51 protein-coding genes, 1 tRNA gene and 1 pseudogene (2 of these 53 cut by a window edge) are annotated in these 55,349 nt (G+C 70.2%); 35 read left to right on the top strand and 18 right to left on the bottom strand.

The features are described 5' to 3' along the window. On the bottom strand, positions 1-1,013 hold the start of the coding sequence (locus tag ACW7GZ_RS02875) for a protein kinase domain-containing protein (protein WP_457007705.1). 1,600 nt of this gene lie to the left of the window's left edge; only the first 1,013 of its 2,613 coding nucleotides appear in the window; it begins with the start codon at positions 1,011-1,013; its stop codon lies off the left edge, out of view. Then, positions 1,003-1,578 carry an ECF-type sigma factor gene (locus tag ACW7GZ_RS02870; RefSeq protein ID WP_457001079.1) on the bottom strand — a complete coding sequence of 192 codons (576 nt, stop codon included), beginning with the start codon at positions 1,576-1,578 and terminating at the stop codon, positions 1,003-1,005. Before ACW7GZ_RS02870 ends, ACW7GZ_RS02875 begins: the two co-directional genes overlap by 11 nt. A 156-nt stretch (positions 1,579-1,734) precedes the next feature. Here ACW7GZ_RS02870 and ACW7GZ_RS02865 point away from each other — a divergent pair, with 156 nt between their 5' ends. From ACW7GZ_RS02865 to glnE, 4 genes are all read left to right on the top strand, one after another. Further along, positions 1,735-2,649 (top strand): DUF808 domain-containing protein, encoded by a 915-nt coding sequence (locus ACW7GZ_RS02865; RefSeq protein WP_457001081.1) that lies wholly within the window; start codon positions 1,735-1,737, stop codon positions 2,647-2,649. Positions 2,650-2,658: 9 nt separating this feature from the next. Beyond that, positions 2,659-3,858 (top strand): UDP-N-acetylglucosamine--N-acetylmuramyl-(pentapeptide) pyrophosphoryl-undecaprenol N-acetylglucosamine transferase, encoded by a 1,200-nt coding sequence (locus tag ACW7GZ_RS02860; protein WP_457007703.1) that lies wholly within the window; start codon positions 2,659-2,661, stop codon positions 3,856-3,858. 7 nt (positions 3,859-3,865) lie between these two features. Continuing rightward, positions 3,866-5,479 carry a phytoene desaturase family protein gene (locus ACW7GZ_RS02855; RefSeq protein ID WP_457007701.1) on the top strand — a complete coding sequence of 538 codons (1,614 nt, stop codon included), beginning with the start codon at positions 3,866-3,868 and terminating at the stop codon, positions 5,477-5,479. Between the two features lie 532 nt (positions 5,480-6,011). Then, positions 6,012-8,825, top strand: a complete 2,814-nt coding sequence (glnE, locus tag ACW7GZ_RS02850) for a bifunctional [glutamate--ammonia ligase]-adenylyl-L-tyrosine phosphorylase/[glutamate--ammonia-ligase] adenylyltransferase (RefSeq protein ID WP_457007699.1) — start codon at positions 6,012-6,014, stop codon at positions 8,823-8,825. Positions 8,826-8,858: 33 nt separating this feature from the next. On the opposite strand, the gene ACW7GZ_RS02845 is transcribed toward glnE, so the two are convergent. After that, a complete protein-coding gene (locus ACW7GZ_RS02845) occupies positions 8,859-9,797 on the bottom strand; it encodes a phosphoribosylaminoimidazolesuccinocarboxamide synthase (protein ID WP_457001089.1) in 939 nt (312 codons plus the stop codon). Between the two features lie 78 nt (positions 9,798-9,875). Here ACW7GZ_RS02845 and ACW7GZ_RS02840 point away from each other — a divergent pair, with 78 nt between their 5' ends. The 5 genes from ACW7GZ_RS02840 (at position 9,876) to ACW7GZ_RS02820 (ending at position 14,262) form a co-directional block, all read left to right on the top strand. After that, positions 9,876-10,208, top strand: a complete 333-nt coding sequence (locus ACW7GZ_RS02840; RefSeq protein WP_457001091.1) for a J domain-containing protein — start codon at positions 9,876-9,878, stop codon at positions 10,206-10,208. A gap of 104 nt (positions 10,209-10,312) precedes the next feature. Next, entirely contained in the window at positions 10,313-10,999 is a 687-nt protein-coding gene (rpe, locus tag ACW7GZ_RS02835) for a ribulose-phosphate 3-epimerase (protein ID WP_457007697.1), read from the top strand. Positions 11,000-11,039: 40 nt separating this feature from the next. After that, a complete protein-coding gene (gene yegS / locus ACW7GZ_RS02830) occupies positions 11,040-12,002 on the top strand; it encodes a lipid kinase YegS (RefSeq protein ID WP_457007695.1) in 963 nt (320 codons plus the stop codon). Beyond that, entirely contained in the window at positions 11,999-13,474 is a 1,476-nt protein-coding gene (trpE, locus tag ACW7GZ_RS02825) for an anthranilate synthase component I (RefSeq protein ID WP_457007693.1), read from the top strand. The genes yegS and trpE overlap by 4 nt, the downstream gene beginning before the upstream one ends. A gap of 38 nt (positions 13,475-13,512) precedes the next feature. Next, positions 13,513-14,262, top strand: a complete 750-nt coding sequence (locus ACW7GZ_RS02820; protein ID WP_457007691.1) for a hypothetical protein — start codon at positions 13,513-13,515, stop codon at positions 14,260-14,262. Between the two features lie 27 nt (positions 14,263-14,289). Here the strand turns inward: ACW7GZ_RS02820 and ACW7GZ_RS02815 are convergent, their stop codons facing one another. Further along, positions 14,290-15,135: a cytochrome c oxidase assembly protein gene (locus ACW7GZ_RS02815; protein WP_457007690.1), complete on the bottom strand. Its 846-nt coding sequence runs from the start codon at positions 15,133-15,135 to the stop codon at positions 14,290-14,292. 141 nt (positions 15,136-15,276) lie between these two features. Here ACW7GZ_RS02815 and ACW7GZ_RS02810 point away from each other — a divergent pair, with 141 nt between their 5' ends. Continuing rightward, a complete protein-coding gene (locus tag ACW7GZ_RS02810) occupies positions 15,277-15,738 on the top strand; it encodes a CopD family protein (RefSeq protein ID WP_457001103.1) in 462 nt (153 codons plus the stop codon). 25 nt (positions 15,739-15,763) lie between these two features. On the opposite strand, the gene ACW7GZ_RS02805 is transcribed toward ACW7GZ_RS02810, so the two are convergent. Genes ACW7GZ_RS02805 through coxB form a run of 4 tightly spaced genes read right to left on the bottom strand, consistent with a single transcriptional unit; the run spans position 15,764 to position 20,016 of the window. Beyond that, on the bottom strand, positions 15,764-16,291 hold the full coding sequence (locus ACW7GZ_RS02805; protein WP_457007688.1) for a DUF2231 domain-containing protein: 528 nt from the start codon (positions 16,289-16,291) through the stop codon (positions 15,764-15,766). A 1-nt stretch (position 16,292) separates the two neighbouring features. Beyond that, on the bottom strand, positions 16,293-16,667 hold the full coding sequence (locus tag ACW7GZ_RS02800) for a hypothetical protein (RefSeq protein ID WP_457007686.1): 375 nt from the start codon (positions 16,665-16,667) through the stop codon (positions 16,293-16,295). Continuing rightward, on the bottom strand, positions 16,664-19,180 hold the full coding sequence (gene ctaD / locus ACW7GZ_RS02795) for a cytochrome c oxidase subunit I (protein WP_457007684.1): 2,517 nt from the start codon (positions 19,178-19,180) through the stop codon (positions 16,664-16,666). The genes ACW7GZ_RS02800 and ctaD overlap by 4 nt, the downstream gene beginning before the upstream one ends. Next, a complete protein-coding gene (gene coxB, locus ACW7GZ_RS02790; RefSeq protein ID WP_457007682.1) occupies positions 19,177-20,016 on the bottom strand; it encodes a cytochrome c oxidase subunit II in 840 nt (279 codons plus the stop codon). The genes ctaD and coxB overlap by 4 nt, the downstream gene beginning before the upstream one ends. 280 nt (positions 20,017-20,296) lie before the next feature. Here coxB and ACW7GZ_RS02785 point away from each other — a divergent pair, with 280 nt between their 5' ends. The 4 genes and pseudogenes from ACW7GZ_RS02785 (at position 20,297) to ACW7GZ_RS02770 (ending at position 23,774) form a co-directional block, all read left to right on the top strand. Continuing rightward, a complete protein-coding gene (locus ACW7GZ_RS02785) occupies positions 20,297-20,875 on the top strand; it encodes an anthranilate synthase component II (protein ID WP_457007680.1) in 579 nt (192 codons plus the stop codon). A gap of 72 nt (positions 20,876-20,947) precedes the next feature. Further along, positions 20,948-21,973 (top strand): annotated as a pseudogene (gene trpD / locus ACW7GZ_RS02780) (anthranilate phosphoribosyltransferase); the annotation flags it as partial. A 131-nt stretch (positions 21,974-22,104) separates the two neighbouring features. Beyond that, entirely contained in the window at positions 22,105-22,926 is an 822-nt protein-coding gene (gene trpC, locus ACW7GZ_RS02775) for an indole-3-glycerol phosphate synthase TrpC (protein ID WP_457001113.1), read from the top strand. Further along, the gene (locus tag ACW7GZ_RS02770; RefSeq protein WP_457001115.1) at positions 22,923-23,774 is read left to right on the top strand and encodes a haloacid dehalogenase-like hydrolase; all 852 of its coding nucleotides are present in this window, start codon (positions 22,923-22,925) and stop codon (positions 23,772-23,774) included. Before trpC ends, ACW7GZ_RS02770 begins: the two co-directional genes overlap by 4 nt. A gap of 114 nt (positions 23,775-23,888) precedes the next feature. Here ACW7GZ_RS02770 and ACW7GZ_RS02765 read toward each other — a convergent pair whose 3' ends face one another. The 3 genes from ACW7GZ_RS02765 to crp all read right to left on the bottom strand — a co-directional run bounded on the left by ACW7GZ_RS02765 (position 23,889) and on the right by crp (position 25,848). Beyond that, positions 23,889-24,641 (bottom strand): sulfite exporter TauE/SafE family protein, encoded by a 753-nt coding sequence (locus ACW7GZ_RS02765; RefSeq protein ID WP_457001116.1) that lies wholly within the window; start codon positions 24,639-24,641, stop codon positions 23,889-23,891. Positions 24,642-24,741: 100 nt separating this feature from the next. After that, the gene (locus tag ACW7GZ_RS02760; RefSeq protein ID WP_457001118.1) at positions 24,742-25,209 is read right to left on the bottom strand and encodes a GNAT family N-acetyltransferase; all 468 of its coding nucleotides are present in this window, start codon (positions 25,207-25,209) and stop codon (positions 24,742-24,744) included. A gap of 6 nt (positions 25,210-25,215) precedes the next feature. Continuing rightward, the gene (gene crp / locus ACW7GZ_RS02755; RefSeq protein ID WP_457001120.1) at positions 25,216-25,848 is read right to left on the bottom strand and encodes a cAMP-activated global transcriptional regulator CRP; all 633 of its coding nucleotides are present in this window, start codon (positions 25,846-25,848) and stop codon (positions 25,216-25,218) included. 215 nt (positions 25,849-26,063) lie between these two features. Between crp and speD the strand changes: the two genes are divergently transcribed. Next, positions 26,064-26,855, top strand: a complete 792-nt coding sequence (gene speD, locus ACW7GZ_RS02750; protein ID WP_457001121.1) for an adenosylmethionine decarboxylase — start codon at positions 26,064-26,066, stop codon at positions 26,853-26,855. Between the two features lie 184 nt (positions 26,856-27,039). Next, a complete protein-coding gene (gene sugE, locus ACW7GZ_RS02745; RefSeq protein WP_457001123.1) occupies positions 27,040-27,357 on the top strand; it encodes a quaternary ammonium compound efflux SMR transporter SugE in 318 nt (105 codons plus the stop codon). Here the strand turns inward: sugE and coq7 are convergent. Then, positions 27,354-27,995, bottom strand: coding sequence for a 2-polyprenyl-3-methyl-6-methoxy-1,4-benzoquinone monooxygenase (gene coq7 / locus ACW7GZ_RS02740; protein WP_457007678.1), 642 nt, complete (start codon positions 27,993-27,995; stop codon positions 27,354-27,356). The genes sugE and coq7 overlap by 4 nt on opposite strands. A 179-nt stretch (positions 27,996-28,174) precedes the next feature. Between coq7 and rplM the strand changes: the two genes are divergently transcribed. The 6 genes from rplM (at position 28,175) to maiA (ending at position 32,004) form a co-directional block, all read left to right on the top strand. Continuing rightward, positions 28,175-28,603, top strand: a complete 429-nt coding sequence (gene rplM / locus ACW7GZ_RS02735; protein ID WP_343255050.1) for a 50S ribosomal protein L13 — start codon at positions 28,175-28,177, stop codon at positions 28,601-28,603. A 3-nt stretch (positions 28,604-28,606) separates the two neighbouring features. Then, positions 28,607-28,999 carry a 30S ribosomal protein S9 gene (gene rpsI / locus ACW7GZ_RS02730; protein WP_457001127.1) on the top strand — a complete coding sequence of 131 codons (393 nt, stop codon included), beginning with the start codon at positions 28,607-28,609 and terminating at the stop codon, positions 28,997-28,999. A 50-nt stretch (positions 29,000-29,049) separates the two neighbouring features. Next, positions 29,050-29,124, top strand: a tRNA-Gln gene (locus tag ACW7GZ_RS02725). 108 nt (positions 29,125-29,232) lie between these two features. Next, positions 29,233-29,976, top strand: coding sequence for a 2OG-Fe dioxygenase family protein (locus ACW7GZ_RS02720; protein WP_457007676.1), 744 nt, complete (start codon positions 29,233-29,235; stop codon positions 29,974-29,976). Between the two features lie 247 nt (positions 29,977-30,223). Next, positions 30,224-31,213, top strand: coding sequence for a fumarylacetoacetate hydrolase family protein (locus ACW7GZ_RS02715; RefSeq protein WP_457007674.1), 990 nt, complete (start codon positions 30,224-30,226; stop codon positions 31,211-31,213). Between the two features lie 86 nt (positions 31,214-31,299). After that, positions 31,300-32,004, top strand: a complete 705-nt coding sequence (gene maiA / locus ACW7GZ_RS02710) for a maleylacetoacetate isomerase (protein ID WP_457001133.1) — start codon at positions 31,300-31,302, stop codon at positions 32,002-32,004. Between the two features lie 75 nt (positions 32,005-32,079). Here the strand turns inward: maiA and ACW7GZ_RS02705 are convergent, their stop codons facing one another. Next, on the bottom strand, positions 32,080-33,195 hold the full coding sequence (locus ACW7GZ_RS02705; RefSeq protein ID WP_457001135.1) for a PilT/PilU family type 4a pilus ATPase: 1,116 nt from the start codon (positions 33,193-33,195) through the stop codon (positions 32,080-32,082). 124 nt (positions 33,196-33,319) lie between these two features. On the opposite strand from ACW7GZ_RS02705, the gene ACW7GZ_RS02700 reads away from it, so the two are divergent. The 10 genes from ACW7GZ_RS02700 (at position 33,320) to ACW7GZ_RS02655 (ending at position 46,204) form a co-directional block, all read left to right on the top strand. Then, a complete protein-coding gene (locus tag ACW7GZ_RS02700) occupies positions 33,320-33,679 on the top strand; it encodes a DUF4398 domain-containing protein (protein ID WP_457001137.1) in 360 nt (119 codons plus the stop codon). Further along, complete coding sequence (locus tag ACW7GZ_RS02695) at positions 33,676-34,281, top strand: hypothetical protein (protein ID WP_457001139.1); 606 nt, start codon at positions 33,676-33,678, stop codon at positions 34,279-34,281. Before ACW7GZ_RS02700 ends, ACW7GZ_RS02695 begins: the two co-directional genes overlap by 4 nt. A 365-nt stretch (positions 34,282-34,646) precedes the next feature. Next, positions 34,647-34,865 carry a YdcH family protein gene (locus ACW7GZ_RS02690; protein WP_457001141.1) on the top strand — a complete coding sequence of 73 codons (219 nt, stop codon included), beginning with the start codon at positions 34,647-34,649 and terminating at the stop codon, positions 34,863-34,865. Positions 34,866-35,034: 169 nt separating this feature from the next. Then, positions 35,035-36,411, top strand: coding sequence for a pyridoxal-phosphate dependent enzyme (locus ACW7GZ_RS02685; RefSeq protein ID WP_457001143.1), 1,377 nt, complete (start codon positions 35,035-35,037; stop codon positions 36,409-36,411). Between the two features lie 92 nt (positions 36,412-36,503). Continuing rightward, positions 36,504-37,688, top strand: coding sequence for a trans-sulfuration enzyme family protein (locus ACW7GZ_RS02680; protein WP_457007672.1), 1,185 nt, complete (start codon positions 36,504-36,506; stop codon positions 37,686-37,688). Next, entirely contained in the window at positions 37,685-40,072 is a 2,388-nt protein-coding gene (locus ACW7GZ_RS02675) for a glycosyltransferase family 2 protein (protein WP_457007670.1), read from the top strand. Before ACW7GZ_RS02680 ends, ACW7GZ_RS02675 begins: the two co-directional genes overlap by 4 nt. A 1-nt stretch (position 40,073) precedes the next feature. Continuing rightward, on the top strand, positions 40,074-40,898 hold the full coding sequence (locus ACW7GZ_RS02670) for an ABC transporter permease (RefSeq protein WP_457007668.1): 825 nt from the start codon (positions 40,074-40,076) through the stop codon (positions 40,896-40,898). Further along, complete coding sequence (locus ACW7GZ_RS02665; protein WP_457007666.1) at positions 40,888-42,261, top strand: ABC transporter ATP-binding protein; 1,374 nt, start codon at positions 40,888-40,890, stop codon at positions 42,259-42,261. Before ACW7GZ_RS02670 ends, ACW7GZ_RS02665 begins: the two co-directional genes overlap by 11 nt. After that, positions 42,258-45,605 (top strand): glycosyltransferase, encoded by a 3,348-nt coding sequence (locus tag ACW7GZ_RS02660; protein WP_457007664.1) that lies wholly within the window; start codon positions 42,258-42,260, stop codon positions 45,603-45,605. Before ACW7GZ_RS02665 ends, ACW7GZ_RS02660 begins: the two co-directional genes overlap by 4 nt. Before the next feature lie 53 nt (positions 45,606-45,658). Then, a complete protein-coding gene (locus ACW7GZ_RS02655; RefSeq protein ID WP_457007662.1) occupies positions 45,659-46,204 on the top strand; it encodes a hypothetical protein in 546 nt (181 codons plus the stop codon). A gap of 43 nt (positions 46,205-46,247) precedes the next feature. On the opposite strand, the gene ACW7GZ_RS02650 is transcribed toward ACW7GZ_RS02655, so the two are convergent. Both ACW7GZ_RS02650 and ACW7GZ_RS02645 read right to left on the bottom strand, forming a co-directional pair. Then, entirely contained in the window at positions 46,248-47,249 is a 1,002-nt protein-coding gene (locus tag ACW7GZ_RS02650) for a glycosyltransferase family 2 protein (RefSeq protein WP_457007660.1), read from the bottom strand. 43 nt (positions 47,250-47,292) lie between these two features. Next, positions 47,293-48,945 (bottom strand): DUF2142 domain-containing protein, encoded by a 1,653-nt coding sequence (locus ACW7GZ_RS02645; RefSeq protein WP_457007658.1) that lies wholly within the window; start codon positions 48,943-48,945, stop codon positions 47,293-47,295. A gap of 136 nt (positions 48,946-49,081) precedes the next feature. On the opposite strand from ACW7GZ_RS02645, the gene ACW7GZ_RS02640 reads away from it, so the two are divergent. From ACW7GZ_RS02640 to ACW7GZ_RS02630, 3 genes are all read left to right on the top strand, one after another. Continuing rightward, on the top strand, positions 49,082-49,813 hold the full coding sequence (locus ACW7GZ_RS02640) for a CoA transferase subunit A (RefSeq protein WP_457007656.1): 732 nt from the start codon (positions 49,082-49,084) through the stop codon (positions 49,811-49,813). After that, positions 49,813-50,448, top strand: a complete 636-nt coding sequence (locus tag ACW7GZ_RS02635; protein ID WP_457007654.1) for a CoA transferase subunit B — start codon at positions 49,813-49,815, stop codon at positions 50,446-50,448. The genes ACW7GZ_RS02640 and ACW7GZ_RS02635 overlap by 1 nt, the downstream gene beginning before the upstream one ends. A 143-nt stretch (positions 50,449-50,591) precedes the next feature. Further along, entirely contained in the window at positions 50,592-53,009 is a 2,418-nt protein-coding gene (locus ACW7GZ_RS02630) for an FG-GAP-like repeat-containing protein (RefSeq protein ID WP_457007652.1), read from the top strand. On the opposite strand, the gene ACW7GZ_RS02625 is transcribed toward ACW7GZ_RS02630, so the two are convergent. The 3 genes in view from ACW7GZ_RS02625 to ACW7GZ_RS02615 are tightly spaced (at most 38 nt apart) and all read right to left on the bottom strand, a layout consistent with a single transcriptional unit that may run on beyond the window. Then, positions 53,006-53,629 (bottom strand): CatB-related O-acetyltransferase, encoded by a 624-nt coding sequence (locus tag ACW7GZ_RS02625; RefSeq protein ID WP_457007650.1) that lies wholly within the window; start codon positions 53,627-53,629, stop codon positions 53,006-53,008. The two genes, ACW7GZ_RS02630 and ACW7GZ_RS02625, sit on opposite strands and share 4 nt — an antisense overlap. Then, entirely contained in the window at positions 53,626-54,573 is a 948-nt protein-coding gene (locus ACW7GZ_RS02620) for a lysylphosphatidylglycerol synthase domain-containing protein (RefSeq protein ID WP_457007648.1), read from the bottom strand. The genes ACW7GZ_RS02625 and ACW7GZ_RS02620 overlap by 4 nt, the downstream gene beginning before the upstream one ends. Before the next feature lie 38 nt (positions 54,574-54,611). After that, positions 54,612-55,349, bottom strand: the 3' portion of a protein-coding gene (locus ACW7GZ_RS02615; RefSeq protein ID WP_457007646.1) for a class I SAM-dependent methyltransferase. Its footprint extends 57 nt past the window's final position; the window shows 738 of its 795 coding nt (coding positions 58-795); its start codon lies off the right edge, out of view; the stop codon is at positions 54,612-54,614.

The raw sequence follows: 55,349 nt of genomic DNA, 5'->3' as shown, positions 1-55,349 counted from the left end.
CCCTCGAGCCAGCGGCGCAGGTCGGCGGCGAAGGCCTCGGCCGATGGGTAGCGCCGCTGCGGCTCCTCCGCCAGCGCCTTGAGCAGCACCCGGTCGAGGTCGTTCCTCAGCGGCACGTAGTGGCGGTGCCAGGCATCGCTGCTGGCGCGTACCAGCTGCGAAGGGCGCGTGGCGTTGGCGCCGTCGCCGCCCTCTGGAGTCCGCCCGGTGAGCAGGCGGTGGAGCAGGGCGCCAAGGCCGTAGACGTCGATGGCAGTGCTGGGCGGGTCGCCGCGCAGCTGTTCGGGCGCGGCATAGCCGGGCGTCAGCGCACGCCACATCGTCTGCGTGCGCTCGTCCTGCGCATCGGTGAACTGGCCGATGCCGAAATCGAGCAGGCGCACGTGTCCGTCCGCTTCGACCAGGACGTTGGAAGGCTTCAGGTCGCGATGGATCACCAGGTTCCGGTGCGCGTAGGCGATGGCGTCGCAGACCTGGAGATACAGGCGCACCGTGGCCGGCGCATCCGGCGTGTGCGATTCGCACCAGAGGTCGATGCGTTCGCCTTCCACCAGCGGCATCGCCAGCCAGCAGGTACCGTCGCCGGATACGCCGGAGTCCACCAGCGGGGTGATGTTGGGATGGTTGAGGCGGGCGAGGATCTCGGCCTCGCGCTGGAAGCGCTCGTGGCCGGTAATGCCCAGCGCGCCCAGCGTGAGCACTTTGAGCGCCGCGTCCTGGCGGGCGATGCCGTCGCTGCGCGAGGCCCGGTAGACCACGGCCATGCCGCCGCGGCCGAGCTCGGTCTCCAGGGTCCATGCGCCAAGCTGCACGCCGGCCAGGTCGCTGCCGGGCGATGCGAGTGCCGCGCTCGGGCGGACGTGGGCGGCGATGAGCTGATCGAGCCGGTGGCGCACGGGGTCCGGCAGGTCCAGCGCTGCCAGCCAGGCGCCGCGATCGCCTTCGGGCAGGTCCAGCCACTGGCCGAAGGCGGCGTCTGCGGCCTGCCAGTGGGCGAGCGCGTCAGCGTCCATCGTTGCCCTCATCCAGCATCGCCAGCAGGAACGCGCGCGCGCGCTCCCATTCGCGCTGGGCGGTGCGTTCGGAAATCTCCAGCAATTCGGCGACTTCCTTGAACTCCAGTCCGGCGAAGTAGCGCAGCTCCACCACTTGTCGGCGCTGCGGGCTGAGCTGCTCCAGCGCATCCAGGCCTTCGTGCAGGGCGAGCACGCCGGTGTCGGCCGCACCGCCGGGCGCGGCCGGTGACAGGTCTTCGTCGAGCTCGAGGTGGATGGCGCCGCCCCCGCGCTTCTGCGAGAGGTTCTTGCGGGCGTCCTCGACCATGATCCAGCGCAGCGCCTGGGCGGCGGCTGCGAAGAAATGCCGCCGGTCGACCAGGTTCAGATGGTCCGATGAGGTGACGCGCAGGAACAGTTCGTGCACCAGCACCGTTGGCGTCATGGTGGCGTCGCGGCCACGCAGCCGCGAGCGCGCCATGCGCATGAGTTCCGGATACAGCGCCTGGAAGACCTCTCCCATGCGCTCGGGTTCGCCGCTGCGCGCACGCACCAGCAACTGGGTGATATCCGTTTCGACCATGCCTGCCGCCCTCCCGGTGGCGTGCAAGCCGGCGAAGGTAGCAGCGGCCCGGGCCGGCCGCAATTGTCGCTGACGCCAGTGGCCGGGCCCGTCATATGGCACGGGCGGCGAGGGTGCGACAATCCGCCCTTTCCCACATACCGCAATGGATTCCCGATGGCCGGTGCCTCCCTGCTCACCCTGCTCGACGACATCGCGGCCCTGCTCGATGACGTCGCCGTACTCACCAAGGCCGCCGCGAAGAAGACCGCCGGCGTGATTGGTGACGACCTGGCCCTGAATGCGCAGCAGGTCGCGGGCGTGAAGGCCAACCGCGAACTGCCGGTGGTCTGGGGCGTGTTCAAGGGGTCGCTGGTCAACAAGCTGATCCTGGTGCCGGCGGCGCTGCTGATCAGCTGGCTGGTGCCGTGGCTGGTGGTGCCCTTGATGATGGTCGGCGGCGCGTACCTCTGCTACGAAGGCTTCGAGAAGGTGATCGAGAAGCTGTTCCATGCCCACGCCAAGCCCGACGTCGAGGCACGCGCGCAGGCCGTGCTCGCCTCGGGCGAAACCCCGCGCCAACTGGAAAAGAAGAAGATCCGCGGCGCGGTGCGCACCGACTTCATCCTCTCCGCCGAGATCATCGTGCTGTCGCTGGCAGTGGTCGCCGACGAGTCCCTGCTGACGCGGGCGGTCGCGCTGTCGGTGATCGCGCTGGCGGTCACGGTGTTCATCTACGGAGTGGTCGCGGCGATCGTGAAGATGGACGACGCCGGGCTGTGGATGGACAAGCGGCCCGGCGTGCTCGTGCCGGCGCTGGGGCGCGCGCTGGTGTACGTGACGCCTTGGATGATGAAGGCCTTGGGCATTATCGGCACCATCGCCATGTTCCTGGTGGGCGGCGGGATCTTCGTGCACAACATCGATGCCCTGCACCACTTGATCGATGTGTTGCTGGGCTGGGGCCTGCCGGCTTTCCTCGCCGACACCGTCGCCAGCCTGGTGGTCGGCATGCTGGTTGGCGCGCTCGTGGTGGGCGCGGTCAGCCTGTTCAACCGGGTGCGCGGCAAGGCACCCGCGGAAGCGCACTGAGGCGCCTGCATGCACAGTGATGACCAGCGCCCGGGGCGCGCGACGATCGGCCTGGCCGCCGGAGGCACCGGTGGCCACCTGTTCCCGGCCGAGGCCCTCGCGCGTGAGCTGCAGGCGCGCGGGCATGGCGTGGTGCTGTACACCGAAGAACGCGGCGCGCGGTTCACGCAGGCGCTGGAAGGGCTGCCGCATCTGGTGCTGCCGGCGCGCAGCCTGGCGGGTGGCGTCGGCGGCAAGCTCGCGGCGGCCATGGTGATCCTGCGCGCCGCGGCCACCGCGCGCGCGGACATGAAGCGCCGCGGCGTCGGCCTGCTGGCCGGCTTCGGCGGCTATCCAAGCTTCGCGCCGGCGCTGGCCGCGCGCAGCCTCGGCCTGCCGCTGCTGCTGCATGAGCAGGGCTCGCGGCTGAGCATGGCCAACCGCCAGCTGCTGCGCTTCGCCGATCGCGTGGCGACGTCGTTCGGTGACCTCGGCGGCGTGGAGGACGCGGCACGCGGCAAGCTGGTCGAGACCGGCAATCCGGTGCGTGCCAGCATCCTCGAGGCTGCGCGGGCGCCGTATCCGCCGCTGTCCGACGGTGTCCCGCTGCGCCTGCTGGTGGTGGGCGGCAGCCAGGGCGCCGCGGTATTCGGCCGCGTGGTGCCGCCCGCCCTGCTGGCCTTGCCGGATGCACTGCGCGCGCGATTGAAGATGTCGCTGCAGTACCGAGGCGATGATGCCGATGCGGTTGCGGAGCAACTGCGCTGCGCCGGCATCGACGTCGACCTGCAGCCGTTCTTCGACGACATGGCCGCGCGCCTGCGTGATGCCCACCTGGTCATCACCCGCGCCGGCGCGACCACGATCGCCGACCTGCTGGTGGTCGGGCGCCCGGCGATCCTGGTGCCGATCCCGCAGGGTGGTTCGCGCGACGAGCAGCGCGGCAACGCCGAAGCGCTCGAGCGACTCGGCGCAGGCTGGTGCATGCGCGAGGATGATGGCGGCTTCACCGCCGAAGCCTTGGCGGCGCGACTGCGGGAACTGTTCGCCGGCGCCGGCACCAGTGCGCGATCGGGCGCAGGCCCCGTGTCGCAGCCGGACAGTGTGCGCCTTGCCGAAGCTGCCGCGGCGGCTGCGCGCCTTGGGCGCCCCGACGCAGCCGCCCGCCTGGCCGACGAGGTGGAAGCGCTGCTGGCCGCACGCGCCCCAACCGCGAGCGCGAAGGCCTGACGTGCCGATGACCGCGACCGACGACGTCCTGATCATCGGTGGCGGCCACAACGGTCTGGTCTGCGCCGCCTACCTTGCCGGCGCCGGGCTGAAAGTGCGGGTGCTGGAGCGTCGCGGCATCGTCGGCGGTGCCGCGGTGACCGAGGAGTTCCATCCCGGCTTCCGCAACTCGGTCGCCAGCTACACGGTGAGCCTGCTCAACCCGCTGGTGATCGCCGACCTGCGCCTGGCCGAGCACGGCCTGCGCGTGGTCGAGCGGCCGTTCTCGAATTTCCTGCCGCTGCCCGATGGCCGCGCCTTCCGCCTGGGCGGCGAGCACGGCGCGGCGGAGGTGGCCCGGTGGTCGGCGCGCGATGCCGAACGGCTGCCGCAGTACTTCGCGATGCTGGATCGCGTGGTCGCGGTGCTGCGCGAGCTGATGCTGCTGACGCCGCCGAACGTGTCCGACGGCTTCGTGCTCGCCGACTGGCTGGCGTCGGTGTCCGTCGTGCGCCGCCTGCGCCACCTCGACATGCGCGGCCGCCGCGACCTGCTGGACCTGTTCACCAAGTCCGCCGGCGAACTGCTCGACCACTGGTTCGAGTCCGAACCGCTGAAGGCCGCGCTGGGCTGGGACTCGGTGGTCGGAAATTTCGCCAGCCCCTACACGCCGGGCAGTGCCTACGTGCTGCTGCACCACGTCTTCGGCGAGGTCAACGGCAAGCAGGGCGCGTGGGGGCATGCCATTGGTGGCATGGGCGCGATCACCCAGGCGATGGCCGCGGAGTGCGCCGCGCGTGGCGTGGTGGTCGAGACCGGCGCCGAGGTCGCGCAAGTGCTGGTGGAAGGCGGTCGCGCCGTGGGCGTGGCCCTGGCCGACGGTCGCGAACTGCGCGCGAAGATGCTCGCCAGCAACCTCAATCCGAAGCTGCTGTACACGAAGCTGGTGCCGCGCCAGCACCTCGACGACGACACCGCGCAGCGCATCGCACGCTACCGCTGCGCCTCGGGCACCTTCCGCATGAACGTGGCGCTGTCGGAGCTGCCGGACTTCACCGCGTCGCCCGGCACGCAGCTGCAGCCGCACCACCAGAGCGGCATCCTGGTCGGGCCTTCGCTGCGCTACTTCGAGCAGGCGTATTTCGATGCGAAGTCGAAAGAGCACAACGCCGGGTGGTCGCGCGCACCGATCGTGGAACTGGTCATCTCCTCGACCCTCGACGACAGCCTGGCTCCGGCCGGCCGGCACGTCGCCAGCCTGTTCTGCCAGCACGTGAACCCGGACGTCGACGGCGGCTGGGACCTGCATCGCGACACCGTGGCCCGGCTGATGATCGATACGGTGGACGGCGTCGCGCCCAACTTCGCGCGCAGCGTCCTCGGCTACGAAGCGCTGTCGCCGCTCGACCTGGAGCGCCGCTTCGGCCTGGTCGGCGGCGACATCTTCCACGGCTCGCTGGGCCTGGACCAGCTGTTCTCCGCACGCCCGTTGCTGGGCCAGGGAAACTACCGCGGCGCACTCCCGGGACTTTACCTGTGCGGCTCCGGAACGCATCCGGGCGGCGGCGTCACCGGCCTGCCGGGTCGCAACGCCGCCCGCGAAATGCTGCGCGACCTGGGACGCCGCCGATTCCCGGAATAGTTCCTGAACTGGCGAGTTTCGTTTTGCGCTGCAGCGTGCAACTTGCATAACGTTTCCTTCACGATCGTCCTGCACCCGACGTGGGGGAGGGAGCAAAGCCCGAAGCGGTCCGCCGCTTCGGGCTTTTTTTGGTCTCTTCTCCCGGCTGAGGGAGAGGCGTATGCCGGCCCGGCAGAGCGGCTGGCTCTTCTCGAGGCCCCGGGGGCTGACGTGACAGTTGGAGCGTTGTTGCGCCGGGAGTTGCTCCGTCCTGATTTTCGCTGCCCGTCCCGCACACAGGGGGTGTGCTCCCCCGGCCTGTCCGCGTCCTGCTCCCAAGGCCGGCCGCCGGCCATCCATGGCCGGCTGTACGCACACCCCCTGTGCACGGGACGGGCCGTGGAGTTTTCCTGCTTCGGGACGGAGATCAGGAGCGGGCGCGTGTTCCCTCCCGGAGCATCAACCGAAAGCCCCTCAATCAGGAAAAGAACCTTTTCCGTCTCCATCCCCGGCATGCAATGGCGGCAGGTCGAGGCGATGCCACAATCGGCAGATGGACCTGGTGACCCCCGAAGGCGAAGACGCCGCGCTCCGCGCCCACGTTGACCGCTCATTGGCGCGCCTGCAGGCCGGCCTGGCCGAGCGTGGCGGCGAATCCCTGCGGCGGGTGGTATCCGCGAGTGACTTCGCGGCCGAGGTCTTCGCGCGCCAGCCGCAGGTGCTGGAAGCGCTGCTGGATGATCCGTCCGCGCCAATCGCGCCGCCGCGGCTTGCCCCCGATGCCCCCGAGGCCTGGCCGGGCCAGCTGCGTGGCTACCGCCGCGCAGCGTCCGCGCGCCTGGTCTGGCGCGACCTGAACGGGCTGGATGGGGTGGCCGACACCCTGGCCGGGAGCACGCACCTGGCCGAGACCTGCCTGCAGCTCGGGTTGGCCGCGTTGGAAACCGGGCTTGCCGCGCGCCACGGCGTGGTCCGCGATGGCAGCGGCGCGCCGGTCAGCCTGGTGGTGTTCGCGCTGGGCAAGCTCGGCGGCGGCGAACTGAATTTCAGTTCCGACGTCGACCTGGTCTATGCCTATGCCGAAGCCGGCGAAAGCGACGGCCCGCGCCCGCTCGCCGCCGAGGAATACTTCGCCCGCCTGGGACGCGCGCTGGCGAAGCTGCTCGACGAACAGACCGCCGACGGCTTCTGCCACCGCGTCGACCTGCGCCTGCGTCCCTTCGGCAACGCCGGCCGGGTGGCGCTGAGCTTCGCGGCGATGGAGCAGTACTTCCAGCGCGAGGGCCGCGACTGGGAGCGCTACGCCTGGCAGAAGGCGCGACCGGTGGCCGGCGACATCGACGCCGGCGAGCGCTTCCTGGTGGCGCTGCGGCCCTTCGTCTACCGCCGCTACCTCGACTACGGCGCCCTGGCCGGGCTGCGCGAGATGAAGGCCGCGATCGCCGCCGAGGTCGCGCGCAAGGACCTGGCCGACGACATCAAGCGCGGGCCCGGCGGCATCCGCGAGATCGAGTTCCTTGTGCAGGCGCTGCAGCTGATCCGCGGCGGGCGCGAGGGGGCGCTTCGCGGCCGCAGCCTGCTGCCCATGCTCGACGCCCTGCGCATCGCGCGCCAGGTCGGGCCCGATGCCGCGGCCGATCTCGCCGACGCCTATCTGTTCCTGCGCCGGATCGAGAACCGGCTGCAGATGCTGCGCGATGCGCAGACCCACGTGCTGCCCGTCGAGCCCTTGGACCGGCTGCGCATCGCCGGTGGCCTGGGGCATGCCGACTGGGAGGCGCTGCTCGCCGAACTGGAACCGCGGCGCGAGCGCGTGGCGGCCGAGTTCGACGCCCTGCTTGCGCATCGCGACGAGTCGCGCGGCGCGGTCAGCGGCGATCTCGCCGGCTACTGGCGCGCACTGCCCGAGGGCGGCGACGCCGGCGTGCTGGCCGCGGCCGGCTTCGGCGACCAGGGAGAGGTCGACGCCGCGCTGCGCGACTTCGTGCGCTCGCCCAGCGTGCGCGAACTCTCCGACGCCGTACGCGCGCGCCTGGACCGGGTGATGCCGGTGATGCTGCAGGCCAGCGCGCCGGCCGACCGCCCGCTGCAGGCGATGCGCCGGTTGCTGGCGCTGCTGCACAACATCCTGCGCCGCGCCAGCTACCTGGCGCTGCTCGACGAGCAGCCCGCGGCGCTGGCGCGGCTGACCGACCTGGTCACGCGCAGCGCCTTCCTCGCCGAGCGCGTGGCCGCGCACCCGCTGCTGCTGGACGAGCTGCTGGACGCGCGCGTGGAAGGACCGATGCCCGGGCGCGGGCAGATCGATGCCGCCTGCGCGGCCGCGCTGCAGCGCGATGACATCGAGGGCGCGTTGTTCACGCTCAACGAGACCCGCCAGGCCCTGAGCTTCCGCATCGCGCTGGCCACGCTGGACGGACGCATGGCGGCCGTCGACAGTGCACACCAGCTGGCGTTGCTGGCCGACGGCGTGCTCGCCACCGTGGTCGCGCTCGCGGAGCGCGAGATGCGCGCCGCGCACGGCGTGGTGGCCGATGCACCGTTCGCAGCCATCGGCTACGGCAGCCTGGGCGGGGAGGAACTTGGCGTCGGCTCCGACCTCGACCTGGTGTTCCTGTACGACGCGCCCGCCGATGCCCTGTCCGATGGCCCGCGTCCGCTGGAGGCGCAGCGCTGGTTCGCGCGCTTCGCGCAGAAGATCGTGCTGCTGCTGGGCACGGTCACCGGCGCCGGCCGCCTGTACGAAGTCGACGTCCGCCTGCGCCCGGACGGTGGCAGCGGCCTGCTGGTGTCATCGCTCTCGGCCTATGGCGAATACCAGCGCGAGCGCGCCTGGACCTGGGAACACCAGGCGCTGGTGCGCGCGCGCTGTGCGGCTGGTGATGCGGGCCTGTGCGAGGCATTCGAAGGCGTGCGTGCGGCGGCGCTGGGGCGGCCGCGCGACTGGCCGGTCCTGGCCGCCGAGGTGGCGGCGATGCGCGCGCGCATGCGCAGCGAACTCGACCGTGGCCGCGACGGCCTGTTCGATCTGAAACAGGGCGAGGGCGGGCTGGTGGACCTGGAGTTCCTGCTGCAGGCGCTGGTGCTTGGGCACGCGGCGGAGCATCCGGGCCTGCTGGAGCCGCGCTCCACGCGCGGGCTGATCGCCGCCTGCCGCGAGGCCGGCCTGCTTGATGCGGCTACCGTCGAAGCGCTGGCCGCCGCGCATGCCGAGCTGGTGGCGCAAGGCCTGGCCCAGACCCTCGACCGTCGAGCCCGGATCGTTCCGCGAACCGAAGCACTGGACACCGCCCGCACCGCCATCACCGGCGCACTGCGCGCCGCCGGCCTCCACCAGACCGAACCTTCCCCGTATGAGCAGCTATAGCTGCTCCTACAGGACGGGGGCGGGGTGGTGGGCTCAGCCGGCCTTCGCGCCCGCGTCGATGTCGATGCCGGCCAGCCGCTGCAGCGCTTCGGCGTACTTCGCGCGCGTGCGCTCGATCACTTCCGCCGGCAGGTGCGGTCCGGGCGCGGTCTTGTCCCAGTCCTGCGTCTCTAGCCAGTCGCGTACGAACTGCTTGTCGTAGCTCGGCGGGCTGGTGCCGACTTCGTAGGCGTCGGCTGGCCAGTAGCGCGAAGAGTCGGGCGTGAGCATCTCGTCCATCACGTACAGGCGGCCGTCGGCATCGGTGCCGAACTCGAACTTGGTGTCGGCCAGGATGATGCCGCGCTCGGCCGCGTACTCGGCGGCGAAGGCGTAGAGGCGCAGGGTCGCGTCGCGCACCTGCTCGGCCAGCTCGGCGCCGATCGTGCGCACCATGGTGTCGAAGTCGATGTTCTCGTCATGGTCGCCGGCGGCGGCCTTGGTCGAGGGAGTGAAGATCGGCTGCGGCAGCTTTTCCGCCTGGCGCAGGCCGTCGGGCAGGGCGATTCCGCTCACGCGCCCGGTGCGCTGGTAGTCCTTCCAGCCGCTGCCGATGAGATAGCCGCGGGCGATGGCTTCCACCGGGACCGGCTTCAGGCGCCGGGTGACCACCGACCGCAGGCGGTAGGCCTCCGCATCCACGCCTTCGGGCAGCACGGTGGCCACGTCGATGCCGGTGAGGTGGTTGCGCACCAGGTGCTCGGTCAGCTCGAACCAGAAGTTCGACACCTGGCTGAGCATCTCGCCCTTGCCGGGGATGGGGTCGGGCAGGACCACGTCGAAGGCGCTGAGGCGGTCGGTGGCGACCATCAGCAGCAGCGGTCCGAACGCGTCCGGGCCGCGGCCGGCCGGGAGCGCGTACACGTCGCGGACCTTGCCGCGGTGGAGCAGTTCGAGCCCGGGCAGGTGGGCTTCGAGCAGGGTCGTGGCCATGGGTCGTATCGCAGCCGTCGGGCGAGCATTGTAGCGATGCGCGGTGTTTGCGCGACCCGTGACGCTAGAATCAGGCGCATGAAGCGATGGTATGGAAAACTCCTCGGATTCGTCGCCGGTTGGCTGCTGATGCGGCACCCGGCCGGCGGCCTCATCGGCCTGCTGATCGGGCACGCGTTCGACAGCGACTGGTTCCGGCGCGCCGACCACGGTGCCTGGAGCGTCCTCGGCCTGGGTCCGGAGGCCAGCGAAGCCGAGGTCGACCTCGCCTATCGCCGGCTGATGGCCCAGTACCATCCCGACCGCATGACCGGCGCCGCGCCCGAACTGCTTGAACAGGCGCAGCGGCGCGCGGCCGAGATCAACCAGGCCTACGACCGGATCCGGAACAAGCGCCGCAGCGGCCGGTAGAATCGGCGGTCCTGGTGCGTCCGTGCGCGCCCCGGCGCGGGCCCGCGGAACGGGCGCAGCCGAGGCGCGGGGCCACCGGCCGCCCACCTGCCTGCGAGCCCGCCATGCTGCCGACCGTCATCGCCCCGTCCATCCTTTCCGCCGACTTTGCGCGCTTGGGCGAGGAGGTCGACAACGTCCTTGCCTCCGGCGCCGACTGGGTGCATTTCGACGTGATGGACAACCATTACGTGCCCAACCTGACCATCGGCCCGCTGGTCTGCAGCGCGCTGCGTAAACACGGCGTCACCGCGCCGATCGACGTGCACCTGATGGTGTCGCCGGTGGATCGCATCGTCGGTGACTTCGCCGAAGCGGGCGCGACGCTGATCAGCTTCCATCCGGAAGCCAGCAGCCACGTGCACCGCACGATCCAGCTGATCCGCGCCGCCGGTTGCAAGCCGGGCCTGGTGCTGAACCCCGCCACGCCGGTCGATGTGCTGGACTACGTGCTCGACGAGCTCGACCTGGTGCTGCTGATGTCGGTGAACCCGGGCTTTGGTGGCCAGGCCTTCATCCCTTCCGCGCTCGACAAGCTGCGCAAGGTGCGCGAGCGCATCGACGCCAGCGGGCGCGAGGTGCGCCTGGAGATCGACGGCGGGGTGAAGCCCGACAACATCGGCGCGATCGCGGCCGCGGGGGCGGACACTTTCGTCGCCGGGTCGGCGATCTTCGGCAAGCCGGACTATGCCGGCGTGATTTCGCGGATGCGCCGTGAGGTCGCGCAGGCCAGCGGTGCGGCCGCCCCGTGAGCAGCCGCCCAGGCCGCGATCGCAGCGTCGGGCTGCAGGCATGAGCGCGCCTCGCTGGCTGCTGGTCATCAACGGCAAGGCCGCGGGCGACGACGCGCTGCGCGAAGCGGTGGACGCGATCCGCAAGCGTGGCGTGCACATCGACGTGCGCGTGACCTGGGAGCCCGGGGACGGCGCGCGTTGCGTGGACACCGCGGTCGCGAACGGCGTTGACGCGATCGTTGCCGCCGGCGGCGACGGCACGCTGAGCGAAGTCGCGACCGCGCTGGCGGAGCGGGATTCGGGGGACGGCGCGCTGCCTGCGCTGGGGCTGGTGCCGATGGGCACGGCCAACGACTTCGCCGCGGCCGCGGGTCTCCCCGACGTGCCGCTGGCCGCGCTCGAGCTGCTGCTGGCGGAGCCCGCGCTCGACATCGACCTGCTGCGGCTGGAGAGCAGCGACGGTACGCACTGGGCGGTCAACATGGCCAGCGCCGGCTTCGGCACCCAGGTCACGCTCGACACGGATGAAGGCCTGAAGAAGCTGCTGGGCGGCCTGGCCTACCTGGTGACGGGGCTGGCGCGCCTCGGGCGCATCGACCCGATCGCCGCACGCCTGCGCGGACCCGGCTTCGAGTGGGAAGGCGGATTCATCGCCCTGGGCATCGGCAACGGCCGCCAGGCCGGTGGCGGCCAGGCGCTGTGTCCCGATGCCCTGGTCGACGACGGGTTGCTCGACGTCACCGTCGTCCCCGACCTCGAGGGCGAGGTCGCGGCCACGCTCGGCACGGTGCTGGCGGAGGGGCGCGGCGCCGCGCTCGAGCGCGTGGCCGTACGCGCGCGCCTGCCGTGGCTGGAGATCGAAGCCGCGCAGCCGATGGTGTTCAACCTCGACGGCGAGCCGGTGGAAGGCCGCCGCGTCCGCGTCGAAGCGGTCGCCCGCCGGCTGCGCATGCACCTGCCGTCCGGCTGCGCGCTGCTCGCGCCGGGCGACGCCGACCCGTCCCCCACGGAGCCACGATGACCCCCGACCAGTTCCAGCAGCATGCCGACGCCGGCCACACCCGCATCCCGGTGCTGCGCGAGGTGCTGTCCGACCTCGACACGCCGCTGTCGGTCTACCTGAAGCTGGCCGACGGCCCGCACAGCTGCCTGTTCGAATCGGTCGAGGGCGGTGAGCGCTTCGGCCGGTACTCGATCATCGGCCTGCCGGCCACGCGCGTGCATGAATTCCGCGGGCTGCGCTACGCGCTGCGCGAGCACGGCGAGATCGTGGACGAGCGCGAGATCGCCGATCCCTTCGCCGAGGTCGAGCGCCTGCGCGCGGAGCACTCGGTGCCCGAGATCGAAGGCCTGCCCGGTTTCAGCGGCGGGCTGGTGGGCTGGTTCGGCTTCGAGACCATCGGCTACATCGAGCCGCGCCTGGCCGCCGACGCCGGCCTGCGCGACGACCTCGGCACGCCCGACATCCTGCTGATGCAGTGCGACGAGCTGGCCGTGTTCGACAACCTCAAGGGTCGGCTGTACCTGGTGGTGCACGCAGATCCGCGCCAGCCGCAGGCGCTGGCGCGCGCGCAACGCAGGCTGGATGCGCTGGTGCACCGCCTGCGCCAGGCGGGCACCGGCTATCCGGAAACCCTGCATCCGGCGGCGATGGACGAGGGCGACTTCGTCTCCGGCTTCACCCGCGACGGATTCATCGACGCGGTGGCGAAGGTGAAGGAGTACATCGCCGGCGGTGATGTGTTCCAGGTGGTGCTGTCGCAGCGGCTGTCGGTGCCATTCCAGGCGCGGCCGGTCGATGTCTACCGCGCGCTGCGGGCGCTCAATCCGTCGCCCTACATGTATTTCCTCGACGTCGGCGGCACCCAGGTGGTCGGCAGTTCGCCCGAGATCCTGGTGCGCATGCAGGGCGGCGAAATCACCGTGCGCCCGATCGCCGGCACCCGTCCGCGCGGCGCCACGCCGGCCGAGGACGCCGCGTTGGAAGCCGAGCTGCTGGCCGACCCCAAGGAGCGCGCCGAGCACCTGATGCTGATCGACCTCGGACGCAACGATGTCGGCCACGTCTCGGAGCCGGGCACGGTCGAGGTCGGCGAGCAGTTCGTGGTCGAGCGCTACAGCCACGTCATGCACATCGTCAGCGAGGTCACCGGCAAGGTGCGCGGCGGCCTGTCGTATGCCGATGTGCTGCGTGCGACATTTCCCGCGGGCACGGTCAGCGGAGCGCCCAAGATCCGCGCGCTGGAGATCATCCGCGAGCTCGAGCCGATCAAGCGCAACGTCTATGCCGGCAGCATCGGCTACATCGCCTGGAACGGCGACGCCGACATGGCGATCGCGATCCGCACCGCAGTGATCCAGGACGGCCACCTGCACGTCCAGGCCGGCGCCGGCATCGTCTACGACTCCGACCCGGTGAAGGAGTGGGAAGAGACGATGAGCAAGGGCCGCGCGCTGTTCCGCGCCGTGGCGCAGGCGGCCGGCGGGCTCTGAATCCGCCGTGCGCCACAGCCTGGGTCCGGCGCGTCGCCATGACGTCGTGGCGGTGCGTGGCGACGATGGTGCTGGCTTTCGCCGCCGAAGCGACGGCTGCAAGCGCGACGGAATACGGTCCGGCCGCGACCGAGCCGGCAACGGTGCGCGTCTCTGGAGAGCGCCTGCATTTCGTCGGCGGCATCGACCTCGACGCTGTCGCGCGCGTCCGCGGCCTTCTTGAAGCCTCGCCCCAGGTCCGCGAGGTCGTGGTGAACTCCGTCGGCGGCGACGTCGAAGCCGGCATGCACTTCGGGAACATGATCAACGCGCGTGGCCTGGACGTGCGGGTGTCCGGCGACGTCTGCCTTTCGTCCTGCGCGAATTACGTCTTCCCGGCAGGGCGACGCAAGACCATCGAGTCCGGCACCCTGGTGCTGTGGCACGGCTCGCTCATCCAGGACGGGCTGTTCGGGAGTTTCGACCTGTCGCGGGCCGAGGCGCAACTCGGGCGGCCACTTTCGGCGTTCGAACGCTGGCAAGTACGTCGGTTCACACGTGCCTGGCTGCGCGAGGCGCAGGAAATGCAGGCCCGGTTCTATGAGCGGCTGGGCGTGGATCCGCGCATCACCGTCATCGGCCAGCAGCAGGGTTGCCGTTGCGACTGGACGCTGTCGATCACGGACATGGCCGCCATGGGCGTGGTGGATGTCTCCGCGCCCGACGACTACGCGTCGCCGGGCTATGGCCACTGGCCCCATCCGTGGCAGCGGATCGATGCGACGGTGGATCCGCCGGACGCGAGGTGACCGCAGGGGCCGCACGGCTCGCGCTGCTCAACGCAGTCGTCGCGACAGCCGGGCGAAGCCGTGCCACAGCAGCCACATCGCGCCGAACAGGTAGGGGATGCAGCTCGGCACCCACATCAGCACGCCGGCCAGCTGCTGGTCGGCCATGACGTCCAGGCCCAGCTGCGGCGCGCGTTCGGCATAGATCGGATACAGCGGCCGGGTGGCGAAGGTCAGCAGCGCGCCGAGGAAGCCCATCTGCATCATCACCGCCACCATCGCCACCACGCCCGCGCCGGAGCCCACGTGCGGGTCGCGGATGCGCCGCCACATTGCCGCCCACAGCCAGAGGCCCGAGGCGAGGAAGGTGCCGTGCATCGCCCAATGCACCGGATCGCTTTCCAGTGCCGCGGTGGTGGCGACCGGCAGGTGCCAGCCCCAGAGCACCGCGCCGTGGACCACCGACGCCGCGGTCAGTGAGCCGGCGGCGGCCGTCGACGCCGCGCCCAGGCGCCGGTGCAGCCAGGCCGAGGCGCGCACCGGCAGCGCGTGCGCCGCGACCGCCAGCGGCTTGCCGGCCAGCAGCAGCGGCGGCACGAAGGCGAGCAGCAGCATGTGCTGGGCGATGTGCGCCGCCAGCGACCATTCGCCATAGGCGTCCAGCGGCCAGGTGGTCGAGAGCAGGAGCACGACGACGCCGGCCGCCGCCACGGCGGCCCCGCCAACGCCGACGCCGGTGCCCACGCCCGCGCGCCGCCACAGCCGCGACAGGCCGAAGGCATACAGCAGGATCCACGCCGCCAGCGGCAGCAGCAGCCAGGGCGTCGGCGTCCACGCGGTGGCAAGCGTGGGCGGGTGGTCGTGGCCCTGGTGCGCGAACGCGGGTCCGGCCATCGCGGCCAGACTGCACACGCAGGCGAGGGCGCGTGGCCCGACGCGCTCCCGCGACACGAGCCTCGCGGCTGCGACGGACGGCGCACACGGTCGCTTCGCGCCTCCGCGGCCACACTGCGCCGGACCCCCTGGGGAGTTGCCATGTATTTCTGGCTGAAGATGCTGCACGTGTCCGCGATGGTCCTGTGGTTCGCGGGCCTGTTCTTCCTGCCGCGGCTGATGGTCGCGCACCATCGCGGCGAGCGCGATGCGGCCGGCGGCTATTTCACCGTGGTCGCCAACCGCATCTTCTTCCGGGTGGCCTCGCCGGCGGCGCTGGTGGTGGTGGCCACCGGCATGACCCTGATCGCCTACGGGCCCACCGGCGCGTGGCTGGTGATGAAGCTGGTGCTGGTGGCCGCCGTGGTGATGCTGCACCTCTACGCGGGCCTGATGCTGTACCAGCTGGGCCAGGGGCGTGGCCGCCACGGTGCCACCTTCTACCGGATCCTCGGCTGGGCGCCGCTGCTGGCCCTGCTGGCGATCGCAGCGCTCACCGGCGCCAAGCCGCTCACCGTCGGCGACCTGCCGCCTCCACCGGGCGTCGCCACCGGCCCGCGCTGAAGCCGCGGACGGGAGCGCGCCGGCCTCAGGCCCGCGGCGGCGCATCGGGCCCCTCGTCATCCCCGCCGGCACCGCCGGCCACGCCGATGCCGTGGTGGAAGCTCAGTCCACCGCCCAGCCATCCGGCCACGCCCACCAGCGCCGCCATCAGCGACGACAGCAGCAGGCCCCAGGGCCAGACCGCCGCCACCGGGTCGGGCCAGCGCAACCAGGCGTTGCCGGCCGCGACCGCGAGCAGCATCACCGCGGCCATCGCGTGGCTCCAGGCCGAGACGTGCCGGCGCACCACCGGGATCAGCAGCAGGTCAACCAGGCCGACCGCGCCGGCCACCAGGCCCATGGCCAGGCCCGCGCCGTTGAGCACAGCGCCGAGCTGGGCCCAGAACGGCAGGCCGCTCCACAGGAACAGCAGGTCGGCGGGCGCAACCACGATCAGGAAAGCGATCGGGAACACCACCAGCATCGGATGCACCGGGTGCTTCAGGATCGCCACCTTGCTTTCGACGGTGCGGCTGAGCTGCGGCGGTTCGGGTGGGCGCAGGGGGGCGGGCATGTCAGGCGCAGCCCGGCAGCAGCAGCACGGGAATGGTGGTGAAGCACACCGCCACCGCGGCCATGATCGACAGCGCGCCCGTCACCGCCGCGGCGAAGCGACGGCGTGCGGCGATCTCCGGCGCGGAAGAGTCCGCGCGCGCCGCGTGCCAGTCGCGCCACGCGCGCAGGCCGAGCCAGGCGAGCATCGCGAGCGCGACCACCGTCAGCGCGCCCAACCACCAGGCCAGCGCCTCGAAGCCTGCGAAACGGATCTGGTCGAGGCCCTCCGCGCAGGCCACGCCCTGCAGCGAATACACCACGACCAGGTGCAATGCCCACACCGCCATGGGGAGGCCTATGCCGGTCAGTCGATAGGGCGAAATTGCATCGTTCATACCAACCTCGGGAACAGGTGCAGTACGCCCCAGGCCAGCACGCCCTGGGCCACGGTGTAGCGCCACAGGGCGGCGGTGACGCGGGCTTCAAGCGGCCGCGCCGCGGTGACCAGTCCGTACCGCAGCCGCGCCGCCACGAACAGTGCGAACAGCATCGCCAGCACCACGTGCACGGCGTGGAAACCGGCGAGCGTCCACGCGACCGAGGCATAGGCGTGCACGCCGGGCGCGCCTGTCGGTGCCATCGCCCACGCGTGCGCGGCCATGAACGCGGCGCCAAGTGTGGCGGTAAGGATCCATCCAGCGGCCGCCTGCCTCGCTGCGCCGCGGCGCAACGCCCGCGCCGCGAACCAGGTCGCGCCCGCGCAGCCAAGCAGCAGGGCGAGTGATGCCAGTGCCGCCGGCCAATCCGCGATGCCGATGCCTGGCGGCGGCCAGGCCTCCGTGCCCAGCCACAGGTAGAAATAGCTGAACACCAGCGAGGCGAACAGCGACCCGTCCACCAGCAGCGACATCACCAGCGCCCACCAGCCCGGTGCGTTGCGCGCGGCGCCCTGCGTGGGCAGCACCAGGCCGGGCTCGGCCTCGACCGCGTCCGGGCCACCGGGATCACCCGTGGTCCACGCCCAGCGCCACAGCAGCGCGAGCAGCGGCGGCAGCATGACCAGCGCCGCCCAGTACAGCTTGGCGATGAAGCATGCCAGCAGCGCAGCCAGCACCAGTGCCGCCAGCAGCGGCATCCAGGTTGGGCCGGAAACGCGGATCACCTGCTCCGGCCGCGCGTCGAGGAGGCTGGTGCCGATCAGCTCGCGCACGCCATGGCGCGCATCGCCCAACAGTCCGTCCGGCCGCGCGCTGGCTTCAGCGAGCAGGGGGTCGGCCCACAGCGGGTCGCGTCCCTGCACGCGCGGCACCGAGGCGAAGTTGAAGTTCGGCACCGGATGCTCCAGCGCCCACTCCAGCGTGCCTGCGCGCCAGGGATTGCGCCGGCTGCGCGGCCCGTGGCGGAAGCTCATCGCCACGTCCAGCAGCACCGCCACCATGCCCACGGCCAGCACGAAGCCCGCCGCGGTGGACACCAGGTTGAGCCAGTGGAAGCCGAGCTCCGGCAGGTAGGTGTAAGCGCGGCGCGGCATGCCCAGCAGGCCGGTGAAGTACATCGGCAGGAAGGTCATGTTGAAGCCGATGAAGACCAGCCAGAACGCGGTGCGGCTGAGGCTCTCCGACGGCTCGCGTCCGCTGGCCAGCGGCAGCCAGTAGTACAGGCCCGCGAACAGCGGGAACATCAGCCCGCCGATCAGCACGTGGTGCAGGTGGGCGACCACGAAATGGCTGTCGTGCGCCTGCCAGTCGAAGGGCACCATCGCCACCATCACGCCGGTCAGGCCGCCCGGCACGAAGACGAAGAAGAAGCCGAACAGGTACAGCGTCGGCACCCGCAGCCACGGCCTGCCGGCCCATAGCGTCGCGATCCACGCGAACACCTGGATGCCCATCGGGATCGCCACCGCCATGCTCGCGGCGCTGAAAAAGGCCAGCGCCAGCAGCGGGATACCGACGGCGAACATGTGGTGCACCCACAGTCCGAAGCTGAGGAAGCCCGTGGCCACCAAGGCCAGCACGATCCATGTGTAGCCGACCATGGGCCTGCGCGCGAAGGTCGAGACCACCATCGACACCACGCCCGCCGCAGGCAGGAAGATGATGTAGACCTCCGGGTGTCCAAACAGCCAGAACAGGTGCTGCCACAGCAGCGGATCGCCACCGAGCGCGGGGTCGAAGAACACGAAGCCGAACGCGCGCTGGATCTCGAGCAGGATGCTGGCGAGGATCAGCGGCGGGAAGCCGAACACGATCATGAACGACGTCACCAGCATCGCCCACGCGAACAGCGGCATGCGGCGCAGGTCCATGCCGGGCGCGCGGCTGATGAGGATGGCGACGATCATTTCCACCGCAGCCGCCACCGCCGCGATCTCGGAAAAGGTCACGCCGATCAGCCAGAAGTCGGCGTTGAGCCCGGGCGACCAGGTGGCGTCGGTCAGCGGCACGTACATGAACCAGCCCGAGTCCGGCACCGCATCGAACAGGAAGCTGGAGTACAGGAACAGGCCGCCGAACAGGTAGCACCAGTAGCCGAAGGCCGAGAGCCGCGGGAAAGGCAGGTCGCGCGCGCCCAGCATCTTCGGCACCAGGTACAGCGCGAAGCCCTCCATCACCGGCACCGCGAACAGGAACATCATCGTGGTGCCGTGCATGGTCACGAATTCGGCGTAGCGCTGCGGATCCAGCACTTCGTTGCCGAACCAGGCCAGCTGCAGCCGGATGAACATCGACAGCAGGCCGCCGACCAGGAAGAACACCAGCCCGGTGACGATGAAGCGCATGCCTATCGTGGAGTGGTTGACCGCGGTCAGGCGGCCGCGCCAGCCCGGCGGGGTGCCCCAGGTGGCGTGGAGGGCCTGCAGGCGTTCGTCGTGCTGCGTGACTGCCGGGGTGGGCGAAGGGCTCATTGCGATGACCCCGCGGCGTCATCGTCGCCTGCGTCAGGCGCCGCCAGCTGCCGCGCTGCCGGATCCGGCCGCTCCGGCCCGGCATCGCCGGCGCCGGGCACGGCGTTGACGCGGACGGCGTCGCCCGGTTCCAGCGCGTCCAGCGTCGCGACGGCCGTCGCGTCGGCGGCCGCCACCGCGTCAGGGACCCCGGCTCCAGCCTGGCGCGCGAGCCAGGCAGCGTGACCGGCGTCGTCGCGGACCACCACTTCGAAAGCCATCATCGTGTGCCCGGTCCCGCAGTACTCCGCGCACTGGCCACGGATGCGGCCCTCGCCATCGGCGCGCAGGCGCAGGCGGTTGACGCGCCCGGGAACGGCGTCGATCTTGCCGCCCAGGCGCGGGATCCAGAACGAGTGGATGACGTCGGCGCTGGTGATGCGGAACTCGACCAGGCGCCCGCGCGGCATCGACAGCACGTCCATCGATTCGGCCACCACATGGCCGTCATCGTCGTAGTAGCGGAAGTGCCAGCGCCAGCGCCCGGCGACCACGTCGACGCGCGCATCGACCTCCTGGCCGAGCCCGGTGATGCGCGCGCTCGACAGCGAGCCGTAGACCAGCAGCCCGGCCAACAACACCGGCGGCAGCACCAGTCCGCCGCCGACGATCAGCCGCTGCGGCTTCGCCAGCGCGCGCGTATTGCGGCCGCGGTACAGCGCCCAGATCACCAGCGCCATCACCAGCAGCCATACCGCCATCGCGCCCCAGAACATCGCCCACCAAATGCCGGCGATGGCTTCCGCGGCCGGGCCGGCCGGGTCCAGTGTGGACTGCGGGCCTGCGCAGCCCGTCATCACCAACAGCACGGGTACCGCCAGGGTGCGCGGCAGCGGCGGGACGCGGGAAGCGATGCTCGCGATGTTGGTCCCCTTTGCGGTCGACGGCGCCGCGGTGCGGCCCGCAGCGCGCTCCGAGCAGGCTAGCGGCGTCCGCGGACAGCGAATGTGAACGCGCGTCGAAGGGCCTGTTCGGGGCAAAATGGGCTGCCCGCAAGCGCCGTGGCCGCGGGATGCCGATGCACGGCCGGCCGCAAGCAGCGGGCTACCTCCGACAAATCAACTGGATGCGGCGCACATGCTGCTGATGATCGACAACTACGACAGCTTCACCTTCAACCTCGTGCAGTACCTGCAGGTGCTGGGCGCCGAGGTGGAGGTGGTGCGCAACGATGCGCTGACCGTCGACGACATCGCGCGCCGCGCGCCGAGCCATATCGTGATTTCGCCGGGCCCATGCACGCCGAACGAGGCGGGGGTGTCGCTGGAGGTGATCGAGCGCCTGGGTGCAACCACGCCGATCCTCGGCGTCTGCCTCGGCCACCAGGCCATCGGCCAGGCCTACGGCGGCCGCGTGGTGCGCGCCGGCCGGATCATGCACGGCAAGACCTCGGCCATCCGCCACAGCGGCAACGGTGTGTTCGCCGGGTTGCCGGACGGGTACGAGGCCACGCGCTACCATTCACTGGTGGTGGAGCAGGCGGGCCTGCCGGACTGCCTCGAAGTCACGGCCTGGACCGAAAACGACGACGGCAGCCGCGAGGAGATCATGGGCCTGCGCCATCGCGAGCACCCCGTCCAGGGCGTGCAGTTCCACCCGGAGTCGATCCTCAGCCAGCACGGACACGCGCTGCTGAAGAACTTCCTCGACGCCTGAGGCCGCCGCCGGCCACCGCGCCGCGCGCCGCTCCCGGCATCCCCCCATCGCCGACAGAAGCCAGTTCCCGACATGCCCATCACCCCCCAGGAAGCCCTGCAGCGCACCATCGAACACCGCGAGATCTTCGAGGACGAAATGTTCGACCTCATGCGCCAGATGATGCGTGGCGAAGTCTCGCCGCTGATGACCGCGGCGATCATCATCGGACTGCGGGTGAAGAAGGAGACGGTGGGCGAGATCACCGGCGCGGCCCGCGCGATGCGCGAGCTGGCGCGCAGGGTGGAAGTGGCCGATCGCACGCACCTGGTCGACATCGTCGGCACCGGCGGCGACGGCGCCAACACCTTCAACATTTCCACGGCCTCGAGCTTCGTGATCGCGGCCGCCGGCGGGCGTGTGGCAAAGCACGGCGGACGCAGCGTGTCGTCCACGTCCGGCAGCGCCGATGCGTACGAAGCGCTGGGCGCAACGATCGAGCTGCCGCCCGGGGCCGTGGCCGAATCGATCGCGCGCACCGGCATCGGCTTCATGTACGCGCCGGCCTACCACCCGGCGATGAAGGTGGTCGCGCCGGTGCGCCGTGAGATGGGCGTGCGCACGCTGTTCAACATCCTCGGGCCGCTGACCAACCCGGCCGATGCGCCGGCGATCCTGATGGGCGTGTTCCATCCCGACCTGGTCGGCATACAGGTGCGCGTGCTTCAGGAGCTGGGCGCCGAACGCGCGCTGGTGGTCTGGGGCCGCGACGGCATGGACGAGATCTCGCTGGGCGCCGGCACCCTGGTCGGCGAGCTGCGCGACGGCAAGGTGCGCGAGTACGAAGTCCATCCGGAGGACTTCGGCATCCCGATGGCGGCCAGCCGCAACCTGAAGGTCGATGGCGCGGAAGAGTCCAAGGCCATGGTGCTGGAGGCGATCAGCGACGCCGACGGCCTGCCGGGGCGGATCGTGTCGCTCAACGCCGGCGCGGCGCTGTACGTCGCGGGCGTGGCGGATTCGATCGCCGCCGGCGTGGAGCTGGCGCGCGCGACCATCGCTTCGGGCGCGGCGAAGGCGAAGCTCGACCAATTCGTCGCCGCCACGCGCGAGCTGGCGGCCGATACGATCGCGGCCATGGCCGCTCCCGCAGCGGCTTCCACAGCCGCTCCCACGGGGGCTCCGGGCGCTTCTTTGGGAGCGGCTACAGCCGCGATCGATACCAGCGGGCGAGCTGCAGGGGACGAGGCATGAGCACGACCCAGGCGCCGGACGTACTCGCACGCATCCTTGCGCGCAAGGTCGAAGAGGTCGCCGAGCGCAACCTGCGCGTGTCGCCGGCCGAGATCTTCACGCGCCTGGCCGATGCGCCGCCGGTGCGCGGCTTCGCGGCCGCGCTCGAAGCGAAGATCGCCGCCGGGCACGCCGCGGTGATCGCCGAGGTCAAGAAGGCCAGCCCGTCGAAGGGCGTAATCCGCGAGGACTTCGATCCCGCCGCGATCGCGCGCAGCTACGAAGCCGGCGGCGCGGCCTGCCTCTCGGTGCTCACCGACGTCGACTTCTTCCAGGGCGCCGACGACTACCTGCTGCAGGCGCGCGACGCGTGCTCGCTGCCGGTGCTGCGCAAGGATTTCATCGTCGACGGCTACCAGGTCGACGAAGCCCGCGTGCTGGGCGCCGACTGCGTGCTGCTGATCCTGGCCGGCCTGGACGATGCGCGCCTGCACGACCTCTGCGTGCAGGCGCTGGAGCTGGGCATGGACGTGCTGGCCGAGGTGCACGATGCCGACGAGTTCGAGCGCGCCCTGCGTCTGCCGGCGGTCGACGGCCGTGCGCCGCTGCTGGGCATCAACAACCGCGACCTGCGCAGCTTCGAAGTCTCGCTGGACACGACGCTGGCGCTGAAGGCGCGGGCGCCGCAGGGCCGCCGCCTGGTGACCGAGAGCGGGGTCATGACCGCGGCCGACGTCGCGCTGCTGCGTGGCGCTGGCGTCGATGCCTTCCTGGTCGGCGAAGCCTTCATGCGCGCCCCCGACCCGGGCGACGCGCTGCGCGGGATGTTCGGCACGTGAGCGGCGCTCCCATCGCGGCCATGGCCGCTCCCACCAAGGCAGGTCGCGATGTTCCTGTGGGAGCCGCTACAGCGGCGAATCCCGGCGAAGCGCGCCGCTACGCGCCCCCGCGCGACGACGCCCCCCTGATCGTCTTCGACTTCGACCACACGCTCTACGACGGCGACTCCGGCAGCCACCTGTTCGCCTGGCTGATCAAGCGCACCTGGTGGCGCCGGCTGCTGGCGCTGCTGCTGGCGCCGGTGTTCGGCCCGATGGTGGCCTTCCTGCCGACGCGGCGCATGGGCATCTCCGGCTTCGTCTGGGCCGGCACCGTCGGCTTCCACCGCGTGCCTGAACTCGATGCGCTGATCGATGCCTACGTTGCCAACCACGTCGAGGACATCCGCGGCCGCCTGCTGCCGGTGGCGCTTGAGGTCTTCCACGCCCACCGCGAACGGGGCGACCGCGTGGTGGTGGCGACCGGCGCGCCGCCGGAGCTGGCGCGCGCGATCCTGTCCTTCGTCGCCCACGAGGACGTACCGGTGGTCGGCACCCTGGCCGGCCCGCGCTTCGGCGCCGTGGTCGCCGCGCGCCACTGCCACAACGAAGAGAAGATGCGGATGCTGCGCGAGCTCGGCTGGGGCGACATCGACGCCGCCTATTCCGACTCCTGGGCCGACCTGCCGCTGCTGCTCGGCGCGCGCCGGCCGGTGGTCGTGAATCCGAAGCAGGGCTCGATCGAACGCTTCCGCCGCGCGCTGCCGCCGGGCACGCCGATCCTCAACTGGGGCTGCCCGGGCCGCGGCGGCGAACCGGTTGCGGTCGGCGTCGGTGCGGACGGAACGCTGCCGGCCGACCGCGCTTGAAGCCGCGCTGAGGCCCGGCTCCCCGGGGCCGCACCAACGCCCTCCCTGGGGCCTGCGCCAATGCCCGTCCATGGTGGGTCCTGCTCCTGCGGGGGGGGGCGATTGGCGGGGGCTTCAGCCGGCCAGGGCCCGCCAGATCTGGAAGCCCGAGATCGCCAGCACCAGGCCGCCCACTGCGAACAGCACGATCCGCTCGCGCACGTGGCGCACCATCAGCGCCGCCAGCGGCGCCGCGATCACCCCGCCCAGCAGCAGGCCCAGGATCACCTGCCAGTGCTCGAGTCCGATCGAGAACAGGAAAGTGATCGAGATCGCCAGCGTGACCGCGAACTCGGCCGCGCTGACCGTGCCGATGCTGGTCCTCGCTTCGCCGCCGTGGGCGAGCAGGGTGGAGGTGGCCATGGGTCCCCAGCCGCCGCCGCCGATGGCATCCAGCAGTCCCGAGACGAAGCCGAGCACCCCCACGCGCTTCACCTCGCCCCGCGGCAGCCGGCGCCCGGCCGCGCGCAGCAGGATCAGAAGGGCGAGCACCAGCAGGTAGCCATGGATCCAGGGGCGGATGGCCTCGCCATCGACGTGGCTGAGCACCGTGGCGCCGATGACGCCGCCGACCACGCCCGGCACCGCCAGGCGCAGCATCAGCCTGCGGTCGACGTTGCCAAGCAGTCCGTGCGCGGCACCGGAGACGCCGCTGGTGAACACCTCGGCGGTGTGCACGCTGGCGCTCACCGCCGCCGGCGGCATGCCCATCGCCAGCAGGATCGAAGAGGACACCAGGCCGTAGGCCATGCCCAGCGCGCCGTCGACCAGCTGCGCGCACAGGCCGATCGCCACGAACAGGAGGAAGGGGCTGTCCAGCAGGTCCATGCGGGTTGTCCAGGCGCGCCGCGCCGACGGGAGGCGCGCAGGTTAGCCAGCCGGGCGTGACGGCGCCTTGTCGTGGATCAGGGTCGGGCCGTGGCCCGGATCAGGCGTCGCCCAGGCGCTTGATGAAGCGCAGGGTGCCGTCGCTGAAGCCGCAGGCCCTGTAGAAGGCGTGGGCGTCGGTGCGCTGCGAGCCGCTGGCCAGTTCGACCCGCGCGGCGCCGGCGGCACGCGCGCGGCGTTCGGCTTCGCGCAACAGCTGGCGGCCGAGTCCGCGGCCCTGCGCATCGGGCGAGACCACCAGCGCAGTGATCCGGCACGTGGTCGTGTCCAGCGGCAGGTAGTACATGAAGTCCAGCGCGATCAGTCCGGTGACCATGCCGCCGCAGCGCGCCACCACCAGGGCCTGGCGGTCGTCGCCGCTGATCACGGCGATCCGGCGCGCGGCATCCGCGGTGTCGCAGGGATAGCCGAGCGCGCAGAGCAGGGCGGCGACATCGTCCGCGTCGATCGACGACGCGCTGCGCAGGTCGGCGTCCGGAAGCACCCCGCGGGGCTCGAACGCGACCATCCGGGCTCAGCGGGTGCCGAACAGCACGATGGTCTTGCCGCGCGCGTGCAGCTTGCCGTCGATCTGCAGTTTCTTGAGCACGCGTCCGGCCATCTCGCGCGAGCAGCCGACCAGGCGCGCCAGTTCCTGGCGCGAGACCCGAAGCTGGGTGCCGTCGGGATGGCTCATGGCCTCCGGCTCCCGGGTCAGGTCGTGCAGGGTGCGGGTGATGCGGTCGGTGACGTCGAGGAAGGCCAGGCGACCGGCCTTGCGGCTGGTGTCGAGCAGTCGCCGCGAGAGCTGGGCCCCGATCGAATACACGATCTGCGTGGCGTCACCCGACAGCGAGCCGTCGAACAGCTGGTACAGGCGCTCGTAGCTGATCTCGGCCAGCTCGGTCTGCACCCGCGTGCGCAGGATCACCTCGCGGACGTCGGACTCGATGAACAGTCCCATCTCGCCCACGAACTCGCCGGGGCCGAAGTAGCCCAGGATCAGTTCGCGGCCGTCGTCCTCCTCGGTGATGATGCTGACCGAACCGCTGACCACGTAGTACATGGTCCCGGCCTGGTCGCCCGGGCGGAAGACCTCGGTGCGGGGCGGGTAGCGACGACGATGGCAGTGCGCGAGGAAGCGCTCGATCGTCGCCGGTGAGGGCATGAGTGGATGCAGGGGGCGTTTGACGATGCTGATTATGGCCACAGGGCTGATAGTCATGAAGAAGTTAAACGGGGGATGAAGCAAGAGTAGGCCGTCAGGCCGCATCCGGCAAACCGTTGATCCCCCGTAGGCCGACTCAAGCCGTTGCCGGTCGCAGCCGCGGCTCCTTTGCCGCATACTCGCGGACTTTCCGCCCGAACCGGGGTCCGCACGACGTGGTCAAACCGCTGCCTCGCTTGAAGCTTCAGGGATTCAACAACCTCACCAAGGCCCTGAGCTTCAACATCTACGACGTGAGCTACGCCGTCTCCAAGGACGAGCGCCAGCGCTACATCGAGTACATCGACGAGGAGTACAACGCCGACCGGCTGACGCAGATCCTTACTGACGTCGCCGAGATCATCGGTGCCAACATCCTCAACATCGCGCGCCAGGACTACGATCCGCAGGGTGCGTCGGTGACGATCCTGATCTCGGAAGAACCGGTGATCGACAAGGCGGACGCGAAGGGCGTGATCTCCGACGCCGTGGTCGCGCACCTGGACAAGAGCCACATCACCGTCCACACCTATCCCGAGACCCACCCGCAGGAGGGCATCGCGACCTTCCGCGCCGACATCGACGTGGCCACCTGCGGCGTGATCTCGCCGCTGAAGGCGCTGAACTACCTGATCGAGAGCTTCGAGTCGGACATCGTGATCGCCGACTACCGCGTGCGCGGCTTCACCCGCGACATCAAGGGCAAGAAGCACTTCATCGACCACAAGATCAATTCGATCCAGGACTTCCTGGCCAAGAACATCAAGGCCCGCTACGAGATGTTCGACGTCAACGTCTACCAGGAAAACATCTTCCACACCAAGATGCACCTGAAGGACTTCGACCTCGACCAGTACCTGTTCGAGGAGAAGGCGCGGAACCTGTCGTTCAAGGAGCGGATGAAGATCGAAACGCTGCTCAAGCGCGAGATCGAGGAGCTGTTCCACGGGCGCAACCTGGTGGTGTGAACGTTCCTGGCATCGGGCGCCGCCGGTTACGCGGCGTTCGACACGGCGCTGGCAGGATGCAGCGACGATTCAACAGTGCGGGACGACCCGCACGCGGGGCCTGGTCCCGCGCACGAAGACCGACGGCGGTCCGGGGCGAAGGCTCCGGGCCGTTTTTCATTGCATCTACCGAGGAAACGCCCCCATGGCATGGATCTACCTGTTGCTCGCCGGCCTGTTCGAGATCGGCTTCGCGATCGGACTCAAGTACACCGAGGGCTTTACCCGCCTGTGGCCCAGCGTGTGGACGGTCGCCACCGCGGCGATCAGCCTGTGGCTGCTGACCCAGGCGCTGAAGGTGATCCCGGTGGGGACCGCCTACGCGACCTGGACCGGTATCGGCGCGGTCGGCGTCGCGACCATCGGCATCCTGGCGCTGGGCGAGAGCGCTTCGCCGGCGCGCCTGGCGTGCATCGGGTTGATCGTTGCCGGCGTGATCGGCCTGAAGCTGGTTTCAGCCTAGAGGCGGTAGGCCACGGTCTTCATGAGCTTCGAGGCAGCCGCCATCAGCGTCGGGATCGGCTGTGGCAGCACCCGGGCGCCGGCGGCCTCGGCGTTGTCGGCGTGGCGGGCCTCGTCGGCCTTCATGGTCTCGAGGATGGCGCGGCTGCGCAGGTCGGCGCCGGGCAGCGTCTGCAGGTGCTCTTCGAGGTGGGCTTCGACCTGGCGTTCGGTTTCGACCACGAAGCCGAGGTTCCAACCGTCACCGCGCAGCCCGGCCAGCAGGCCGATGGTGTAGCTGCCGGCATACCAGAGCGGATTGAAGATGCTCGGCCGGCTGTCCAGTTCGCGCAGGCGGTCGTCGCACCAGGCCAGGTGGTCGGTCTCTTCCTGTGCCGCCTCCAGCAGGTGCGCCCGGGTGGCCGGATCGCGCGCGACGGTGGCCTGGCCGACATACAGCGCCTGCGCGCAGACCTCGCCGACGTGGTTGATGCGCATGAGCCCGGCGGCGTGGCGGCGTTCGGCGGCGTCCAGCTCGACCTCGGGCTCGTCGGCGCCGGGGTTCGGACGTTCGGCACGCGGCCGGCCGGCCACGGTCTCGAGGGCGTTCTGGACATCCGCCAGCAGGCGGTCGATCGGGGACAGGGTGCGGGTGGTCATGCCTTCATTGTGCGCCGGCGCGCCGGAGTGGGCCACATGGCAAGCCGGCAACTTGCGGCGAGCCCGCGTGGCCGGTACAATTCCGCCTCTTGCGTTCCCTGAACGTGAAAACGCGTGGCGAAGTTCCGCAGGCGATGGCCCGCGCAACCACCCCGACCAGTCACCCCTGAGAGTTCCCGATGAAAACCTTTACCGCCAAGAACGAGACCGTCCAGCGCGACTGGTACGTGGTCGACGCCGCCGGCAAGACCCTCGGTCGCCTGAGCACCGAGATCGCGCGTCGCCTCCGTGGCAAGCACAAGCCCGTCTACACCCCTCACGTCGACACCGGCGATTACATCGTCGTGATCAACGCCGAGAAGATCCACGTCACCGGCAACAAGCTCGCCGACAAGATGTACTACCGCTTCACCGGGTACATCGGCAACCTGAAGTCCGAGACCCTCGGGCAGGCGCTCGAGCGCCACCCGGAGCGCGTCATCGAGCATTCGGTCAAGGGCATGCTCCCGAAGAACACCCTGGGCCGCGCGATGTACCGCAAGCTCAAGGTCTACAAGGGTTCCGAGCACCCGCACGCCGCCCAGCAGCCGCAAGTCCTGGATATCTAAGTCATGGCAATCACCCAGAATTACGGCACCGGCCGTCGCAAGTCCTCCACCGCCCGCGTGTTCCTGCGCCGCGGTACCGGCACCATCACCGTCAACGCCCGTCCGCTGGACGAGTTCTTCGGTCGCGAGACTGCGCGCATGATCGTGCGCCAGCCGCTCGAACTCACGAAGAACACCGAGAGCTTCGACATCTACGTGACGACCCACGGCGGCGGCACCACCGGCCAGGCCGGCGCCATCCGCCTGGGCATCGCCCGCGCGCTGGTGGAATACGACGAGACCCTGAAGACCGAGCTGCGCAAGGCCGGCTTCATGACCCGCGACGCCCGCGAAGTCGAGCGCAAGAAGGTCGGCCTGCACAAGGCACGCCGCGCCACGCAGTTCTCGAAGCGCTGATCGCTGTATTCAGGATCGCTTCGCGCGATCCTGCGTTACAATTTCCGCATAGCCCCGTCGCCAAGCGGTAAGGCACCTGACTCTGACTCAGGCATTCGGAGGTTCGAATCCTTCCGGGGCTGCCACATCGCAACAAGCCCTGAAGCCCGCCTCGCGCGGGCTTCGTGCTTTCCGGGCCCGGCGCCTGACGGTGGCGTCGGACCGGTCGTCCGCGAACCGTCGAGGGCATCGCCATGGGCGTCATCTTTCCGCCGCCGTATACGCCCCAGGGCCGTGAATCGCAGGCCCTGAGCGACGATGGCTACGCGGTGCTGCCGCCGGCCGCGGTGGCGGCGGTCACCGGGCTCTCGATGGAGGCGGTCGCCGGCCTGGGCGTGGGCTGGGGCGCACTTCCTCCCGACGAGTACCTGCGCGACGGCGGCCGCTATCGCAGTCGCCGGCATTCGTGTTTCGTGGTCGATGGCGGCGAAGCGCGCATGGCGCCGCACCGCGCGCACTGGCAGTCGCTGGATTACAACGCCCTGCACGGCGGCATGGAGCGCATGTACCAGCCGCTGTCGCCGGAGCTGGTGTCGCAGCCGGCATGGGCGCGGCTGCTTGGCGCGCTGGGCGTGCTGTGCAGCGGGGTACGCGACGCCGGTCCCTGGCACGTCGAAGCCCACCAGTTCCGCATCGACACCAGTGACGGCATCGGCCGCCCGACCCCGGAAGGCGCGCACCGCGACGGCGTCGACTTCGTCGCCGTGTTCATGGTCGGCCGCGAGGGCATCAAGGGCGGCGAGACCCGCGTCTTCGATGCGGCAGGTCCTGACGGCCACCGCTTCACCCTCGAAGCCCCCTGGTCGCTGCTGCTGATGGACGACACCCGCGTCATCCACGAATCCACGCCCATCCAGCCCCTGTCGCCAGACGGCCATGGGCATCGGGACACCCTGGTCCTGACCTATCGGGCCGGGGCGTTCCAAGGTGAGGATTAAGAGCTTTTTTGCCACGGATTTACGCGGATAAGCGCGGATAGGGCAAAAGCCGCATCAACGGTATCAAGGCATCCCGACATTGCGCGGACGTGCCGCAAGCCTCCACGGACTTTCGCTCTGTCAGTGGATGGACCTTTTTTGCTCTATCCGCGCTTATCCGCGTAAATCCGTGGCAAAAAATGCTTTCGCAACCGTCCCGCCGTCGCCCCGCTACAATCCGGGGGTTGAGACTTTCTGCGGAGTGGCAATGAAGCTGGGTTCTTTGAAAGAGGGCGGCCGCGACGGCACGCTGGTGGTGGTGTCGCGCGATCTGTCGCGCGCCGTGCGTGCGACCGGGATCGCGTCGACGCTGCAGCAGGCGCTGGAAGACTGGTCTAACACGGCACCGCGCCTGGTCGCGCTTGCCGCGGCGCTCGATGCCGACAGCGCCGACGGCAGCTTCGACCTCGAGCCCGCGCAGCTGGCGGCACCGCTGCCGCGCGCCTACGAGTTCCTCGACGGCAGTGCCTACCTGCCGCACGTGGCCCGCGTTCGCCGCGCCCGCGGCGCCGAGGTGCCGGAAAGCTTCTACACCGACCCGCTGATGTACCAGGCCACCAGCGCCGGTTTCCTCGGGCCGCGCGACCCGGTGCGCGTGACCAGCGAAGAGCACGGCATCGACCTCGAGGCCGAGATCGTGGTCATCACCGACGACGTGCCGATGGCGGTCACGGCCGAGCAGGCCGCCGGCCACATCCAGCTCATCGGTCTGGTCAACGACGTCAGCCTGCGCAACCTGATTCCCGGAGAACTCGCCAAGGGCTTCGGCTTCCTGCAGTCCAAGCCGCGCTCGGCGCTGTCGCCGGTGTTCGTGACCCCCGACGAGCTGGGCGACGCCTGGCGCGGCAGCAAGCTGCACCGGCCGCTGGTCACCCACGTCAACGGCGAGTGGTTCGGTGCGCCCGAGGCGGGCGTGGACATGCAGTTCGACTTCGCCCAGCTGGTCGCGCATGCGGCGCGGACGCGGCCGCTTTCCGCCGGAACCATCGTTGGTTCAGGGACGATCGCAAACGAAGACACTTCGCTGGGTGCCTCGTGCTTCGCCGAACGGCGAACCGTCGAGGCCCTCGAGCACGGCGCACCCCGGACGCCCTTCATGTCGTTTGGCGACCTGGTACGGATCGAGATGCTCGATGGCGAGGGCGCTTCGATCTTTGGCGCCATCGAACAGCGCATCGAGCACCAAGCCGCCCCCTGAGGCAAAAGGCGGACCGCGCCGCGCGCCGGGCGTGCAGATCCGGCTGGGCCGGGACGGGTGGGGCGGGGACTGGTCAAGGGGAGAGCATGGCGGCCGAGAGCGAAGTGGCGATGGGCGGGAACGGCAACGGCAACGGGGCGCTGTGCCTGCACTCGTACTGGCGTTCAAGCGCGGCCTACCGCGTGCGCATCGGCCTCAACCTCAAGGGCCTGAAGTACGACACCGTCCCCGTGCACCTGGTGCGCGGCGGCGGCGAACAGCATGGCGCCGACTTTGCCGCGCTCAATCCCCAGGAGCTGGTGCCGGTGCTCCAGCATGGCCAGCGCAACCTGCGCCAGTCGCTGGCGATCATCGAGTACCTCGACGAAATGTGGCCGGAGCCGCCGCTGCTGCCGGCCACTGCGCGCGACCGCGCACGGGTGCGGGCGCTGGCACAGGTGGTGGCCAGCGACATCCATCCGCTCAACAACCTGCGCGTGCTGCAGTACCTCGAACACGATTGGGGCGTGCCCCAGCCCGAGCGCGAGGTCTGGGTGAAGCATTGGATCGACAAGGGCTTCCGCGCGCTGGAGGCATTGCTGGCGGACAACCCGTCCACCGGTGAGTTCTGCGACGGCAACCAGCCGACCATCGCCGACTGCTGCCTGGTGCCGCAGGTCTACAACGCGAGGCGCTTCGGCATCGACATGGCCGCGTATCCCATCATCGACCGCATCGAACGACACTGCCTGGCGCTGCCGGCCTTCGACGCCGCGCGCCCGGAGCGCCAGCCCGACGCACCAGTGACGTAAGTCCGCCTTCGTGGGAGCCGCTATAGCGGCGATTCGCGGCCATGGCCGCTCCCACGGGTGGGCGCGCAACGCGCGTCAGTGCGACTGCCCGCTGTCGAAGATCTCGGCGTAGGGGTCGTGCTCGCCGTCACCGCCTTCGGACAGGCGGAACTTGAGGTCCAGGCCGTCGCGCGAGTCGGCGGCGCGCAGCGCGGTCTCGCGCTCGATCCGGCCGTCCTTGTACAGGCGGAACAGGCACTGGTCGAAGGATTCGATGCCTTCCTCCAGCGACTCTTCCATGGCCTGCTTGACCTCGTGCACCTGGCCGCGTCGCAGCAGGTCGCGGATCATTGGTGTGTTGATCAGGACCTCGGTCGCCGGCATCCGGCGGCCGTCGATGCCCACCACCAGGCGCTGGCTGACTACCGCCTTGAGGTTGAGCGACAGGTTCATCAGCACGTTCTTGTGCGCGGCCTCGGGGAAGAAGTTGAGGATGCGCTCGATGGTCTGGTCGGCGTTGTTGGAGTGCAGCGTCGCCAGGCACAGGTGGCCGGTCTCGGCGAAGGCGATCGCCGCCTCCATCGTGGTCGCGTCCAGGATCTCGCCGATCAGGATGACGTCGGGCGCCTCGCGCATCGCGTTCTTCAGCGCGTTGTGGAAGGCGTGGGTATCCAGGCCGACCTCGCGCTGGTTGACGATCGACTTCTTGTGCCGGTGCAGGTATTCGATCGGATCCTCGATGGTGAGGATGTGGCCCGCGGTGGTGGTGTTGCGATGGTCGATCATCGACGCCAGCGTGGTCGACTTGCCGGAGCCGGTGGAGCCGACGATCAGCACCAGCCCGCGCGGGGCCATGATGATCTCCTTCAGGACCTGTGGCAGCTGCAGCTCTTCGATCGAGGGGATCACGCTGCGGATCGCGCGGATCACCATGCCGACTTCGCCGCGCTGCTTGAACACGTTCACGCGGAAGCGGCCGGAATCGGCCAGCGACAGCGCCATGTTCAGCTCCAGGTCGCGCTCGAACTGCGGCACCTGGCCCTCGTCCATCAGCGAGTACGCGATCTTCTTGACCATGCCGGGGGGCAGGCCGGTATTGCCGAGGGGATAGAGCTTGCCCTCGACCTTGATGTACACCGGCGCACCGGTGGTCAGGAACATGTCGGAGGCGTTCTTCTCCGTCATCAGCTTCAGGAAGTAGCCGATGTCCATCGTGGGATTCCCCTATCGCGCCGCACCGGATGTTTGCGATCCGGGCGGATGCTGTTGACAATGGCCGTGCGTCCCCTTTCCCCGCGGCGGCCCCCTTATGCGCACAAGCTTCGCACACTTCCAAATGCGCCTGCATGGCGCGTGTCTCGTTCTCGCAGTCGCGCTTGCCGGCTGCGCCACCCTGCCGGCGCCCACTGCCGAGCTTTCGGCCGCCCAGCAGGCAGTGGCGCGAGCCGATGCGGCCGACGCCCAGCAGTACGCCCCGCAGGACCTGGACCGGGCCCGCACCGCCCTGAGCCGGGCCCAGGCGGCCATGACCGCCGGCAAGGAGCGCGACGCCCGCGCCCTGGCCGGGCTGTCGGAGGCCTCGGCCGACCTCGCCAGCGCGCGCAGCGCACAGGCACAGGTCGATGCCACCCTGGCCCAGCGCCGCGCCGAGGTCGCTTCGCTGCGCCGGAGCCTGGGCATGGAGGACCAGCGATGAACCGCTCCGTCCTTGCCGCGGCGCTTGCGGCCCTGCTGCTTCTTCCCGGCGCGGCCCTGGCCCAGCAGTCCCGCCCGGCTGCCACCGACGACGCGGGCGCTGCGCTCGCGGCCCGCCTGCTGGCACTCGACGCCGATCCCGATCGCCGTTCGCTGGCCGCCTACGAGCGCTTGCGCGCGCGCCAGGCCGTCGATGCGCTGGCCGCCACGCGCGGGGCGCAGGCACGGAAGGACGCGCAGCACGTAGCCGAGTGGCGCATCGAGATCGCGGAGATCGCCGCCGCGACCGAACTGTCCCGGCGCGAGGTGGAGCGCCTGGACCGCGAGCGCAGCGAGCTCCTGGTCGAGGCCAGCCGCCAGGACGCCGCGCGCGCGCGCGCCGAGGCCGAGCGCCTGCGCATCCAGGCGCAGATCCAGGCCGAAGAGGCCGAGCGGCTGCGGCTGGAGGCGGAGATCGAATCCGGCGCCCGCCAGCGTGCCGAAGGCGTCCTGGACGACGTCGCCAGCACGCAGGCCGCGCGCCTGCGGGCGGCCCGCGAGCGCGAGGCCGAGCTCAAGCGCCAGGAAGCCGAGCTGTTGAAGTCCCTCGAAGACCCGCGCTGAAGGCAGCCGCGGGCCGCTCCCGGGCAGCGCCGGAGGCCATTCCGGCGACCTTCCTGAACCTTCCCCGGACCCCGTCCGGAGGGCGCGGCCGGCACCCTTGCCGGCCCTGCCGGGGAAGAGTAGGGTCGAGTCGAGAGGCTGGTTCCGCCACGCGGCACCGCCTCGCTGAAGGGACGGCATCGTGACGGACAGCAGCGGCTCCAATGGGAACGTCGCCGCGGGCAAGCTCCCGCGGAAGTTCCCGAGGGGCCGTGTCCGTGTCCTGCCACCGCCGTTCCACTCGACACGCCCCGTGCCTCCAGGCCCGGGGCGTTTTTGCATGCCCGCGCGGCACGCATGCGCGGGCCAGGCTGAAGGAGGTCTCCATGTTCGAAGGGCAACCCCAGACGGAACTCGACGCGCTGTTCAGCAAGAATCCCGAGTTCAGGCGCCTGTACCACCACCACAAGGAACTCGACAAGAAGGTGCTGGACGCCGAACTCGGCGTGCTGCCGATCGACGACACCACGCTGTCGCAGATGAAGCGCGAGAAGCTTGCGGCCAAGGATCGCCTCTCCACGATGTACCAGGCGCTCGACCACTGATCGCTGAATCCCCCACGTAAAGATCGAAAGCTGTCGCGGGCGGCGGCGCCCATCCTCGTCGGTCGCCGCCGCCCGCATTCGCGGCCCGCCACAGGCCCCATGCGGCCCACGCGCTTCCGCGCGCGATGCGATAATCGGCGCCCCGTCTCGCACTGACAGGTCGCCCGACATGCCGATCCACGAATCCGTCCTCGGACTCATCGCCGATACGCCCATCGTCAAGGCACAGCGCCTGGACGCCGGCAGCTGCGAGCTCTATTTCAAGCTCGAAAGCCAGAATCCCGGCGGTTCGATCAAGGACCGCATCGGCATGAGCATGATCGAGGCCGCCGAGAAGCGCGGCGACATCAAGCCCGGCGACACCCTGGTCGAGGGCACCGCCGGCAATACCGGCATCGGCCTGGCGCTGGTGGCGCAGCAGAAGGGCTACAAGCTGGTGCTGGTGGTGCCTGACAAGATGAGCCGGGAGAAGATCTTCAACCTCAAGGCCATGGGCGCCGAGGTCGTGCTGACCCGCTCGGACGTCGCCAAGGGCCACCCGGACTACTACCAGGACCTGGCCCAGCGCATCGCCAGCGAAACCCCGGGCGCCTATTTCATCAACCAGTTCGGCAATCCGGACAATCCGGCCGCGCACGAGTTCGGCACCGGGCCGGAGCTCCTGCGGCAGATGGCCGAGGTCGGTGGTGTCGATGCCGTGGTCTTCGGCTGCGGAAGCTCAGGGACGATGAGTGGCCTGTCGCGCTGCTTCGCGGAGCATGCGCCTGGAGTCGAGATGATCCTTGCCGATCCGGTGGGCTCGATCCTGACCGAATACATCAACGAGGGCACCCTGTCCGAAAAGTCGGGCAGCTGGATGGTCGAGGGCATCGGCGAGGACTTTCTGCCGACCATCTCCGACTTCAGCCGGGTGAAGAAGGCCTACGCGATCAGCGACAAGGAAAGCTTCCTGGCCGGACGCGAGCTGCTGGCGACCGAGGGCATCCTCGGCGGCTCGTCCACCGGCACCCTGCTGGCCGCGGCGCTGAAGTACTGCCGCGAGCAGACGGAGCCGAAAAAGGTGCTGGTGTTCGTCTGCGACACCGGCAACAAGTACCTGTCGAAGATGTACAACGACTACTGGATGCTCGACAACGGCTTCATCGAGCGCGAGCAGCACGGTGACCTGCGCGACCTGATCCTGCGGCCCTACAGCCAGAAGGACACGGTCGTGGTGGGCCCGAACGACCTCCTGGTCACCGCCTACCAGCGCATGAAGCTGTACGAGATCTCGCAGCTGCCGGTGATGGACGGCGAACGCCTGGCGGGCATCCTCGACGAGTCCGACGTGCTGTTGCACGTCTATGGCGACGAGGCACGCTTCCGCGACCCGGTGTCGACCGCCATGGTCAGCAAGCTCGAGGTCCTGGACGTGAAGTCGCCGGTCGAGGCCCTGCTGCCGGTGTTCGATGCCGGCAAGGTGGCGATCGTGACCGATGGCGACCGGTTCCTCGGCCTCATCACCCGGATCGACCTGCTGAACTGGCTGCGGAGGCGCGCCGGCTGAGGGCGCGGGGAGTCAGCCCCGACTCAGCTCCAGACCGGGTTCCGCGCGCCCGGATGATACAATTGGCGGTCTTTTCCAGCGGAAATGCCGGCATGCAGGACGACCACGACCAGACGGGCGCAGACCTCGCCAAATGGGGCCACGGCACCCGGGCGATCCATGCCGGGCAGTCGCCGGATCCGTCCACCGGCGCGGTGATGGTCCCGATCTACGCCACCTCAACGTATGCCCAATCCAGCCCCGGCGTCCACCAGGGCTTCGAATATTCCCGCACCCATAATCCGACCCGCTTCGCCTACGAGCGCTGCGTGGCCGGGCTTGAGGGCGGTAGCCGCGGGTTCGCGTTCGCATCCGGACTGGCGGCGTCCTCCACCGTGCTGGAGCTGCTGGACAGCGGCGACCACGTGATCGCCATGGACGACCTTTACGGCGGCAGCTACCGCCTGTTCGAAGGCGTGCGCCGGCGCAGCGCGGGGCTGGACTTCAGCTTCGTCGACCTCACCGATCCGGCCGCGTTCGAGGCCGCGATCACGCCGAAGACGCGCATGGTCTGGGTCGAGACCCCGACCAACCCGATGCTCAAGATCGTCGACCTGCAGGCGATCTCCGCGATCGCCCGCAAACGCGGCCTGCTGATGGTGGTCGACAACACCTTCGCCTCGCCGATCCTGCAGCGCCCGCTCGAGCACGGCGCCGACCTGGTGCTGCACTCGGCCACCAAGTACCTCAACGGCCACTCCGACATGGTCGGGGGCATGGTCGTCGTTGGCGACAACGCCGAACTGGCCGAGAAGCTGGCCTACCTGCAGAACTCGGTGGGCGCGGTGCAGGGGCCGTTCGACAGCTTCCTGGCGCTGCGCGGCCTGAAGACGCTGCACCTGCGCATGCGCGCGCACTGCGACAACGCGCTGGCGCTGGCGGAATACCTGCAGGGCCATGCGGCGGTCGAAGCGGTGATCTACCCCGGCCTGGACTCGCATCCACAGCAGGCGCTGGCCGCGCGACAGATGGATGGCGGCGGCGGCATTGTTTCTGTGCGCATCAAGGGCGGGTTCGACGGCGCCAAGCGGGTGTGCGAGCGGCTGCAGCTGTTCACCCTGGCCGAATCGCTCGGTGGCGTGGAGAGCCTGGTCAACCATCCCGCGGTGATGACGCACGGCTCGGTCCCGGCCGAGCGCCGCGCGGCGCTGGGCATGGGCGACAATCTGCTGCGCTTCAGCGTGGGCGTCGAGACGCTCGAAGACCTGCGCCGCGACCTGGACGATGCGCTCGCATGAGGCAAACGCTCGGGCGCGGTGCGATCGAACTCCTGCTGGAGCCGATGCACCACCTTGAGGCCCTCCCCGCAAGCGGCGCCGCCCGGGCCTGGTCCGCGGTGGGCGTGGACCCACAGTTCCTGGTGAGCCACCGCGGCGGCGAACGCTTCCGCGCGGGCTGGTACCTGCTGGAACTCGACATCGAAGTCGCCGACGGCTACTTCGACAACCCCTGCTTCTATCCCGACTACGGCGCCGGCGCGGGCGATGGCAGCCGAATCAACTTCGCGCCCACGGTGCAGGGCGGCAAGCCGCTGCGCGCGGTGGTTCGCCTGGACCACGACGTGGTTTCGCTGCGCTTCGACCCGTCGACGGCGCCGTGCAGCTTCACCATCCATCGCGCGGCGCTGGTGCCGATGGGCACGTTCACCGCGGCGGCGCGCATGTGCGCGCGGCTGTGGGCGCGGCTCAGCCGCGACCGGTCGCTGTGGTCGTTCGCCGCGCGCGAGGCCTTCGACAGCTTCCGCCAGGGCGGCGTCGGCGGCTTCGGCGACTGGCTGTACCTGATGCACGAAGAGCGCGCGCGCGGCGGCGTGGTGTCGCTTGATTACGCCGCCTGGATCGAACGCTTCGACCGACTGTCGGATGCCGACCTGAACATGGTCCGGCAGCGCTGCGAGCGCCTGGCCCGGCGTCCGCTGGTCTCGGTCCTGGTGCCGGTCTACAACACGCCGGAGGACTACCTGCGCCGCTGCATCGAGAGCGTGCGCGCGCAGGTCTACCCGCATTGGGAGCTGTGTCTGGTCGACGATGCTTCGCCCGATCCACGGGTGGCCGAGGTGCTGGCCGGATACGCTTCGCTGGACCCGCGTATCCGCGTGATCCGCCGCGAGCGCAACGGCCATATCTCCGAAGCCTCCAACACCGCACTGGAAGCGGCCCGCGGCGAGTACGTGGCGCTGCTGGACCACGACGACGAGATCACCGCGCACGCGCTGTACCTGGTGGTGAAGGCGATCAACGAGCAGCCGGGGCTGAAGCTGCTCTATTCCGACGAAGACAAGCTCGACGCGAACGGGACGCGCTTCGACCCGTACTTCAAGCCCGACTGGAACCCCGAGCTGCTGCGGAGCCAGAACTACCTGTGCCACCTGGGGGTGTATGACGCATCGCTGGTGCGCGCCGTGGGCGGGTTCCGGCGCGGCTTCGAAGGCAGCCAGGACCACGACCTCGCCCTGCGCTGCGCGGCGCGCCTGTCGCCGGGCGAGATCGGCCACGTGCCGCACGTGCTGTACCACTGGCGGGCCATCGAAGGCTCAACCGCGCTTTCGGGCAGCGCCAAGGACTACACCGAAGACGCCGGCCGCAGGGCGATCGAGGACCACCTGGAGGACACCGGTGACCACGGCGCGCGCGTCGAAGCCGTCACCGGTGGCTACCGCGTGCACTACGCGGTGCCGTCCCCGGCGCCGCGCGTCAGCCTGGTGGTGCCCACCCGCGACCGCGTGGACCTGCTGCGCACCTGCATCGACAGCATCACCCGGCTGACCCGCTACCCGGACTACAACCTGCTGGTCGTGGACAACCAGTCCAGCGATCCGGAGACGCTGGAGTACCTGCGCGCGATCGACGGCAACGGCCTGGTCCGCGTGCTGCGCGACGAGTCGCCGTTCAACTACTCGCGCATCAACAACGCGGCGGTGCGCGCAAGCGACGGCGCCATCGTCGGCCTGGTCAACAATGACATCGAGGCGATCCACGCCGGCTGGCTGGAGGAGATGGTCGGCCATGCCGTGCGCCCGCGCACCGGCGCCGTGGGCGCGATGCTCTATTACCCCGACGACCGCATCCAGCACGCCGGCGTGGTCATCGGCCTGGGCGGCGTGGCCGGCCACGCCTACGTCGGGCTGCCGCGCGGTTACCCGGGGCAGCAGAACCGCGGCCTGCTCGCGCAGAACCTGACCGCGGTGACCGCGGCCTGCCTGCTGGTGCGGCGCGAGGTCTTCGACGAAGTCGGCGGGCTGGACGAATCGCTGGAGGTCGCGTTCAACGACGTCGATTTCTGCCTGCGCGTCGCCGAACGCGGCTACTACAACGTGTGGACGCCGTGGGCCGAGCTGTACCACCACGAATCGGCGTCGCGCGGCTACGAGGACAACCCCGAGAAGAAGGCGCGCTTCTCCCGCGAGGTGAACGCGATGGTCACGCGCTGGGGCAAGGCGCTGCGCTGGGATCCCGCCTACAACCCCAACCTGGGGCTGGAGGGCCACGATTTCCCGCTGGCGATCCCGCCGCGGCTGCCCCTGAAGCAGGCCCTGCGCGGCAGCGTGGCGGCCTGCGTCCGGCCGGATCCCGCGCTGCGCCGCGGCGTCGACATGTCGAGCATCCGCCAGGCGGGCGGCTGACATGGGCGCGGTGCGTCCTCTGCCGTGGCCACTGGCGCCGTTCGGCGCGTTCGGCCGATACCGCGACCTGACGAAGGAGCTCGTCCGGCGGGACATCCTCGGCCGCTACCGCGGCGCGAACTTCGGCATGCTGTGGTCGCTGATCGGGCCGCTGATGCTGCTTGCGATCTACACCATCGCCTTCGGCGAGATCCTGGGCAGCCGCTGGAACCAGGCTTCGGGCGACACGGCCGCGTTCGGCATCGTGCTGTTCCTCGGCATCATCGTCCACGGCTTCTTCGCCGAGTGCTTCTCGCGTTCGCCGCGGCTGATGATGGACAACGCCAACTACGTCAAGCGCGTGGTGTTCCCGCTGGACGTCCTCGCCTGGTCGGTGGTGCTGTCGGCGCTCTTCCACATGGTGATGAACCTGCTGGTGTTCGTGGTGCTGAACTGGCTGTTCTTCGGGCGGTTCTCGCCGACGCTGTGGCTGTTGCCGGCCGTGCTCGCGCCGCTGGTGCTGTTGACCGTTGCGACCTGCTGGCTGGTGTCCTCGCTCGGTGTGTACATCCGCGACATCAGCCAGGCGGTGCCGGTGGTGGTCACCGCGCTGCTCTTCCTGTCCTCGGCGATCGTGCCCGTCGACACGCTGCCGCCGAAGTATCAGTTCGTGTTCTCGCTCAACCCGCTGACCTTCTTCATCGACGAGGTCCGCGAAGTCGCCCTCTGGGGCCGCTACCCGGACTGGACCGGGCTGGCGGGCTACGCGCTTGGCAGCGTGGTGGCCGTCTACCTCGCCTACGCCTGGTTCCGCCTCACCAGCAAGGGGTTCGCCGATGTCCTCTGAGGTGGTGCTCCGCCTGCGCGGGATCGGGAAGTCGTTCCCCACCGTCGACAAGCCGTACAAACGCCTGGCCCAGGTGCTGCTGCCCGGTCTGGCCGCGGGCGGCGAGTTCCACGCCCTGCGCGACGTCGACCTGGAGGTCCGCCGCGGCGAAGCGATCGGCATCATCGGCCGCAACGGCTCGGGCAAGTCCACGCTGCTGCAGGTGATCGCCGGCATCCTGCAGCCGACCACCGGCAGCCTGGAGGTGTCGGCGCGGATCGCGGCGCTGCTCGAACTGGGCGCCGGCTTCAATCCCGAGTTCACGGGGCGCGAGAACATCCGCCTCAATGCCAGCCTGCTCGGCCTGGATGCGCGACAGATCGACCAGCGCATGGACTCGATCATTGGCTTCGCCGAGATCGGCGACCACGTCGACCAGCAGGTCAAGACCTTCTCCAGCGGCATGTTCGTCCGCCTGGCCTTCGCGGTCGCGGTGCATACCGATCCCGACGTGCTGATCGTGGACGAGGCGCTTTCGGTCGGCGACATCTACTTCCAGCGCAAATGCCACCGCCGGATCGAAGAGCTGCGCCAGCAGGGCTGCACCCTGCTGTTCGTGACGCACGCGATCGACTCGCTGCTCAGGCTGTGCGACCGCGGCGTGGTGATCGACGCCGGCCGGGTGCTGTACGACGGCGAGGTCGGCCAGGCGGTCAAGGAATACCTGCGGCTGGTCTTCGGCGACAACAGCGGCGGCGGTGGCGCGGACGGCGACCCCGCGCCCGTGCTGCGGGCGGAGCCTGACGGAGGCGATGGCGCCGCGGACAGTGGCGACGACGAACTGGCCGCCTTCCTGCGCGGCGGCGGCCAGGATCGCTTCGCCAGCCGCGCCGGCTACAACCGCGACGAAACCCGGGTCGGCACCGGCGAAGCGGTCACCTGCGACTACCTGGTCACCGGCAGCCACGGCCACGGGCCGATGGTGGCGGGACGCGAGCCGTTCACGGTGCGCGTGCGCTACCAGCTCCCGTCGGCGACCGACAACCTCGTGTTCGGCGTCCGCCTGTGCACCATCAGCGGCACGGTGCTGTACAGCTGCAACACCATGATGGCCACCGGCAACCTCTACCGGGCCGAAGCGGGCACGGTGGCCGTGGCCACGTTCGACATGCGCTGCTCGCTGCTGCGCGGGCACTATTTCCTGACGGTGGGCGTGTCGCGCTACGATCGGTCGAGCGACGAATACGTGGCGCTGGACCGTCGCATCGATGCCATCGTGCTGACGGTCACCGGTGCCGACACCGATGCCGATGGCCTGGCCGACCTGGAGGCCGCGATCGCGATGTCCGCGGCCGGCGCCGGCGCGATCGGAGTGATGCGGTGAGCGGACCGCTGCGGGACGTGCTGCTGGTGTCGTGCCCCAACGCCGGGGGCGGCCTGCTGCTTCTGGAAGGCGAGGGCGTGGAGCGCCTGTCCCGCGTACCCACCACCGGCATCTGCGCGGTGCCCGGCGGCTTCCTGTGGGCGCGCCAGTCGGGCGACAGCAACGTGCTGCGCCGGGCAGTGGACGGCGGGCTGTCAGGCACCCTCTTGGCCGAGGACGTCCTCGACCTGCACGACGTCGCCTGGCACGGCGGCCAGGCCTACGTCGTGGCCACGGAGCGCAATGCGGTGCTCCGGCTCGACGACGACCTGCGCGAGACGCGGCGCTGGGCGCTGCGCGGGGAGCGCGACAGCGCGCACCTCAACTCGATCTGCTTCCACGATGGGCGCCTGCTCGCTTCGCGGTTCGGGCGGTTCGACACGCATCGCGGCTACAAGGGCGCGACCGCCGGCGCCGGCGAGGTGTTCGACGTCGACAGCGGCGAGGTCCTGCTCGGCGGGCTGTCGCAGCCGCATTCGCTGACGTCGCACGAAGGGGCGCTGTGGCTGTGCGATTCCGAAGCGCGCCGCGTCGTCTGCTGGCGCGGGCCGGGCGAGCCGCTGCGGACGGTCGCGCTTGACGGCTATGCGCGCGGCCTGGCCTTCGGTCGCGAGCGCATCTACGTGGGCCTGAGCCGCAGCCGCAATGCGCCGGACCCCGCGCTGGCCCGGGCGCGGATCGTGGTCCTGGAGCAGGCGTCGCTCGCCGTGCTGGGCACGATCGAACTTCCCGCGGACGAGGTCTACGACATCGCCATCGTCGAGGGTGGCTCGGATCCGCTGCGCCGGTCGGCGCTGGCCGAGGCCGATGCCGAGCTCGCCGCCATGGAGCAGCAGCGCGAGGCGGTCGATGCGGTCGTGGCCGAGCGCGATGCGCGCCTGTCCGGACTTGCCGCGCGGCTGGCGGAGGCCAGCGACGCGCATGCCGCCGCGCAGGCCCATGTGGTCGACCTGCTGGACCGCGAGGAAGAGAAGGCGTTCCGCCTGGAGGGCCTCGAGGCCGATTCAGTGGCGCAGGCGCACTGGGCGGACCTGCTCGAGACCGAGGCCGTGCGCCTGCGCCAGGGCGTCGATGCGCTGGAGGCCGCGCTGGGCGCGCAGTCGCGGCTGCTGCAGGCGTGGCAGGGCGCGCTCGATGCCGTGCGTGCGTCGCGCTCGTGGCGGCTCACCCGGCCCCTGCGCCGGCTCGCCACGCTGCTTGGCCGGCCCGGGGAGGGCGAGGATCCGCCGCGGGCGCTGGCCCTGCCGGCCCCGGTCGATCGCGCGCAGCCCACGCGCGCCGGGCTGCCGATCCACGGGCTGCGGTTCGAAGAGCACGACGCGCCGCTGGCCAGCATCGTGGTGACCGCCCATGGCGGCTTCGCGATGACCTTGGCCTGCCTGCGCTCGATCCGTCGCTACGCGGGCGATATCGCGGTGGAAGTGGTGCTGATCGAGGACGCATCGGGCGAAGCGGAGATGGCGCGCTTCCGGGGCGTGCCGGGCCTGCGCTACATCGAGAACGCCTCCAACCTCGGGTTCCTGCGCTCCGCCAACCAGGCGCTGTCGCTGGCGCGCGGCGAATACATCCACTTCCTCAACAACGACACGGTGGTCGGCGCCGGCTGGCTGGCGGCCCTGCTGCAGACCTTCGCCCGCTTCCACGACTGCGGGCTTGCCGGCTCCAGGCTGGTCTATCCGGACGGCCGCCTGCAGGAGGCCGGCGGGGTGGTGTGGAACGACGGACGCGCGCTCAACTACGGCCGCGACGGCGACCCTGCGCATCCCGACCATGCCTTCGTGCGCGAGGTCGACTATGTTTCCGGCGCCTCCATGCTGGTGCGCAGCGACCTGTTCCGGCACCTCGGCGGTTTCGACGAGCGCTACGCACCGGCGTATTACGAGGACACCGACCTCGCGTTCCGCATCCGCGCGGAGGGCGGTCGCAAGGTGTATTACCAGCCGGCGTCGGTCGTGCACCACGTCGAGGGCGCCTCGCATGGCACCGACATCGACGCCGCCGGCAAGGCCTCGCAGGAGGCCAACCGCGCGGTGTTCGCCGCGCGTTGGAAGGACGTGCTCGCGCAGGGCCAGCTGCCCGCCGGCGCGCACCTGTTCCTGGCCCGCGAGCGCGCGCAGCTCAAGCCGGTCGTGCTGGTGGTCGACCGCACGCCCCCGCGCACCGACCGCGACGCCGGTTCGCGCGCGATCTGGCAGCTGATGCGGGTCCTCGGCCTGCACGGCATGCTGGTCAAGTTCTGGGCCGAGGAGTCCGACGCGACGGGCGTCTACGCGGCGAACCTCGCCGCGCACGGGATCGAACTGGCCTCGGATGGCGGCGGCGATCTCGACGCGTGGATGGCCGCCAACGGCGCCTACCTCGACCTCGTGGTGCTCAGCCGCCCGCTGGTGGCCGAACGCCACGTCGATGCGGTACGTCGGCACAGCGCGGCGAAGCTGCTGTTCTACGGACACGACATCCACCACCTGCGCTACGTCAGCCAGATGCGCGTGGATCCCGACCCGGACCTCGCCGGCTTCGCGCACCATGCGCGCGAGGTCGAGGAGTCGCTGTGGCGCCGCGCCGACCTGGTGGCCTATCCCTCGGAGGCCGAGAGCAGGCACGCGGGGCAGTGGATGCGGGAACACGACGCACCGGGCCAGGCCGTGGCAGTGCCGCTGTTCGCCTACGAGGGCCTGCCCGGGCAGGTCGGCGAAGGGCTGTCGGAGCGCCGGAACATCCTGTTCGTCGGTGGCTTCGCGCATGCCCCCAACGAAGACGGCGTGCTCTGGTTCGAGCGCTACGTCTGGCCCGCGATCCACCGCCAGCACCCGGACTACCGGCTGTGCCTGGTCGGGGCCGACCCGCCGGACACGGTTGTCGCGCTCTCTCGCTCAGACGTGCTGGTGACCGGGCACATCCCCGAGCATGAGCTGGCCAACTATTACCGCAGCGCCAGGCTCGTGGTCGCGCCGCTGCGCTTCGGCGCAGGCGTCAAGGGCAAGGTGCTCGAGGCCATGCGCCACGGCGTGCCCTGCGTCACCACCAGCGCGGGTGCGCAGGGGCTGGAGGCGGCGGACTGCCTGCGGGTGGCCGACGACCCGGCGACCTTCGCCGCCATGGTCGATGCGCTGATCATCGACGATACAGCCTGGATGGCCGCCGCGCGCGGCGGCGTCGAGTTCCTGGCCAGGCACTTTTCGGTCGACACGGTGTGGCGCGCGCTGTCGCCCGTGATCGACGGCGCCGGGCATGCCGACGTCGCCGCCCGCCTGGCCGCGATCGACGCCGCGCGGTCGCGGCCCGCTGCCGGGACGGTCGGTTAGAATCGCCCGCCCGGCCGCCTTCGGCGTTCCGCAATCCCACGACAGGATCCCCCATGACTACGCATTCCACAGCACGCTGGCTCGCCCCCCTCGCAATAGCCCTGCTCGCAGGCTGCGGCCCGCAGGATGGCGGGTCGGCCACCGGTCCCGTGCAGGAGCCGGCGGCGCCGGCCGCGGCATCCGCCACGGGCTTCGCCCCGATGACCCTGCCCGCGATGGACCCCGCGGCGGTCGCGCGCTGCTCGGTCGACAAGGTGGACGGACAGCCCGGGCGGCAGGACGTGCCGGTGGCCGCCGGTGGCAGCGTCGTGGTGGAAGGCTGGGTTGCGGACGTGGCGCTGAAGGTCCCGGCCGCGTTCTCCGTGGTGCTGACCGGCCCCGGGACCTATGCGGTCCCCGGCGAGGCCGGCGTCGCCCGCGAAGACGTGGCTTCGGCGCTGGCGTCGCCGGATCTCGCCCACGCCGGTTTCGGCGTCAGTGGCGCGCTGTCCGCGGTGCCTGCCGGCGAGTACGCCGTCGAACTCCTGGTCGCGCATGGCGACGGCCGCAGCTCGCTGTGCCCCACCGGCGTGCGCCTGGCGGTCGGCCAGGCGGACTGAGGAGGTCGGACCGAGGAGGTCGGACCGAGGAGGCGGCGCCCGGTCAGCCGGGCGCGTGGCCGGTGTCGCGACGAGGGGAAGGCGCCGCGGCACCGGTGTCCTCGTCCCGGGTGTATTCCAGCTGCTGCATCCGCAGGTCGATGCGTTCGAGCAGCTTGCGGTTCACGGTGATCATGTCGGCGATCAGCGCGATCATCACCATCAGCGCACCCAGGATCAGCATCACCGCGCTGAAGATCAGCGACTGCACGTGGCCGCCACCGGACCCGGTGGCGTAGTAGTAGAGGAAGCGGCAGGCCAGCAGCGTGCCGCCCAGCATCAGCGCGAAGCCGGGCAGCATGAAGAAGGTCACCGGCCGGTAGATCACGAAGATCCTGAGGATGGTGACCAGCGAGCGGCGCACGTAGCTGGAGATGCTCTTCACCAGCCGCGAGGGGCGTAGGTCCTCGTTGGTGCGGATCGGCACCGAGACCACGCGCATGTTGCTCTGCCCCGCCTGGATGATCGTTTCCAGGGTGTAGGTGTAAGGGTTGAAGACGTTCAGGCGCATGGCGGTCTCGCGCGAGATCGCGCGGAACCCGCTGGGCGCATCGCTGACGTCGGTCTTGCTGGCCAGCCGCACCGCCCAGCTGCCCAGGTGCTGGAGCTGCTTCTTGATCCACGAGAAGTGTTCGGTGTCCGCGATCGGGCGCCCGCCGATGACCATGTCGGCGGTGCCGGCGAGGATCGGCGCGGTCAGCTTGGGGATGTCGCGGGCCTCGTACTGATTGTCGGCATCGGTGTTGACGATGACGTCCGCGCCCAGGGTCAGGCAGGCCTTCAACCCGGTCATGAACGCGGTCGCCAGGCCGCGGTTCACCGGATGGCGCACCACGTGGTCCACGCCGAGCCGGGTCGCGAGATCGGCGGTGCCGTCGACCGAACCATCGTCGATCAGCAGCCATTCCACGCTGTCGAAGCCGGGTACTTCGCGGGGCAGGGCACCGATGGCTATGGCCAAGGTGCCCGCTTCGTTCAGGCACGGCATCTGGATGATCAGCTTCATCGCGCGTGGAGACCCGGATTCAAGGGGCGGACATGGTAGCCGATCAGTTGCAGCCCATCGGCACCAAGGCCAGGCGGCTGCCGTCCGCGGCCTCCACGGTCAGCGCAAGATCGCAGGCGCCGTTGCCGGCGGGTACCTCCTCCACCACCATCTCGAATCCCGCCGTCCCCGCATCCACGCTGCCCAGGGCCGTGGCGACGTCGGGGCGCGGCATCCCCGTGCCGACGCGTCCCAGCTCCCTGCCGCCGGCCTGCACCACCACCGCCTCCACCGCGCACATGCAGCGGGTATCGAAGGCCCAGCCCCGCAGGCGGGCGCGGCCATCGGCGACGTCCACTTCGTCGACGTGGCCCTGCAGCCGCGCGGCGGGCGGCGTGGCCTGCGCGGCGACGGATGCGGCCGCGCGCGCCTCGGCGACGGCCTGGGTCTGGTCCGCGAGCAGGCGCGGCGCGGACGACCAGAAGGCGACGATGGCGCATGCGGTGAAGGCGATCGCGAACAGGTGCCGCGGCCGGCGCCGCGTCTCGAGCAGGAACGGCGGCATCCACAGTCCAGGCAGCAGGAACAGGAAATAGCGCGGCTGCAGGCCCGCCAGCAGTCCGCTGGCCCGGTAGCCCACGTAGGTCACGTACCAGTGGACCAGGGCCATGCCGAGGATCGCCAGGCCGAAGGCGTCGGTGGCGCGGGCCACGGCGGGCGCCACGCCGCGCCGCGCCGCGCGCGGGCGCGCGAACAGCCATGCCAGGACCGGCAGAACGAACATCAGCTGCAGGACATGGTCGCCGGTGGGCGTGAACGGCTTGAACGGCGCGTGCGACATCACCAAGCCCAGGCGGTCGAACATGATCTGCGCGTAGCGCTGCGCGAAGCGCGCGGGGACCATCGGATCGTCGCCCGGGACGGCTGCGGCGTACAGCGTGCCGGGAGCCGGCAGAAAGCTGCCGTGGGCGATCCGGGCGTAGGCATACCAGGCCGCGCACAGGAGGCTCGCCGAGCCCAGCCACGCCAGGCTGGCGGCATTCCGGCGCAGCAGCGCGGGCAGCTGCCGCCACAGCGGCGCCAGGCTGGCGGCGACGAACATCACCAGGAACGCCGCGACGGTCGCCTTCGTGAGCACGGTGACCACGAGCCCCGCGGCCATTGCGATGCGCGCGCTCCGCCCGGGCCGCCCGGACACGAACTCGCGCGCCGCGCCCAGCAGGAACAGCGGTGGCCCGACGGCGGCGAGGGTGTCGTTGTTCACGCTGCCGGCCAGGAACCCGTACATCGGCACGGCGGCGGTCGCCAGCGCCAGCAGCCACTGCACGCCGGGGCGCAGGCCCAGCTCGCGCCCCAGCAGCAGCCACAGCGCGAACGCGACCGTGGCGAACAGGGCGCTGATCGCGCGCAGCGGCACGTAGGCGGAGAAGGGATCCAAGCCGCCCGCCGCCGCCGCTGCGCCGAGCACCGTGTAGTACAGCGGCGGGTGCGTCAGGTAGTTGGCCTGCGCCGAGTCGTGGATGCGGCCCGCCGCGTAGTCCGGCAAGCCGCTGCCGGCGGCGTCGCGCACGTAGGACAGGTGCGCCAGCTCGTCGGGCGGGATTCCCGGCGGCGCGGCATGCAGCATCACCCAGGCCTGCATCAGGATGAACAGCGCGGGCAGGAGCACCCACCAGGCGGGCCAGCGCCGGGCGGACGCATCAAGGGTCGGGTTCATCGGGCGGACTCTGGAACGGAGCGGCAAGGATGCCGGGAAGCCGGGCCCAAGTCGAACCGCGGCATTGTCCGAAGGGGCGATGGGCGCCGCGGCGGGCGCGGCTAGAATGTGGTGTCCGGTCACTCGAGGATCCACCATGGTTGAAGCCAATTCCCAGCCGTCCGCCGGAAAGGTCCGGCCCGGCGCCGCCGCCGCCCTGGCCGACATCGTCGCCGACGGCCAGACACTCGCGGTCGGCGGTTTCGGCCTGTGCGGCATTCCCGAGGCGCTGATCGCCGCCCTCCGCGATTCGGGCGCAAAGGGCCTGACCGTGATTTCCAACAACGCCGGCGTCGACGGCTTCGGCCTTGGCCAGCTCCTTGAGACGCGGCAAATCAGCAAGATGATTTCGTCCTACGTCGGCGAGAACAAGGAGTTCGAGCGCCAGTTCCTGGGCGGCGAGCTCGAGCTCGAGTTCAACCCGCAGGGAACGCTGGCTGAGCGCCTGCGCGCCGGTGGCGCCGGCATCCCGGCGTTCTTCACAGCCACCGGCTACGGCACCGTGGTCGCCGAGGGCAAGGAGACCCGCGAGTTCGACGGCAAGCACTACGTGATGGAGACCGCGCTGGTCGCCGACGTGGCGCTGGTCAAGGCCTGGAAGGCCGACCGCGCGGGCAACCTGGTGTTCCGCAAGACCGCGCGCAACTTCAACCCGGCCTGCGCCATGGCCGGCAAGGTCTGCGTGGTCGAAGTGGAGGAGCTGGTCGAGACCGGCACCATCGACCCCGACCACGTGCATCTCCCGGGCATCTACGTCGACCGCATCGTGGTCAACGCAACGCCAGAGAAACGCATCGAGCAGCGCACCGTGCGCGAAGGAGGCAAGTGATGGCCTGGACCCGCGACCAGATGGCGGCGCGCGCCGCGCGCGAACTCGCCGACGGCATGTACGTCAACCTCGGCATCGGCCTGCCGACGATGGTCGCCAACCACATTCCGGAGGGAGTGGACGTGTGGCTGCAGTCGGAAAACGGCCTGCTTGGCATCGGCCCGTTCCCGACCGAAGAAGAACTTGACGCCGACTTGATCAACGCCGGCAAGCAGACGGTGACCGCGCGCCAGGGTGCCAGCTATTTCGGCAGCCACGACTCGTTCGCGATGATCCGCGGCGGTCACATCGACCTCGCCATCCTTGGTGCGATGGAAGTGACCGACAAGGGCGACCTCGCCAACTGGATGGTGCCCGGCAAGATGGTCAAGGGCATGGGCGGGGCGATGGACCTGGTGGCCGGCGTCAAGCGCGTGGTGGTGCTGATGGAGCACTGCACGAAGAAGGGCGAACCCAAGATCCTGCCCGAGTGCACGCTGCCGCTGACCGGCGTGGGCGTGGTCAGCAGGATCATCACCGAACTGGCGGTGTTCGACGTCACGCCCGACGGACTGGTGCTGGTCGAAACCGCCGAAGGCGTGGCCCCGGCCCAGCTGCGCGAGCGGACCGGCGTGCCCTTCACGCCTGCAGGCTGAAGCCGGGCGACCTGCTCCGGGAGCGCCGTTCCCGGAGCCCGGTTGCCGCCCGGGCGTGACCGGAGTCCGCCCTCGCGGCGCGGACGCTGCAGAGGAATCCGGGGGCAGGTACTCTTGAAATACCCGCCGCATGGATTCCTGCCATGACCTCCCGTTTACCTTCCTTCCTCGCGACGGCAACCGCCGCGGCCCTGCTCGCCGCCTGTGCCCCCGCACCGTCCGGCCCCGCCAGCGTCGCAGCCGATGCCCCCGCCAGCGATCGCGCCCCGGTCATGGCCGCCATGCGCGGCGCTGCGGACGTGGCGCCTTCGATCACCCGGGCCGGTGGCAGCGCGATCGCCGCGTACCCGGACCGCGGCGACCTCGTGGGCTACGACCCGGTGCGCGCGATCCAGCGCCGCGGGGCGAACACCTTCTACCCGGTACGGGTGAGCGAGGCGCACGCGCTGGATGCGATCGGCAGCGGTACCCTGCTGCTGACGGGGCCCGACGGCGGCCACGTGCGCCTGCAGTACGAGCGCCATGTCGAACATCCCAGCGGCGACTGGAGTTGGATCGGCCGTGACGACCGCGGGATCGAGGGCATCCTGACCTTCGGCGAGCAGGCGGTGTTCGGCGTCATGCCCTACGGCGAGGGGGTCTCGCTGCGGCTGACCACCAGCGGCGGTCAGGCTTGGATGTCCACCACCGCGCCGGGCGTGCTCTCGCCCCTGGAGCAGCGTCGGCGCGCCGGCCTTACCGGCCCCGATTTCAGGATCCCGGGGCCGCTCGATGACGCGCTTGGCGTGCAGCCGGTCGCCGCCGAGGGCGTGGGCCACGCTGCGGCGCCGGCGCAAGCCGCGGCGGCTGCCGCCGGTACCACGATCGACGTGCTGCTGGGCTATACGCCCGGCTTCGCCAGCATGCTTGGCGGCGCGTCGCAGGCGCAGACCCGCCTCAACCACCTGGTCACGGTCGGCAACCAGACGCTGGCCAACAGCAACGTCGCGGCGAGCTTCCGCCTGGTCGGCACCCTGCAGGTGAACTACCCCGATACCGGGAGCAACCACGCCACGCTGGAGCAGCTGACCGGCAGCACCGGCAGCGCGAACGTGCCCGTGCCCGCCTCGCTGCAGCCCCTGCGCGAGGCGCGCGAGACCTACGGCGCGGACTTGGTCTCGCTGGTCCGCCGCTTCCGCGACGCCGAGCACGACGGCTGCGGAATCGCGTGGCTGGTGGGCGGCGACCAGGCCGATATCACGCCGGGCTACGAGAAGTTCGGCTATTCCGCCGTAAGTGATTCCAACGGCATGGATGCGCCGGACAACGGCCATTACTGCCGGGACGAAACCCTGGTCCACGAGCTCGGCCACAACCTGGGCTCGCAGCACGACGATGAATCCGCGCGCGACGACGACGACGGCGAGCTCAGCTACGGGCGTTATCCGTATTCCTTCGGTTACAAGACCACCGCCGCCGCCGGCAATTTCTACACCGTGATGGCGTATGGCGACGCCGGCCAGACCGCCTGGCGGATTTTCTCCAACCCGCAGTCCACCTACTGCGGCGGCCGCCCCTGCGGCGTCGCCAACCAGGCCGACAACGCGCGCAGCCTGCGTGCGACGGTGCCGTTGATCGCGGCGTTCCGGGCGACCAGGGTCCAGCCGCCGCCACCGCCTGCGCCGCCGTCGGCACCGCGGGCTGCGGTGGGCGGCACGTTCGATGTCAACGGCGATGGCCGCGCCGACCTGCTTTGGCGCCACGGCACCAACGGTGGAAATGCCGTGTGGCTCGGGGCCGATGTTGCGCGGCCTCACGCCATCGGAGGCGTGCCTGCAACGGCCTGGGCCGTGGTGGGCGTCGGTGACTTCAATGGCGACGGACGATCGGACATCCTCTGGCGACACTCGGTGAGTGGCCAGAATACGATCTGGATCAATGGCAATGCATCCAACTCCATGACGGTGGCGGCGGTGCCAAATCTGGACTGGCGCGTTGCCGCGGTCGGGGATTTCAATGGTGACGGGCGTGACGACGTCGTGTGGCGCCATTCCGCTTCCGGCGCGAATTCGCTCTGGTATTCCGCGAACGTGGCAACTTCAACGTCGTTGGCGACCGTGGCCGACCAGCGATGGGTGGCGGCAGCGGTCGGCGACTTCGACGGTGATGGCCGTGACGATATCCTGTGGCGGCATGCGACGACCGGTACGAACAACATCTGGCTTCGTGCGAACAACACCACTTCCGTGGCGATCGCGCGGGTCGCGGACGTACGCTGGAAGATCGCCGCGGCGGCGGACTTCGATGGCGACGGCGTCACGGACCTGATGTGGAGGCAGGACGAAACTGGGCTCAACTCCGTCTGGCGGCGTGCCAATGCGGACTCGTCCTATGCGATTGCGCGGGTCGTTGATGGTTCCTGGATCGTCGAGGCGGCAGGCGACTACAACGGCGATGGATACGCGGACCTGTTCTGGCGCCATGCCGGGAACGGCAACAACTCCATCTGGCGCAGCGCTGCGGCCGTGACTTCGTTCACCGTGCCGCGCGTTGCCGACCTAGCCTGGGACGTGAAGCCCTAGTCCTGCCCTGGTCCTGCCGGGGCGTCGCCGGACACGGCGGCGTCCAGGAACCGGTCGACGTCCCCGGCCATGAGCAGCCCGATGTTCCGGCGCACTCGGACATCGGGCCAGTCCCACCAGCGCACCGCCAGGAGCCGGGCGATCCGCTCTTCGTCGAATCGTAGCCGGACCACCTTGGCAGGATTACCGGTGACGATGGCATACGGCGGGACATCTCGGGACACCACCGCGCGGCAGCCGATGACCGCTCCGTCGCCGATCCGCACCCCCGACAGTACGACGCAGCCGGCGCCGAGCCAGACGTCATTGCCGATCACCACGTCGCCCCGGGTGGCGGGGTGGCCGGTGATGCTGCGCGCTTCGGGCCACGCCTTTCCGAACCATGAGAACGGAAACGTCGTGATCCAGTCGGTCCGATGGTTGCCTCCGAGGAAGATTTCCACGCCCTCGGCGATCGAGCAGTATTTCCCGACCAGCAGGTTGGCGTCCTCTCCCCACCACCGGATCCGTGGCTTGCCATAGGTGTGGGCACCGATGTCTACGCGCCCGGACGTGGAGCGCCATAGCAGGCGTTTGATCCAGTGCTTAGGGTTCTTGAGCAGGATCGGGAGTTTCGTCATGATTCCGCCTCTGCGACAGGATCGGCGACGCCGGGCCGGGTTGGCGGGCGCGTCGCACGCAACTGCAACCACCCGATCGGCAACAGGACAAGGTCGCCCAGGGTCGTTGCGATCCGGATGGAAAGCACGATCGCCGCCGCGTCGGCGGGCGCGTATGCCTCGCTCATCAACAGGAGCATGACGGCTTCGCGCACGCCGACGCCGGCAGGGGCGCCTGGCGTGGCGAAGCCGATGATCCACGCTAATGAGAATGCCGCAAGCAGGAGCCAGCCGTCCTGCATCGAGATCGGGCCAGGCAGCAGGAGCCCGGCCATGGCGACGATTCCCAGGCCGAACGTGCCGTAGACCAGGGCATAGAGGACCAGCGCGCGAATCAACGCGACGGGACCGGGTAGGGTCGCCAGGCCGGGACGTCCCGCTAGCCTCGGCGCGAAGCGCGTGATCAGCAGCGGGACGATGTGGCGCAGGCCGGCCAGTCCGAGCACGACCAGCATCGCCGCGATGACCACGGCTCCGACGATGCCGAAGTTGCCCAAGGCCTCCAGTGCGCCCAAACGGCCGGAGAGCAGGAGGGCCGCCCCGCCAACGGCGACGCTGGCAAGGGCGAGCAGGGCGATCTCGGCCAGGCCGGTGGTGACCAGCGGAACTGCACCCACGCCACGCCCCATGGCGAGCGCGCCACGACCGACGTGATGCGCGACATTGCCCGGCAGGTACTTTCCGATCTGGGTGACGGACACAATCCCGCTGAGTTCAGCCCAGCTGTTCCGCGTGTCCATGCCCAGCAGGAGTTGACGCCAGGCCAATGCCGAAACCATGACCCCGAGGACATAGAACAGCAGCGCGATCGCCACGCCCGCCATCGCTGGCAGCGTCGCATAGGCCGAGAGGTCCTGGCCCTGCCACGAGCGGGCGATCATGTAGATCGACCCTGCGGTGGCCATGATGGCTACCGCGACTCCGGCCAGGCGGATCCCGCGCTTCACGTGGCCTGGGCTTTGACGACGTAGCCACTGCCGAGGTCGGTGCGCAGGAATCCGCGCTGGACCATGTCGAACGTGCGCAGCGCAAGCTTGCCGGGCAGCGAACGCACCAGGGGAAACAGCTTCATGTCCGCACCGCGATCGATGCCGCTGCGGTCGTTGTTTCTAACGCGATCCGCCGCCGCGTCGCTTCCGCGGTGGATGTCGCGGGCGAAGATCGGCTGACTGACCCATTCGGTGAGGTTGGTCAGTGGAAAGCCGTAGCACTCGAAGCGGCTGCAGTCGAAGCCTCCGCGACGCAGCACGTCGATCAGTTCATCGCGCTCGTAACGGCGGACGTGGCCGGCCCATTCGTCGCGAGCCGTCCACAGCTTCATGTGCGCCGGTACCGACATGATCAAATGGCCGCCGGGCTTGAGCCATGATCGCCAGAGCTCCACTGCAGCCAGGTCGTCTTCGATATGTTCAAGGACTTCGAATGCGCAGACGACGTCGAATCGTCCCGCCCAGTCGGCTCCCGCCTCGGCATGCACCGTGATGTCGTGCCCGCTTGCTGCCAGGAGCGCGCCGGTCCGCTCCCTCGCGGCGGCCGAGGAGTCCAGCGCATCGCACTGGAAGCCCGCATCGGCGAACTCCACCAGCATGGCACCGGACCCGGGGCCGACCTCGAGCAGCCGTCCGCGGGGGACGTCGCGCAGCAATGACTGCACGCGCGCGCGCCGCATCAGGTAGCGGGG

Source organism: Luteimonas sp. A537, assembly GCF_054052065.1.
The sequence above is the reverse complement of the archived record's forward strand: the minus strand, read 5'-3'. Positions and strand labels throughout refer to the sequence as shown.

Bases quoted from the DNA above. Each gene is read 5' to 3' on its own strand.
- crp (WP_457001120.1), bottom strand. From the start codon at position 25,848: ATGCCCTCACCGGCGACGATCGAGCGCTTCCTCGCGCACTGCCATCGT.
- trpC (WP_457001113.1), top strand. From the start codon at position 22,105: ATGAGCACGACCCAGGCGCCGGACGTACTCGCACGCATCCTTGCGCGC.
- ACW7GZ_RS02765 (WP_457001116.1), bottom strand. From the start codon at position 24,641: ATGGACCTGCTGGACAGCCCCTTCCTCCTGTTCGTGGCGATCGGCCTG.
- ACW7GZ_RS02785 (WP_457007680.1), top strand. From the start codon at position 20,297: ATGCTGCTGATGATCGACAACTACGACAGCTTCACCTTCAACCTCGTG.
- ACW7GZ_RS02690 (WP_457001141.1), top strand. From the start codon at position 34,647: ATGTTCGAAGGGCAACCCCAGACGGAACTCGACGCGCTGTTCAGCAAG.
- ACW7GZ_RS02860 (WP_457007703.1), top strand. From the start codon at position 2,659: ATGCACAGTGATGACCAGCGCCCGGGGCGCGCGACGATCGGCCTGGCC.
- coxB (WP_457007682.1), bottom strand. From the start codon at position 20,016: ATGACGGGCTGCGCAGGCCCGCAGTCCACACTGGACCCGGCCGGCCCG.
- ACW7GZ_RS02675 (WP_457007670.1), top strand. From the start codon at position 37,685: ATGAGGCAAACGCTCGGGCGCGGTGCGATCGAACTCCTGCTGGAGCCG.
- ACW7GZ_RS02625 (WP_457007650.1), bottom strand. From the start codon at position 53,629: ATGACGAAACTCCCGATCCTGCTCAAGAACCCTAAGCACTGGATCAAA.
- ACW7GZ_RS02855 (WP_457007701.1), top strand. From the start codon at position 3,866: ATGACCGCGACCGACGACGTCCTGATCATCGGTGGCGGCCACAACGGT.
- ACW7GZ_RS02650 (WP_457007660.1), bottom strand. From the start codon at position 47,249: ATGAAGCTGATCATCCAGATGCCGTGCCTGAACGAAGCGGGCACCTTG.
- rpsI (WP_457001127.1), top strand. From the start codon at position 28,607: ATGGCAATCACCCAGAATTACGGCACCGGCCGTCGCAAGTCCTCCACC.
- ACW7GZ_RS02695 (WP_457001139.1), top strand. From the start codon at position 33,676: ATGAACCGCTCCGTCCTTGCCGCGGCGCTTGCGGCCCTGCTGCTTCTT.
- ACW7GZ_RS02620 (WP_457007648.1), bottom strand. From the start codon at position 54,573: ATGGCCACCGCAGGGTCGATCTACATGATCGCCCGCTCGTGGCAGGGC.
- ACW7GZ_RS02820 (WP_457007691.1), top strand. From the start codon at position 13,513: ATGACGTCGTGGCGGTGCGTGGCGACGATGGTGCTGGCTTTCGCCGCC.
- ACW7GZ_RS02665 (WP_457007666.1), top strand. From the start codon at position 40,888: ATGTCCTCTGAGGTGGTGCTCCGCCTGCGCGGGATCGGGAAGTCGTTC.
- coq7 (WP_457007678.1), bottom strand. From the start codon at position 27,995: ATGACCACCCGCACCCTGTCCCCGATCGACCGCCTGCTGGCGGATGTC.
- ACW7GZ_RS02865 (WP_457001081.1), top strand. From the start codon at position 1,735: ATGGCCGGTGCCTCCCTGCTCACCCTGCTCGACGACATCGCGGCCCTG.
- ACW7GZ_RS02715 (WP_457007674.1), top strand. From the start codon at position 30,224: ATGAAGCTGGGTTCTTTGAAAGAGGGCGGCCGCGACGGCACGCTGGTG.
- maiA (WP_457001133.1), top strand. From the start codon at position 31,300: ATGGCGGCCGAGAGCGAAGTGGCGATGGGCGGGAACGGCAACGGCAAC.
- ACW7GZ_RS02685 (WP_457001143.1), top strand. From the start codon at position 35,035: ATGCCGATCCACGAATCCGTCCTCGGACTCATCGCCGATACGCCCATC.
- ACW7GZ_RS02800 (WP_457007686.1), bottom strand. From the start codon at position 16,667: ATGAACGATGCAATTTCGCCCTATCGACTGACCGGCATAGGCCTCCCC.
- trpE (WP_457007693.1), top strand. From the start codon at position 11,999: ATGACCCCCGACCAGTTCCAGCAGCATGCCGACGCCGGCCACACCCGC.
- ACW7GZ_RS02720 (WP_457007676.1), top strand. From the start codon at position 29,233: ATGGGCGTCATCTTTCCGCCGCCGTATACGCCCCAGGGCCGTGAATCG.
- rpe (WP_457007697.1), top strand. From the start codon at position 10,313: ATGCTGCCGACCGTCATCGCCCCGTCCATCCTTTCCGCCGACTTTGCG.
- yegS (WP_457007695.1), top strand. From the start codon at position 11,040: ATGAGCGCGCCTCGCTGGCTGCTGGTCATCAACGGCAAGGCCGCGGGC.
- ACW7GZ_RS02840 (WP_457001091.1), top strand. From the start codon at position 9,876: ATGAAGCGATGGTATGGAAAACTCCTCGGATTCGTCGCCGGTTGGCTG.
- ACW7GZ_RS02630 (WP_457007652.1), top strand. From the start codon at position 50,592: ATGACCTCCCGTTTACCTTCCTTCCTCGCGACGGCAACCGCCGCGGCC.
- rplM (WP_343255050.1), top strand. From the start codon at position 28,175: ATGAAAACCTTTACCGCCAAGAACGAGACCGTCCAGCGCGACTGGTAC.
- ACW7GZ_RS02845 (WP_457001089.1), bottom strand. From the start codon at position 9,797: ATGGCCACGACCCTGCTCGAAGCCCACCTGCCCGGGCTCGAACTGCTC.
- ACW7GZ_RS02645 (WP_457007658.1), bottom strand. From the start codon at position 48,945: ATGAACCCGACCCTTGATGCGTCCGCCCGGCGCTGGCCCGCCTGGTGG.
- ACW7GZ_RS02705 (WP_457001135.1), bottom strand. From the start codon at position 33,195: ATGGACATCGGCTACTTCCTGAAGCTGATGACGGAGAAGAACGCCTCC.
- ctaD (WP_457007684.1), bottom strand. From the start codon at position 19,180: ATGAGCCCTTCGCCCACCCCGGCAGTCACGCAGCACGACGAACGCCTG.
- ACW7GZ_RS02700 (WP_457001137.1), top strand. From the start codon at position 33,320: ATGCGCCTGCATGGCGCGTGTCTCGTTCTCGCAGTCGCGCTTGCCGGC.
- ACW7GZ_RS02870 (WP_457001079.1), bottom strand. From the start codon at position 1,578: ATGGTCGAAACGGATATCACCCAGTTGCTGGTGCGTGCGCGCAGCGGC.
- ACW7GZ_RS02635 (WP_457007654.1), top strand. From the start codon at position 49,813: ATGGCCTGGACCCGCGACCAGATGGCGGCGCGCGCCGCGCGCGAACTC.
- ACW7GZ_RS02810 (WP_457001103.1), top strand. From the start codon at position 15,277: ATGTATTTCTGGCTGAAGATGCTGCACGTGTCCGCGATGGTCCTGTGG.
- ACW7GZ_RS02805 (WP_457007688.1), bottom strand. From the start codon at position 16,291: ATGCCCGCCCCCCTGCGCCCACCCGAACCGCCGCAGCTCAGCCGCACC.
- ACW7GZ_RS02815 (WP_457007690.1), bottom strand. From the start codon at position 15,135: ATGGCCGGACCCGCGTTCGCGCACCAGGGCCACGACCACCCGCCCACG.
- ACW7GZ_RS02640 (WP_457007656.1), top strand. From the start codon at position 49,082: ATGGTTGAAGCCAATTCCCAGCCGTCCGCCGGAAAGGTCCGGCCCGGC.
- ACW7GZ_RS02655 (WP_457007662.1), top strand. From the start codon at position 45,659: ATGACTACGCATTCCACAGCACGCTGGCTCGCCCCCCTCGCAATAGCC.
- sugE (WP_457001123.1), top strand. From the start codon at position 27,040: ATGGCATGGATCTACCTGTTGCTCGCCGGCCTGTTCGAGATCGGCTTC.
- ACW7GZ_RS02760 (WP_457001118.1), bottom strand. From the start codon at position 25,209: ATGGTCGCGTTCGAGCCCCGCGGGGTGCTTCCGGACGCCGACCTGCGC.
- ACW7GZ_RS02670 (WP_457007668.1), top strand. From the start codon at position 40,074: ATGGGCGCGGTGCGTCCTCTGCCGTGGCCACTGGCGCCGTTCGGCGCG.
- ACW7GZ_RS02680 (WP_457007672.1), top strand. From the start codon at position 36,504: ATGCAGGACGACCACGACCAGACGGGCGCAGACCTCGCCAAATGGGGC.
- glnE (WP_457007699.1), top strand. From the start codon at position 6,012: ATGGACCTGGTGACCCCCGAAGGCGAAGACGCCGCGCTCCGCGCCCAC.